The sequence below is a fragment of the Nocardiopsis oceani genome, assembly GCF_054777395.1.
Genome location: NZ_BAAHAR010000026.1, coordinates 57672 through 115208, shown reverse-complemented (window position 1 = coordinate 115208; position 57537 = coordinate 57672). Strand labels below are relative to the sequence as shown.

The window sequence follows — 57537 nt, the reverse complement described above, 5'->3', positions numbered from 1 at the left end:
CGACGTGGTCGTCGCAGAAGACGTAGAGTGCGGTCAGAAGGGTGTCCAGGTCTCGTTTCACACCAAGACTCTGCGGCACCCTTCGCTGTGTCCGCTACCTGCTTACACATCGGACTCACTCATCTAGGGGCTCGCGGGCCCTTGCTTGCGGACGACGGACCGGGCTCTCAGGCCCCTATTTGCGGACCATCACCAGGACACCGCAGGACCAGCCGAGCAGCGGGAGGCGTTCCCAGCCGACACGGGACTCCAGGTTCTCGATGAGGGCGTCCACCGCCAGGCAGTGGTCCTCGGGGAGGGAGGTACCCGCGGGTTGGCGGGCGAGGTCGTCCACCACGTAGAAACCGCCCGGGGCGACCAGAGTGAGCGCCTCGTCCAGGTGGGTGAACTTGCCCGGCCAGGTGTCCGCGAAGACCAGGTCGTAGCCGGGGCGGTCGTCGGTGGCGCGGGCGCGGAGCCACTCACCGCCGTCGGCCTCGACGATCGTCACCCGGGGGTCGGCCGTGTGGTGGCGCCGGGCCACGCCGAGGTACTCGGGGTCGTTGTCGACGGTGTCCAACCGGGCCTGTCGGTCCATACCGGCGAGGAGCCACGCCGTGCCCGCCCCCGTTCCGGTGCCGAGTTCGAGGAGGCGTCCCCCGGGTTTGGCGGCGGCGAGGGCCCGGAGCAGGTGCCCGACCGCCTCCTCGCAGGACATGCTGAAGCCGATGCCCTCGGTGTCGCTCTCGATCGCGTCGAGGCTGGCGGGGCGCTGGTCGGGCCGGGTCGCTGTCACGGGAACCGCTCTCCGCTCGGGTCGAGTGATCTCGCTGAGGAGACCAGGCTATGCCGCAGGGGCACGGTGACCCAGGAGCTTCGCAGCGGAGAAGGTGTTTCCCGGGAGGGAGGGGTGGTTCCGGGAAGACGGGGTGGCTGCCGGAACGGTGCCGTCCTCACCGTCCCGGCAGCCCTACCGCTCTGCTCCGCACAGGAGAGGGCACCGGAGGAGGAGGTGCAGGCCATGCGGAGCGAGGGTACGGGCAAGACGCCCGAAGGGAATTCTGTCGCCCGCTGGGCCGCCGGACCACTGATCAGTCGGCAATTCGAGCCGCGAATGATCACCGTCGGTCCGGCGGCTACGCGGCCTCGTAGACCCGGTTCAGACTCTCCATGTCCACGATCACCACACTCCGGTAGCTGGACAGCAGTATCCCGTCGGAGCGGAAGCGTCGGATCGCGTTGCCGACGGCGTCCGTGCGCGCCCCGATGAGTTTGCCCAGGTCGGTGTGGGACAGCCGGATGCCCAGGTCGATACCCTTCTCGGTGGGCACCCCGTGGCGCTTGGCCATGTCGACGAGGGTCCGGGCCACGCGGGCCTCCACCTCGTACCCCGCGAGCTCGGCCCGCTGCCGGTCCGCGTGCTCCTGCCGCTCACCCATCACGGCGACCATTGCCCGCCAGGCGTCGGGGTGCTCCTCCAGGAAGCACTCGAAGACGTGGTGCGGGTAGACCCGGACCGTGAGCGGGGCACACGAGGTGACCGTGGCGCTGGGCCTGGTCCCCCGGAACATGCTGAGCTCGCCGACCAGGTCGCCCCACCGCCGGATACCGAACATGGTTTCGGTGCCGTTGCGCAGCACCGAGGTGATCTTGACGCACGCCGGGTCGGCCGACTTCCCGCGTCCGGGCGGGCCCAGGAGCATGGCCTGTTCCGACTCGTCGCCCTGGGAGATGAGTACACGGTTGGCGGGGAGGTGACGCGGCGGGGAGAGCAAGAGGAGCCGGTTCGCGGTGGCGCTCTCCAACCTGGACACGAAGCTGCCCGGCTGCCAGTCCGTCATGCGTCCTCCGATCATCCCCCCATCATGCCCAGGTGGCACCGGGCCCCACCGGTGGAGCACGGAAAACAGGAAACTTTGTGCCCGAAACGGGGCCGCCCGGGGTCAGGGCCGTCGGCGTCCGGGGTCAGGGCCGCTGGCCGGTACCGTCCAGCGAGAGCAGGGCCATCAGCAGCATCTCCTGGGCCCCGGCAAGGAAGATCTCCACGGGTTCGCCCTCCCCGTAGACCGCGTAGGAACCCGCCACGTCACCCCGGTGCAAGGCGGTCCGGGACAGCGGAGCCGTCAGCATCACCCCGCGACCCGGGGATAGCGACACCGTCATCCGGTCCCCTTGAAGCCGGAGCGCACAGCGCTCCCGCCGCACCGCGCCGTCACGCACCGGACGCCCCACGCACTCGATGCTCACCGGGTCGCCTTGGGCATGCGCCTCCCGCAGGCGACGCAGCCGGGCACGGCCGAACCAGCGGGTGTACAGGTAGGCGGCCGACTCGGGGAAGAGGTGCAGGAGCAGCTGGAACAAGGGGGAGATCTCTTCTTGGCTGGGCGGAGGGGTGTGGTGGTGGGAGGCGCGGGGTGTGGTGGCGAAGGGGCCCGGCACCGTTCAGGTACCGAGCCCCAGAGGATCAGCTCCTGGATATCAGGACCTGACGGGGATCCGAACGCGCGGGGTTCGGGTCAGGGCGACCACGAGGACCGCCACCACGAGGACGAACCCGCCCAGGGCCAGGGCGGTGCCGTGGCCGACCGGCTCACCGACGTGGAGGAAAACGAACCTGTCTACGTGCGCAGGCGGGTGACCCGGCTCGACGGGACCATCAACCAGTCGGCAGACGGCTACTTCAGCCTTACAACGGCTGAGCGTTCACCCGGCATCGTCGATGGCGAGGGCCCCGGCGGACACATAGCCGACATCGACTCGATCAGCACCGTCCGCGAAATCCAGGAGGAAATCGGGGCCCGGATGCCCACAGGCCCGGATGCCCACAGGCCCAGAGGCCAGCAGGCTTCAGATTCCACCGGGCACCCCGGTTTTCGAGGTGATCCGGACCTATCACACGGACGACGGACCGCTCGATGTCGCCCAGTTCCTGATCAGGGCCGACATGGCGCTCTTCGACTATCGCTTCGCGGTGCCCGAGTAACTGTTCGCGGAGGGCCGGGCGAAGCCGGGTGCGGTTCGGTCCTGCGTGGCCGTGGGGTTGGTTCCCTGCGGGTGCGAGGTTGCCCCGTTTCCCGCACCGTCGCGGAACCTCTCACCCCAGCAGGTATCCCCCACTCCCGCAGGGTTGCCCCACCCCGGCGGGAAACGGGAAACCCCAGGCCACAGGCGCCAACCCGTTCGAAGTCCCGGTCAGGTGGCACCGGAGCCGCCAGGTCCTCGGTCCCGGGTCGACCAGTACCGCGGAATCCACTCCACGCTGGCGGAGCACGCGCTCTCCGAAGAGGACTCCCGAACCTTCATCGGGGAGCTGGCCGCCTCGTTGTAGAGCTGGGCGGACAGCACCCGGCGCTAGGGTGTTCCGATGACTGCGATCAAGGAGTTCCAAGTCACCTTCGACTGCGCGGATCCGGTGCGTGTCGGCCGGTTCTGGTGTGAGGTGCTGGGGTACGTCGAGCCACCGGTACCCGGGGGGTTCACCAGCTGGGAGGAGTTCAATAGCTCGCTTCCGCCCGAACAGCAGGGGTCGGCGTTCGCCTGTGTCGATCCCTCGGGTGAGCGGCCGCGGCTGTTCTTCCAGCGGGTTCCCGAAGGCAAGACCGCCAAGAACCGGGTGCACCTCGACGTGCGGACCGGCACCGGGCTCGTCGGGGAAGAGCGCCTCTCCACGCTCCAAGCCGAGCGGGCACGGCTGGAAGCGCTCGGCGCGGTGTGCGTACAGGTGATGCACGCCGACGGGTTCAACGAGTCGTGCATCGTGATGCAGGACATCGAGGGCAACGAGTTCTGCCTGGACTGAGAGGCCGGGCGGGGCCGCGGGGGGGTACGGCCCCGCCCGGCGGGTGGGGGTTTCCTATTGGTCGAGGTGCTGGTCGACCCAGGCGTCGAGGGGCTGCCCCTGGATGGCGGCGGCCATCAGCTCCGGAAACGCGTCCGGGGTGCACGCGAAGGCCGGGACGCCGAGTTCGGCCAGGGACGCGGCGTTCCTGCGGTCATAGGCCGGCGCTCCCTCATCGGACAGTGCCAGCAACACCACCACCTGAACCCCCGCCGACCGCATCGCCGCAACTCTCTTCACCATCTCCTCTCGGACACCGCCCTCGTAGAGGTCGCTGACCAGCACGAAAATGGAGTCCTGCGGGCGGTCGATCAGCTCCTGGCCGTAGGCGATGGCCCGGTTGATGTTCGTGCCTCCCCCGAGCTGGGTGCCGAAGAGCACCTCGACGGGGTCGGTGAGCTGTTCGGTCAGGTCCACAACGGCGGTGTCGAAGACGACGAGAGACGTCTTCAGGGTGCTCATCGAAGCCAGCACGGCACCGAAGACGCTCGCGTAGACGACCGAGGACGCCATCGAGCCGCTCTGGTCGATGGCCAGGACCACGTCCTTCTGCACCCCCTGGGAGCGCCGACCGTGGCCCACGAGGGTCTGCGGGATCACCGTGTTGTGTTCGGGCAGGTAGTGCGCCAGGTTGCGGCGGATGGTGGCGTTCCAGTCGATATCCGCGACCCGGCGAGGGCGGTGTGTGCGGGAGGACCGGTCGATGGCGCCCCGGACGGCGGAACGGGTCTTCTGTGCCACCCGCTGCTCCAGGTCGTCGACCACCTTGCGGACGATGGTGCGTGCACTCTCGCGCGCCTCGGCGGGCATCACCCGGTTCAGGGAGAGCAGGGTGCCGACCAGGTGCACGTCGGGCTCGACGGCCTCCATCATCTCCGGTTCCAGGAGGAGCTGGTGGAGTCCGAGCCGGTCCATGGCATCGGACTGCATCACCTGGACCACCGAGGACGGGAAGTACTCCCGGATGTCACCCAACCACCGGGACACCCTTGGCGCCGAACCGCTGAGGTCGGCTCCGCGGTCGTCCGAGCCGGGACGCCCGCCGGAGGACGCCCGGTCGGCCCGGTTGTACAGGGCCGACAGAGCCGCATCCATCTCCTGGTCGCCACCGGACAGGGTGGCGCACTGGGACTCCGCGCCGAGGACCAGCCGCCAGCGGCGGGACCGTTCGCTCACGGCCGGGCCTTGCTCTGCTGTGCCTACCTCCGCGCTCATGCGCTGCTCCTCTCCAGTAGCGCCGTCACGGCCGCGACAGCTGGGGCCGCACGGCGGTTGTCGATCGGGCGTCGGGGCCGAGGCTCCGGGTGGCCACCGCGGTCTGCCCTGGTCACAGCGGTACCGATCTCCTGGCGTTCGGGCCCGCCGAAGGCCCCGAAGGTGCGCCGGAGCAGCGGCAGGACCGCGGTGAACCGTTCCTCGGACAGACCGAGCAGCCAGGTGTCGATGAGCCCGAGCAGCTGGGGGTCGTGGACCAGGATCAGTCCGCTGCCCTGCAAGAACCCCTCCAGCCAGGCGGCGGCACGGGTGGGTTCGGTACCGGGCGACATCGCCAGGCCGAGCCTGCGGCGCAGCTCCTCCGGGGGGATGCGGCCGGAGTCCGCCAGCATCCGGTTCACCCGGCCGGCGATCCGACCGGGGACGTTCTCCTTCACGGCCAGGGACTCCAGCGCCTCCGTCCAGCCCTCCAGACCCGTACCAAGGAGATTGGCCGCGTTGTGGGTGCGGTCGATCGCCTTGACGAACGCCGCCGCCGCGTCGTCGTCCAGGCCGCGGACCGCCGGGTCCAGACCCGCGCAGATCCGGGCCAGGAGCTGCTGGGCGACCGTGCCCAGGTGGCCGGTGTCGGTACCCCGCACGTCGCCGTAGCGGGCGGCGCGGGCCAAGGGCGGCAGCGCCGACATCAGGTGGGTGATGTCGCTGTCGGTGGCGGCGCGGTCGGTGAGCAGGGCGAGCACGTCCGGCAGCGCCTCGGCGAGTTCGGCGAACAGGCACTGCTCGGTGAGCGCGGTCAGGCTGGGGAGCCGGGCGTCGGCGGCGAGCTCCACCACCCGGGCGGTGGCGGCCGCGGCCACGGTGGTCCCCCACGGCGCGGCCTCGATGAGCGCCACGTCCATGTCGGGTTCCCAGCGCAGCCGCCACGATTCGCGGAAGGTGCCGCGCGAGCCGCTCCCGGGCGTGCGCGGGACACCCCACTCGACGCCGAGCATCCGCAGCCGGTGCAGCAGGACGCTGCGTTCGCGGTGGATGTCCTTGCGCAGGTCGAGGTCGAGGTCCCGGTCGAAGGCCTCCGGTTTGAGGCGGAGCCGTTTCTGGGCGGCCAGGACGTCGCGTTGCAGGGGCACCATGGGGGTGTCCGGGGGAACCGAGCCGAGGCGTTCACCGACCGCCATCCGCCCGTGGACCAGCTGAGCCCGGGTCTGCTCGCCCTCGCAGAGCACGGCGGTGACCGCTTCGGAGACCTCGTCGATCCCGGCGAGCGGCCGCCCGCGCAGCACGGCGAGGCTCTCCGCCAGTCGCACTCCCTCGATGACGTGCGAGGAGGAGACCGGCTGGCCCTCCTCGCGCAGGACCCGGGCCGCCTCGGTGAGCCACCGGTGGACCGGCAGGTCGGGTGCGGTGAAGAGGTGGTGGTACCAGCCGGGCGAGGTGACCCCGGCACCGTAACCGCTGGCGCTGGCGAGCCGTCCGTGCGTCCACGGCACCCAGGTGGCGGTGGTCTTCACCTTGGGCAGCCCTTTGAGCAGTGCGGCGTCGCCGGAGACGGGGTAGTCGGAGAGGTCGCGCAGGGCGGGCGCGTGCCAGGCGCCGCACACCACGGCCACCCGCTCGTACCCCTCCTTGAGGACGGCGCGCAGGGTCTTGCGCATGTACGCCTCGCGGCGCGCGTCCCGGCCGGTCTCGGGCCCGGCTTCAGCGCGGACGGCGGCCATGGCCTCGGTGATCGCGGGGAAGGGCGAGGGCTCGCCGTCGCGGCGCTGCTCCACGACGTCGTCCCACCAGCGCTCGGCGTCGTCGTAGCCGGCCGCCTCGGCGAGCACCCCGAGCGGGTCGGTCCGGACCCGGGGTCGGGGCGTCTCCTCCTGGGCCTCCTCCGATGCCTCTCCCCCGTCGTCCGAACCCTGCTCCGCGGCCTCCGCCCGCGCGATCCGTTCGGCGAGGGTGTGGGCGGCGGGCAGATCGCAGAAGCGCACCGGCACGCCGCCCTCATGCGCGTGGACCAGGGCGGTCCACTCAGGGGAGAAGGACGCGAACGGCCACATCCCCCAACCTTCCTTGGACCGCACAGTCCCCGTCTTGGGGGTGTCGGCCAGGTGCACGAGCAGCGCCACCGGCGGTTCCAGCCCGCCGACCAGCGAAGTGATCGCGTCGGCCTCGGGCGGCCCCTCGATCAGCACGATGTCGGGTTTGATCTCGTCCAGGGCGGCCCGCACGGCCCGGGCCGAACCCGGGCCGTGGTGGCGCACGCCCAGGACACTCACCTTGGCGGTGTCCAGTCGGGGCCGTCCCATCAGGCGCCCACCTCGCGGCAGGCCCGGTAGAAGTCGTCCCAGCCGTCCCGCTCGCGGGCGACGGTCTCCAGGTACTCGCGCCACACCACACCGTCGGACACCCGGTCCTGGACGACGGCGCCCTGGATGCCGGCGGCGACGTCGGCCGGGCGCAGCCGACCGTCGCCGAAGTGCGCGGCGAGCGCGATCCCGTTGGTGATCACCGAGATGGCCTCGGCGGTGCTCAGGGTTCCGCTCGGTGACTTGACCCTGGTGCCGGCGTCCTCGGTGAACCCCGAGCGCAGCTCGCGGAAGACCGTGACCACCCGCTGGATCTCGGAGAGGCTGGTGGGCACCTCGGGCAGCTCCAGGGAGCGGCCGAGCTGCTCCACCCGCTGGGTGACGATGCGGACCTCGTCCTCGGCGCTGTCCGGGACCGGGAGCACCACAGTGTTGAACCGGCGACGCAGGGCGCTGGACAGGTCGTTGACGCCGCGGTCGCGGTCGTTCGCGGTGGCGATGATGTTGAACCCGCGCTGGGCCTGCACCTCGATGCCGAGTTCGGCGACGGGCAGGGCCTTCTCCGAGAGCACGGTGATCAGGCCGTCCTGCACGTCGGAGGGCATGCGGGTGAGTTCCTCGATCCGGCCGATGGAGCCGCGGGCCATGGCTGTCATGACCGGGCTGGGCACCATCGCGGCCTCGGACGGTCCTTCGGCGAGCAGCCGGGCGTAGTTCCACCCGTACCGGACCGCCTCCTCTGAGGTGCCCGCGGTGCCCTGCACCAGGAGCGTGGAGTCGCCGGAGACCGCGGCCGCGAGGTGCTCGGACAGCCAGGTCTTGGCGGTGCCGGGCACCCCGATGAGCAGCAGGGCGCGGTCGGTGGCCAGGGTGGCCACGGCCACCTCCACCACCCGGCGGGAGCCGATGTACTTGGGGGTGATCTCGGTGCCGTCGTCGAGGGTGGCGCCCAGCAGGTACTGGGTGACCGCCCACGGGGACAGATGCCAGCCCGGGGGGCGCTGGCGGTCGTCGGCCTTGGCCAGCGCCTGGAGCTCGGCGGCGTAGGTCTGCTCGGCGTGGGGCCGCAGGGCGCTGGACAGGTCGGTGTCCGTGCCGGTTCCAGTGGCGGAGGCGGTGGTGGCGCTGGTGGCGGCGGTTCCGGTGGCGGTCAAGCTAGAGCTCCCTGTGCATGTCGAGGCGGAATCGTAGGGTGTCGCGGAGGCGGAGGTAGGCGGGGCCCTCCTCCGGCTGAGGTGGCTCCGGGGGAAGGAGGTCGAGGTGTTCGGGGGGCATGTGTTCGGCGGCGGCCTCGCAGAGGAACCGGTAACCGCGTGAGTCGCGCTGGTCGACCCGTACCGCGAGCCGCCGCGCCACCTCCTCGGAGAGCTCCCGGGTCCACGGGGCACCGATCGCGAGGAGGGTCTGACCGAGGTTGTGCTGGTCCCCGGCCGTGCCGATCGCGGCCAGGACGCGTTCGCACCGTTCGGTGGCCGGCAGCGGGGCGAGCAGGGCCCGGATGCGCTGCCGCCGGGGATCCTGGACCCCGGACCCGACCATGCGGGGCAGCCCGGTCCCCGGGTGGTCGAGGACCGCCCGAACCCAGGCGGGGTCCCGTTGCAGGCAGGCGGCATCGGTGAGGGTCTCGCGCAGCTCCGCTTCTCCAGCAGCCAGGGCCAGGACGCCCTCGGGCCCGGTGTCGAGCAGGCCGGTCCACACGTCCAGCGGGGTGTGCGTGACCAGGACCCGGCTGCGCTCCCGGTGTTCGGCGTGGGACGCGCGCCGCTCGTCATGGGACCGGCCCCCGCCGTTCGGGGCCGCCAGGGCGAGGTCGCGCAGGAGGTCCGTGCGCCGGACGTCCACGTCGGTAACCTCGACCGGGCAGCGCGGGCTGGGATCGTGCCGCACGTGTTCGCGCAGGTATCCGCGGAGCCGGTGGGCGTGCGCGCTGTCGGGCAGGCGGGTGAGCAGGGCCAGGGCGAGGCCCCGCACGTTGGCGTTGCGGTCGTCCAGGGCCCGGTCGAGGACCTCCTCGTCGTCGTGGCCGAGGTTGATCCGCAGGGACTCCAGGAGCCCGCGCCGCTCGTCCCCCTTGCTCTCCCGTGGCCAGGCGGCCGCAAGGAGGTCCCGGGCGGCGGCGGGGTCGGTGGCGCGGAGGGCGAAGAGGGCCCGGCGCCGATCGGCGGGGGTGCCCTCGTCCCAGGCCCGCTGGGTGAAGCGGTCGGTGGGCAGGGGTTCACGGGCGGCGAAGGCCCAGGCCCGGTTGAACGCGGCCAGCCAGGCGCCCCGACCTCCCGCGGCGAGGGCGGCGGCGGGGCGCAGTTCACTGTCCCGGGAGGCCCGTTCGAGCAGTTCGGGGATCTGGGCGTGGCTGACGCGGCGGCCGCCGCGGACGGCGTGGTCCAGCCATTCGGGCAGCAGTTCCGGGCGGTCCGCGAGGATGACGTCGAGCCGGTGGGTGGCGGCCGCACCGACCGAGGGCCGCGGGTCGGGGGCATCGGGGGTGACGGGTTCGGCGGTGTGGGCCGTGTACCCGGCACGGGCGCGCACGGTCTCCACCGCGGCCAGGGCGAGCAGGGCGGGGGCGCCCTCTCGGTACCGCTCCGGCAGTCCGGCCGACTCCGGTGGGGCGGCCGTCCCAGAAGGACCGGCCGCCTCAGACGGGCCGGTCGGCGTGGGGGCGGCAGATGTGGGGACGGCGCGGCGTGCGGTGCCGACCAGCGCGGTGGAGACCAGGCTCTCCCAGGAGGGGGCCGCCGGGACCTCGTGCCCGGCGCCGTTCTCGGTAACGGGGGTCTCGGTAGCGGGGGTTTCGGGGTGGTTCACAGGGCGTGCGCCTTTCCGTCGGCGTCCCATACGGTCATCGGGCTCAGTCCGGTACCCGGCGACCATTCCGCGGCGACCGTGGCGGGTCGGCCGCCGGTGACCGCCAGGAGTCGCCACAGCTCCCCGGTGTCCATGGGCAGCGAGGCACCCGTCGGGTCGGCCAGGTGCCAACCGTCGGCCCGGGCGGGGACCGCTTCCGCCAGCACCATCGGCCAGGCATCCAGCCAGGGGTCCTCGGCTACGGCTGCGGCGTAGGTGTCCAGGGCGTGGTCGACAGCACACCCGGGCGGCGCCGACACCGGGGCCTCGGCCATCGCGCCGGCCCGCACCGCCCTCCGCCCGTCCGGGTGGAAGGCGAGTTCGCCGTCCGCCTCGATTCCGGCCCGGAAGGGGGAATCGGGGGTCTGGGTGGGGCGGGCGTAGGCCAGGGAGAGGGCCCAGCGGCCCGTGACGGCCCCGCGCAGCCAGGTCCGGCGGACACGCATGCCGTCGGGGGTGAGGCCGTCCCGGTGACCGAGGACCCGCCAGGTGTCCCGGACCCGTTCGCCCGAGGACAGCACCTCCTCCGTCCGCGTGCTGATGCCCACCCTGGACCGCAGCACGGCGCGGGTCCGGGGTTCCACCGCTTCCCCGGCGAGGTAGCCGTCGACCAACAGGTGGAGCAGGCCCAGGCGTTCCAGGAGGCGGGTCGGCCAGCTGTCCGCGCCACCGCCCTGGGGCAGCTGGGTGACCAGGGCCGCGGCCCCGCCCGCCTTGGCGTCCACCAGACGCTTGGCCATGCGGTCCCAGTGGTCGTAGCCGAGTTCGGGGACCTCGGCGAGACCGCTGTCGACCTGGTCGTGCAACCACAGCCGGAGCTCCTCCAACCCGGAGGTGACCGCCTGTTCCCTGGCCCGGAGGGTGGCGGCGGCCTTCTCCGGGTCCGGCGGGGCCGACGGGCCCTCCGCCGCGCGCTCCTGGCGGGCGACGCGGGCGGAGAGCCACTTCGCGACCCACTCGGGCCGGTCCTCGCGTTCGGGCACCTCGCCCCGGCTCCACAGCGCGAGCAGGGCGAGCACGTGTTTGCAGGGGATCTTGCGGCTGGGACAGCCGCATTTGTAGGCGGGCCCCCGGTCCCCGTCCAGGTGCACGGCGGCCAGGTAGGGCTTGGCCCCGCTCCCCTTGCACTCGCCCCAGACGGCGGAGGGCCGACCGCTCTCGGCGTCGACCACCCCGGACTGGGGCCACGACGCTGGCTTGGCCACCTTGAGAGCGGCCCTGTGTGATGAGGGGTCCGGCGCCAGAGCCCAGACTTCTTCGGTACTCCATCGATCGCTCACACAGGCAACCCTAGAGAGCACCACTGACAATCCGGGACGATCCGCACCCCGACGCCACAGGCCCTGACAAAAAAGAAATAAGAACTATTCGGCCGGAAACACAACCGGCCGAATTTTCCCTGTGTTGAAAAAGCGGATCCGGTGAACCTAGAATGCCACGACCGAGGTGGTTACTTCCCCGTCCACCGTGTCGCCCTATTTCCGGGTGCCCCGCTTTCCCCTTCCACTCGCCACGGCACTGCCCCCGTTCCCCTCGAAGGGAGGGAAGCGGCCCCGCGATCCTCCCCCGTGGGCCCGCGCACCCGATATGACCGCCACCCGACCCGGCACGGAACACGGTTCCCCCGCCGCCCAGGGCTGTCCCGCCGACGTGACCCGCCTCTACGAGCCCACGCCGCCCCGCGGACGCGAACACCTGTGGCACCAACTGCGCGCACAGCACGGACCCGTGGCCCCGGTCGAACTGGAGCCCGGGGTACGCGCCTGGGTGCTGCTCGGATACCAGGAGAACCTCACCGCCCTCCAGCAACCGCGGTTGTTCACCCGGGACACCCGCAACTGGAGCGCGGCCGTCGACGGCCTCGTCGACCTCGACAAGACCGTCCCCTTGATGACGTGGCTGCCCAACGCCCTCTTCGTGGACGGCGCCGAACACACCCGGCTGCGCGCCCCCGTTTTGGACGGCATGGCCAGGGTCGACCTGACCGCCATGGGCCGTGATACGCGCCGGATCGCCAACGACCTGGTCGACTCGTTCACGGCCAGCGGCAGTGCCGACCTGATCGGCGAGTACGCGGCCAAGCTGCCCATCCTAGTGATCAACCGGCTCTTCGGGCTCCCCGACAGCTACGGCTACATGCTCGGCGACCTCACCACCGCCATCTTCAGCGAGGACACCGAGCTCACCGAAGACACCATCGTGCGCATGCAGCAGTACTTCGCCGGCCTGGTGGCCCGCAAAGCCGACGAACCCGGCCCCGACCTGGCCAGCTGGATGATCGGACACCCCGCGGGACTGACCCCGCACGAGCTCGCCCACCAGGCCTCCCTCCTCGTCAGTGCCGGCCACATGACCACCACCCACCTCATCGGCAACACCATGCGCACGTTGCTTACTGACGACCGCATCCGCTCCGCCCACACCGACGCGCGCCTGTCCACCCACGACCTCCTCGACCACGTCATGTGGACGGAGCCGCCCCTCCAACTCATGGCCGGGCGGATCGCGCTCCAGGACGCGCGGATCGGCGACACACTGATCCGCGCGGGCGACGCCCTGTACATCGGGACCGTCGCGGCGCACCAGGACCCCGCCGTCCGGAAGGGCCAGTCGGACCCCCACACCGGCCTGGCCAGCGGCAGCCGGGCCCACCTGTCGCTGGGTGCCGGACCGCACAGCTGCCCCGCCCGCTCGCTGGGCCGAATGGTGGCCTCGACCGGGGTGAGCGTGCTCCAGGAACGGCTCGCCGAACTGCGCCTGTCGGTACCCCCGGAGGATCTGCGCAGGGCGACCTCCCCGTTCCTGCACGGGTTGCGGGAACTCCCCGTCTCCTTCCGCCCCGGCAGGCCGAGCGACCCGGACCCGGCCCGAACCGAGCAGATGGAGCAGATCCAGCCCGCGGCCGAGGAGGAGCAGCCGCCGGAGGACCTGCTCGGAAAGCTGCTCAAGTGGTGGCGCAACCTGGCGCGGTGAACCCAGCCTTGACCACCCCGGGTGCCCGATCGGACAGCACGGGCACCCGGGCCTTCCCTGCACGGGATAACGCCGCAACGAACCAAACGGAACCAGTGAAAAGGATTAGTACGCACGCCTGAACTGGACCGATACCAACACTGGTGGTTCAACGGATGCACGTTCACACAACGGACTTCATAGTGAACGCACGCCCCATAGGCAAGGGCGAGAAGGTGACCGCTCTGGTCAACGCCCATGGCGGGGCACGATTCACGGAATCTGGAAAAACCGTGGATTCCCGCTGCACGAGATAAGGAATTAAACGTGCGTACCGATAATCCCCTCCCCCCGTCCCCCACCCCCGCACCGACCCCCGCTCCCCGAACCCGGGGCTGGGTCTCCGCGGTCGCCGCGAAGTCCGCGATGGTTCTGGGACTTTCCCTGCTCGGCGCCGGCGCCGCAGTGGCCCCAGCACACGCCGAGAACCCCCACGAGCGCGGGCCGGACCCCACTGAGGAGAGCGTCACCGCGCCGACCGGGCACTTCGACACGGACAGCGAACGCGTGTCCTCCCTGGTGAGCGGCTTCGGCGGCGGCACCATCTACTACCCGACCGACGACAGCGAAGGCACCTTCGGCGGGGTGGTCATCTCACCCGGCTACACGGCGGGCCAGTCGACCATGTCCTGGTACGGCGAACGCCTCGCCTCGCAGGGCTTCGTGGTGTTCACCATCGACACCAACACGCGGGTCGACCAGCCCAACAGCCGGGGCCGCCAGATGGAGTCCGCCCTGGACTACCTGGCCGACAGCAGCGACGTCAGCGACATCGTGGACAGCGATCGTATGGCCGTCATGGGGCACTCGATGGGCGGTGGCGGCTCCCTCGCAGCCATCGACAACAGGCCCGAGTTGCGCGCGGCGATCCCGCTGACGCCCTGGCACGTCAGCAACAACTGGTCCAGCGTCGAGACGCCGACCCTGATCGTCGGCGCGGAGAACGACGTCACCGCGTCCGTGCGCTCGCACGCCATCCCCATGTACGAGAGCCTGCCCGAATCGCTGGACACCGCGTACCTGGAGCTGCGCAACGCGAGCCACTTCGCGCCGAACTTCTCCAACGACGCCATTGCGAAGTACAGCATCTCCTGGCTGAAGCGGTTCGTCGACAACGACGAGCGCTACGAGCAGTTCCTCTGCCCGGCGCCCGACACCGGCATCGGAACGGACTTCTCCGACTACCGGGACTCCTGCCCGCACGGCGACTGATCCCCGACCCGTACAGGCGGCGGCCCGGAGGGAGTTCCCTCCGGCCCGCCGCCCTTGTGTGTCCGTCCGGTCGCGTGTCCTCGCGGCGCAGTGGGCCGACGGTGGAGCGCACCCCCAGCGGTGCGGGGACGTACGGTCTTGACGCGCGAAGCGTGGCGCTCACGGTGACACAGCGGCGGGGAACGCTCCCCTCACCCACCCACCGGCACGACGGGGACCCCCACCCACCAGCACGGCGGGAACGCACCCTCCATCCGCCTACCGGCACGGCGGGGAACGCTCCCCTCACCCGCCTACCAGCGCGACGTGGACCCCCACCACTCACCTACCGCCTGTCGCGCCTGTCGCGCCTGTCGCGCTTGGCGCACTTGACGCACTTGACGCACCGGCACCACCCTCCGTCACCTCGACCGGCTCCGCACTCCGCCTGCCGCCCTACCCTCCACCGGATCAGACCAGGCCCGCATGCGCTCGCGGAAGCATCGTGCACGTGTCCACGTCACGTCGAGTGCACTGAGAAGGGCGCCCAGTCCAGTCTTCACGACTGTCCTGGACGCCCTTTCCCGCGCTCAGGCGGGTTCAGATGTGCTCCGTACGACCCGTCAACGACCTAGTCGTGGAAGGGCAGCTCCTCGGGGCTGAGCCGCTCGAAGTCGACCTCCTCGATGGGGCCTCCCTCTCGGTCGGTCACCCGCGGACCCTGGACCATGTCGATGTCGCCGCCCGACTCATACTGGACGACGTACACGCCTTCGTGGCCGCCGTGGTCACCATCGCTGGAGGCGAAGGGCGTGAAACCGGGCCCCTGCCACTCCTGCTCCTCAAGGGCGTCGATCAGCGACTGGCGGGTGAGGTCCTCACCCGCGGACTTGAGCACCTGGGCGAACATGACGGCCTGGGTCATGCCGAACATGGTCGTGTTGGTGGGCATGTCGTCGTCGCCGTGCTCCTCGTAGATCGACAGGAAGTGCTGCGCCCACTCGTCGTCCTCGTCCTCCACGCGGGGCATGTAACTCGTGACGATCGCGCCGTCGAGGAAGGCGTCGGCCGGGACATCCTCGGCGTCGGTGTCCTCCGAGAACTCGGCGAGGAGCCCCTGGAGTGTCGCGGTGTCACCGCCGATGCTGGAGATCACCCACTGGGGTTCGTAGCCGATCCGGGCGGCCTCCAGCATCCCCAGGGCGGCGAACGCCGGGATGCAGGAGCACACGACCACATCGGCGTCGGCGTCGTCCATCTCGGCCATCTGCGAGCTCAGGTCGGTGACCTCGGACTCGTAGTGTTCGCGGGCGACGACCTCGTCACTGAGGTACTGGTCGAGCCCGGCTTGGGAGTCCTCGCCGATGTCGTCGTTCTGGTACAGGTAACCGACGCTGTCCCCGGCGAAGTGCTCGGCGATGTACTCGCCCTGGATCTTCGCTTCCTTGGTGTAGTCGGTCTGCCAACCGTAGGTGAGCGGGTGCTCCTCCGGGTTGTTCCAGGCCAGAGCCCCTGAGGACGGGAAGATGTCGGGGACGCCCTCGTCGTTGAGGTAGTCGAGGACACCGCTGTGCGTGGGTGTGCCCAACCCTCCCATCATCGCGAAGATCTCGTCCTCGATGACCAGTTCGCGTGTGACGTCGATGGTCTGGGATGGGTCGTACATGTCGTCCTCGACCCGGAAGTCGATCTCCCGGCCGTTCACACCGCCTTGGGCGTTGACGTACTCGAACACCGCACTCGCCCCCTGGGAGACCGCGAGGTATCCGGGCGCTGCGGGCCCGGTCAGGGGCTGGTGGGTTCCGATGACGACACTGTCGTCGGTGACGCCCGGTGAAACGTCCAGGTCGGTGTCGGCGCCGTCTCCGGCCTCGCCTGCACCGGTGCAGGCGGTGGCCAGCAAGGCCAGGGCGAGTCCTGTGGCCAGGAGGCCCCGTGTTCCACTGCGTGTGCGCATGGTTTTCTCCTTAACTGGGGGGGTGTGGGTCAAGAGGAGGTGCCGCGTCCTCTGAGCCGGTCTCTGATGCTTTGGAGCGCGCCGTGGATTCCCAAGGGCCAGAAGCGCAGGACGAGGATGAGCACGACGCCGAAGAACACGATGGGCAGGTTGTTCTCGGCGTCCCGGGTCAGGTTCATGGCGCGGGCCAGATCGGTGGCCCAGATCTCCAGGTAGACAATGGCGATCGCGGCCCACAGGGCACCCCACAGACTGCCGATCCCGCCGAGGACGAGGGCGGCGAGCAGGGTCAGGGAAAGCACCAGGGTGAAGCTGCTGGGCGTGACGTTGCCCAGCACGTAGGCCTGGAGACCGCCGGCCAGGCCGCCCGCGGTGGACGCGATGACGAAGGCCACGACCTTGGTCTTGCCGACCGGGATGCCCGCCATCGCGGCGGCGGTCTCGTCGTCGCGGATGGCCCGCATACGGCGTCCGAGGCGTCCGGCGGAGATCGTGGCGAGCACGGCCAGACCGATGACGACCGTGGTCCACACGACCAGGGCCCGCCACTCGCTGGTGGTGACGATGCCGTCGAGGAAGGGCGGGGCGCCGGCGGTGCGGATGTTCAGGCCGTTGCTGCCGCCGAGAAAGTCGTGGTAGCGGTGCGTGAGCCCGGGCAGTCCGACGGCGAGGATGAGCGTGGCACCGGCGAGGTAGGGCCCGTGCAGGCGGGCGGTGGCCGCGCCGACCGCGATACCCGCCACGATGGATACCAGGACGATGATGCCCAGGTTGGCGGCGAGCGGCAGTGCGGGCTGGTGCAGGACGAGCAGCGCCATCGCGTACGCGCCGATCATCATGAACGCGCCGTGCCCGAGGGAGACCTGGCCTGAGCCGCCGACGAGCAGCTGCAGTCCGGCGATGGCGAGCATCGTGTAGCCGATGGCGGCGACCCGGAGCGCGGTGAGGTCGCCGGTCACGGACAGCAGCCCGGTGACGGCGGCCAGTCCCAGCGCGGCCAGGATCAGGTGCCGCGCGGGCAGGGGCAGCGAGGCCCAACGGGAGGTCTTCGGAATCCGGGGCGGTGCCGCCCCGGCCCCGGAGGTGCTGGAGCGCTCTTCGCGCTGTCTGGTGGGCGAGGTCATGACTGGCTACACCTTTCGCGCGGTCGGTCGGGACAGGATGCCGTCGGGGCGCACGCTCAGGACGATGACGACGATGGCGAGGGCGGAGAGGGTCGCCAGTTCGGGCCCGGCGTAACCGGACACGTACGACCCGCCCAGGCCGATGAGCAGTCCCCCGACGATGGCGCCGAAGGGGTTGTCCAGGCCGCCGACCACCGCCGCGGTGATACCGAAGACGAACACGACGTCGAAGACGTTCGGGTAGATGAACGGCGGCCCGGCGAGCATGCCCGCGAGTGCGCCGATGAGGGAGGCGATGCCCCATCCGGCGGTGAGCATCAGGCCGACCTTCACACCGCTGAGCCGCGCGGCCTCCGGATGGAAGGCGGCGGCACGCATTCGCAGTCCGAGCGGCGTGAACCGGTACAGGGCGAAGACCAGGAGGGCGGCCACGGCCACGGCGGCCAAGGCGAACACGTCCGCGGGTGAGAACCGGCCCACGTAACTGAACGCGTAGCCGAGGCCGTGCTGTTCGTTGCCCCAGATCATGCCGACCCCGCCCTGGACCACCAAGAGGAGGCCGAGGGTCACGATGATGGCGTTGAGCTGGGACTTGCGGGCGATCGGCCGGACGACCACGCGTTCCACGAACGAGCCGACGAGCAGACCCGTGGCGAGGGCCGCGGCGAAGCCGATCCAGTAGGAACCGGTGAGCTGGGTGACCGTGTAGGCGGTGTACACCGACAGCAGAGCGAGGGCGGGCTGGGCGAAGTTCACCAGCCGGGTCGCTTGGTAGATGATGACCAGGGAGAGCGCCAGCGCGGCGTAGGCCGCCCCGGACGCCAACCCGTTGAGGGTCAGGGTGATGAAGTAGTTCATGGCGGTCTCCCTCAGAAGCCGAGGTAGGCGTGGCGCGTGCGGTCGTCGGCCAGGAGTCCTTCGGAGGGGCCCTCCGCGGCGATGCTTCCCTGGTTGAGGACGTAGCCGTGGTCCGTGACGGACAGGGCACCGGCGGCGTTCTGCTCGACGAGCACGACGGTGAGGCCGGTACGGTCCCGCAGGTCGCGCAGCAGCGTGAAGATCTGCTTGGTGATCATGGGCGCGAGTCCGAGCGAGGGTTCGTCCAGGAGCAGCACCTTGGGCCGGGCCATGAGCGCGCGGCCGATCGCGAGCATCTGGCGCTCACCCCCGGAGAGGGTGCTGGCGGTCTTGCCGCGCCGTTCCACCAGGGGCGGAAAGAGGTCCATGACCTCGTCGAACGTGGTGCGGTCGCGCCGGTCGGAGCGCCACAGGGCGCCCAGGCGCAGGTTCTCCTCCACGGTGAGCTCGACGATCACGCCACCGCCCTCGGGGACGTGGGCGAGTCCGCGGGTGATGACCCTCTCCACGGGCAGGCGGGTGATGTCCTCCCCGGCGAGCAGGACCCGGCCCGAACTCGCGCGGTGCAGCCCGGTGAGCGTCCGGAGCAGCGTGCTCTTGCCCGCGCCGTTGGCGCCGAGCACGGCGCACAGCCCCTGCTCTGGGATGTTGAGGGAGACTTCGTCGAGGGCTTTGATGGGTCCGTAGGAGGCGCTGAGGTTCTCGACGCTGAGCAGCGTCTCGCCTTTCGCCGACCCGTTGCTCCGGGCCCGGTTGTCCAGGGTTTCACTGCTCATCGGGCGGCTCCGTTCCCGTTGCCGTTGCCGTTTGCGAGGTCGACGACGACCGGGCTCCCGTCGGAGGGACCGTCGGTGGCGGGAGTGCCGAGGTAGGCCTGGGTGACGGCGGGGTCGGCCTGGACCTCCTCCGGTGTCCCGCTGGAGATGACCTTGCCGAAGTTGAGTACGACGATGTGGTCGCAGACCTCCATGACCAGGTCCATGTGGTGTTCCACGAGCACGACCGCCATGTCCTGGCTGAAGCCGCGGATCTGTTGGGCGAGTGTGTCCATCTGCTGGCCGGACAGCCCGCTGGCCGGTTCGTCCAGGAGCAGGAGCTCGGGCTGGCCGACGCAGGCACGGGCGAGGGCGACCTGCTTCTGCACGCCGTAGGGCAGGGTGCCGGGCAGGCGGAGCGCGTACTCGGCGATGCCGAACCGCTCCAGGGTCGCCATGGCGCGCAGTTTGAGTTCCTGCTCGTCACGGTGATGCTTGCCCAAGCCGCTGATCAGCGAGAACGACCCACCTTTGGCGGTGCGGTCGGCGCCGACCATGACGTTCCAGATGACCGGCATCAGCGGGAAGAGGTTGAGGCCTTGGAAGGTGCGGGCGATCCCGGCCTTGGCCAGGTGGTGGGCGCGGCGTCCGGGCGGGGCCTCGCCCTTCCAGTAGATGGATCCGGTGGTGGGGTGCAGGATGCCGGACAGGACGTTGAAGAGCGTCGTCTTACCCGCTCCGTTGGGGCCGATGAGGCCGACAACGGATCCCGGTTCGACCTGGAGCCCGACGTTGTCGAGCGCGGTGAGGCCTCCGAAGCGCACGGTCACCCCGTCCGCTCTCAGGAGATGCTCCGGTGCGGTCGTTGTCATGACTGCCTTTCTCGCGGTTGCGACCAGAAGACCCGTACCGACTGGTTGGTATGACATGGTTGCCCGTCCGCGCCATCGCGTCCGGTCCCCTCAGGGGGAGTTTCAGTTGAGGAGGCGGGCCAGGTCCACCCGGGACCTGATGTTGAGCTTGCGGAAGATGCCGCGCAGGTGGTGCTCCACGGTGCGCGGGCTGATGAACATGTGCGCGGCCACCTCCCGGTTGGTCGCACCCTCCGCCACCAGCCGGGCGATCTGCTGCTGCTGAGCGGTCAGCTCGCCCTCGGACGGAGGGTCGGGGCTGCGCTCGGCGGTACCGATGGCGCGCAGCTCGGCACGGGTCTGTCTGACCCACAGCCGGGCACCGAAGCGCTCGAAGGTCTCGAGCGCGTTGTACAGGTGCTCGCGAGCCCGTCCGGGTAGGCGGGCCCGCCGCAGGAAAGCGCCGAAGAGCAGCTGGGTGCGTGCGTGTTCGACGTCGTCGTCTCCGCAGGCCCGGTGCAGGGCCAGCGCGGTCTCGAAGTGGTCCGCCGCGTCGTCTCCGCCGGCGAGGAGGCCGTCCCCGCGCGCGGCCAGGGCCAGCGTGCTCGGACTGTCCACGGCCTCGGCCCAGCGGCGGTACCCGGCCAGGGAGGCGCGGGCCCACTCGGTCTCACCCATGCGGACGGCGGCCTCCACGAAGTGCGGTGCCGTGAGCAGGCGCATAGTGGGGTGGCCGTGCCCGGGCCCCGCGTGCACCAGGGAGCGCAGCCGGAAGAAGGCCTCGGCCGCGTTGCCGCGCGAGAGTTCCAGGACGGCCAGCGCCCAGGCGGCCAGGGCCGAGGGCAGCCCGAGGCTGTTCTCGCCCGCTTGGGCGGTGACCGCGCGCGCCCGGATCCGGCAGGTGTCGACGTCGCCCTGGATCGCGGCGATCATCGCCAGCGACGCCAGGTTCTGGGTGGCCCAGATGGACTGGCCGGACTCTCGGGAGGCGCGCAGGCCGGACAGGGCGGTGCCCGCCGCGGACGGGAAGCGGCCGCTCCAGAACTCGGAGAAGACGAGGAACGCCTGGGCCGACGGGACGAAGGCGAGCTCGCCGCGGTAGCGGGCCGCCTCGACTGCGCGCGTGGTGATGGTGCGGACGTAGGGGGCGTCACCCAGCCGTAGACCGCAGATGCCCGCCCACACCATCTCTGATGGCGCGGTCATCTCGTACGACAGCCGGACCGCTTCGCGCAGCAGCGGGGTGGAGTTCACGTAGTCGCCCCGGAAGGAGATGGTGCACCCGTCCAGGAAAGCCGCGATCAGCCGCATCGAGGCCGGGTCGTCCGGCCGGACCAGGGGGACGGCGAGTTCGGACGCCCGGCCGTGGCGGACCGGATCACCGGCGAACGAGGCGCTGTCGGCGGAGCGGACGAGCGCGCGCAGGGCGAGGTTCCGGTCGTGCGGGATCAGGTCCTTGCCGATTTCCAGGAGCCGCTCCGCCGTGTCGATCGCGTTGGAGTCCCGCATCTCGAACTCGGCCTCGATAAGGGCGACGGTGGCCTGGCGGCGGTCCGAGACGGCAAGCGGGCGGGCCCGTTCCAGCAGCCGGGCGGCGCGCCCGGACTCGCCCGCGACATAGGCCTCGAAGGAAGCGGTGGCGAGGCGGCAGGTGCGCTCGTCCTGGTCGGGGGTGAGCGCCGCGGCGCGCTCGTTGGTGTGGGAGGCCGGGAGCGGCCCTTCCAGGCGTTTGGCCCGCCGGGCGGCCTTCGCGACGTCGTCGGCGAGCGCCTCGTCGGGGGCTTCGGCCCCGCAGGCGGTGTGTCGGCCGAACTCGACCGGTGAGTACTCGCGGTCGGTGACGCCGGCCAGGGCGCGGTGGGCCTCGCGCAGGCGGCCCGCGGGGGTGCCCTGGATGATGGCCTCGCGCAGGAGCGGGTCGGTGAAGACCACGGCGTCGCCGTCCACCCGCACCAGGCCGCGCTCCTCTGCGGGTTCCAAGGTGGACACGGACAGGGACGCGCCCGTATCTCCCGCCGCGTCGAGCAGGAGGTGCGTTCCGTGGTCCGCGGCCAGGGCGCTCAGCAGGAGGAGGTGACGGGCGTCCTCGGGCAGTGCGCGGTGGGGGGCGAGCAGGGCCGAGCGCAGGCGGACGGTGAGGGGCAGCTGCTCGGGGAGGGGCCGCTCGCCTTGGACCTGCGCGGCGGTCAGGGCATCCAGGAAGCCGAGGACCGCGGCGGGGTTGCCGTGGGCGGCACGGACCAGTGCGGAGCGAACCGCGGAGGCGAGATGGGCGGGGGCCCGGTCGGTGAGGACGTCGTGTACCGCGCGGTCCTCCAACGGGTGGAGGGTGTGCACGGCCACCCCGGGGACGAGGGAGGTTTCGGAGCCGTCCTCCGGTTCGGCCCGCCGGTGGTCCCGGGGTTTGCCGCGGCCCTCCCGTGCGGCGAACACCGCGGCGACGGGGGTACCGGTGACGCGGCGGGCCACGAAGGCCAGTGCGTCGAGGGAGGCGCCGTCGAGCAGGTCGGCGTCGTCCACGCAGAGCAGGAGGGGCCGGTCCGCACCGAGGAAGGAGAGGAGTTCGAGGAGTGCGGTGTAGAGGGCGAAGCGGTCGGCATCGGCGACACCGCCCTGGGTGAGCGCGGTGCGCAGAAGGGACCTGCGGGCCTCGGGGAGCCGGGAGAGCACGGACTCCACGGGGAGGAGGAGGCGGTGGAGTCCGGAGAAGGGGAAGTCGGCTTCGTCGGCGACACCGCCGACGTGGAGGACGGTGAAACCACTTGCGGTGTTACGGGCGTGTTCGAGGAGGGTGCTCTTTCCGCGGCCCGGGCCACCTGAGAGGAGTACGGACGCGCCGCGCGCGGACCTCGCGTCGCCTAGGGCGTCGGCGAGGATCCGCTGTTCAGCGTCCCGGCCCCGGAGGCGTGTGCTCTGGGGCTCTGTGTACCTGCCTGTCATGATGCTCACAGTTTCACAGCGCCGCCCCGTTACGGCAGGTCTGTGGGGGCACACTGGTGGTTTCACCGATGCCCGCACGGACTCGCACGGGGTACGCGTGCGAGGGGTTCGGCGGGGTTTGGGGATGCCTCCACGAGCGCCGCGGAGGGCCGCGGAACCCGGTGTTCACCTGGGATTCCTGCGCCACGGAATGTGACTCCACTCACTCGCCAAGAGGCCACTGAAAGCTCTTCACACCCGGGTTCCGCACCCTCTCGCAGTTATCAAGACGTAACGTGCGGGGAACACCTCACCCGCGTAACCGACAAAGACGACATTTTACTCAAGAGGTAGCTTCTCTTCCTCTTCAGGGCGCTGCCGCCGAGGGCCAAGTTAGCTTCCGGCCCGTTCCTCCTGCCGGTCGGCACCGCGGTCGGCTCCGAGGGAGGATCCGCGGTCGGCGGTCCGTGCGCGCAGTTCCCGTTCCGTGGGCGGGTCGGCGCCCTCGCGGGTGACCGTGTACGCGGCCGCCGCGGCCGCGTAGGCCAGCAGGTTCTCGAGGTCGGCCTCGGTGAGCCCCGTCAGGCGCTCCCGAGGGGAGTCCCCCAGGCGGCCGTCCAGGTCCAGCCTCCGCAGGAGGGCACCCATGAAGGAGTCCCCCGCACCCACGGTGTCGACGACCTCCGCATCCGGGGCAGGGACCGAGGCCGCTACCCCGTGGGACAGGGCGAACGAGCCGTCCCCGCCGCGGGTGACCACGACCAGTGCCGGACCGAGGGCGGCGAGGGAGTGCGCGGCACCCTCCGGTGAGAGTCCGGGGTAGAGGTAGGCCAAGTCCTCGTCGCTGGCCTTGACCACGTGCGCCTGGGCGGCGTGGCGCAGCGCCACCCCCCGAGCGGTGGGCGGGTCGCCGATCACGTCCTCCCGGATATTGGGGTCCAGTGTGACGGTCACCTCCCCCCGACTGTGCTCGCGCCGCAGCATCGCCTCGATCTTGGCGGCCCCGGGCTCCCGGAACAGCGCGATCGACGCCGCGTGCAGGGCCTTGACCTCGGGTTCCAGGACGTCCGGCAACTCACCCGGCAACCAGCGCCAGTCGGCGGCGTCGTCCATGCGGAAGTCGTAGCGGGCCGAACCGTCCGCGGCCAGCGTCGCCAGGGCCAGCGCCGACGGTTCTCCCGCGGCGACCAGCCCCGAAGGATCCAGCCCTTCGGCGAGGAGTCGGTCCCGGATGAGCTCTCCGAAACCGTCGGAGCCGATCCGGGCGAGCAGGCGGGTCGGCAGGCCGAGCCGGGTGGCGGCCACCGCAGTGTTGGCCGGACCGCCTCCGGGCGCGGCCCGCAGGACGTCGGGGCCGTGCCGGGTGGGCAGCAGGTCCATCACGTTCTCCCCGACCACGACGAGCCGGGGTGCTTGGTCGCTCACTTCGTTCCTCCGGTCTGGGGCGCGGGCTGTAGGGCGGCCGCGATCGAGGTCGAGAACCCGGCCTGGGGCAGGAGCGTGGCCTGGTAGGCGTGGTAGACGTCCGGCTTGCCCGACCACACCGCCCCCGAAGGGCTGTTGTCCGGGGCGAGTTCGTGGCGCCAGCTACCGAGTTCCCGGTCCACGTGGAACCGGTCCGCGTAGGACCACCATCGGTCGTAGTGCTCCGTGTAGGCGCCGTTCCCGGTGCGCCGGGCCAGCGCCCACGCGGCCATAGTGGCCTCGGCGGAGACCCAGTGCATGCGCTGGCGGACGACCGGCCGGTCCTCCCAGTCCAGGGTGTAGACGAACCCTTCGGCCCCGTCGGTGTGCCAGCCGCGGCGGACGGCGTTGTCGAAGAGGAGTTCGGCGTCGGTGAGCAGCCAGGCGGGTGCCTGTTCCCCGGCACGCTCCAGGGCGAGTTCGAGGTGGACCAGGAGCCGAGCCCACTCCAGGAGGTGGCCGGTGGTGCTGCCGAACGGCCGGAAGGGGTGGTCCGGCCGTTCCCTGTTGTAGTCCGGGACGGGCTCCCATTCCGGGGTGAAGTGCTCCGGCAGGCGCCAGTCGTGGGCTGCGGCCACCCCGTGGATCAGGCGTTCGGTGATGTCCAGGGCCCGGCGGGTCCAGAGGGTGTCGCCGGTGGCGTCGGCCGCGGCGAGGAAGGCCTCCACGCAGTGCATGGCGCTGTTGGCCCCCCGGTAGGGCTCGGTGACGGTCCAGTCGGCGTCCCAGCTCTCCCGGACGCAGGCCGCCGAACGCTCCCAGAACCGCTCGTCGATCACGCCCAAGGCCTCGTCGAGGAGTTCCCGGGCACCGGGCCGATCGGCGAGGGAGGCGCTGGACGCGGCGAGTACCACGAACGAATGCGGGTAGGCGGACTTGTCCGGCAGCCTTTGGGAGCGCTCCCGTAGAGCGGTCGCCTTTCCGCCTTCTGGCACCTCGTCGAACCAGCCGCCCCGGTCGGCGTCGCGCAGCGGCCCGGAAAGGGCGGCCAGACCGTGGTCGGCGAGGGCCCCGGCATCCCCGTCACCGCGCAGATGCGCCAGGGAGAACACGTGCGTCATGCGCGCGGTGATCCAGGTTTCGGTCGTGCGGCCGGTCTCCACACCGCCCTTGGCGTCCAGCCAGCCGAAGCCGTCGGGGACGACGGAACCGGCGGCGAAGTCGACCAGGCGCCGCTCCTCCGCTTTCAGCCACGCGGGGTCGCCCGGGACCGGATGTGTCGATGGGGTCAAACCAGTGCCTCCTCGGGGAGTTGTTCCGCGCGTAACGTTATCCCGCACCCTCCACCCCGGGAAAGACCGTGCGGCGCCCCTGGACGCCGCCCTCGGGGCCGAGACCGACACGAGAGGCCGATCGACATGAGCCACCCCGGCACCAACAGGGGAAGCCCCGAGGAGCTGGCCCGCGACCCCCTGCCGCTGCGGGGCCGGACCGCGCTCGTCACCGGGGCCAGCCGCCGAGGCGGGATCGGCTACGCGACCGCACGACGCCTCGCCGCCTACGGGGCCTCCGTGGTGGTCCACCACTACCGGCCGCACGACGCGGAGCAGCCCTGGGGCAGCGACGGCTTAGACGGGGTACTCGAGGGAGTGCGGGAGGCGCTCGGTGACCCGGAGGCGCGCGTGGCCCACCTCAGCGCCGACCTGGCCGACCCCGAAGAACCGGAACGGATCGTGTCCGCCGCCGTCGACGAGTTCGGCCACCTGGACATCCTGGTCGCCAACCACGCCCGCAACGGCGGCGACGCCGCCCTGGCGGAGGTCACCTCCGAGATGCTGGACGGGCACTGGGCCGTTGACGCCCGCGCGCCGATCCTGCTGGCCAAGGCGTTCGCCGAACGGCACGACGGCCGCCCCGGCGGCCGTGTGCTCTTCCTGACCTCGGGACAGATGAACGGGCCCATGCCCGGCGAGGTCGCCTACGCCTCCGCCAAGGCGGTACTAGCCCAGATCACCCCGACCATCGCGGCCGAGCTGGGACCGAAAGGCATCACCGTCAACGCGGTCAACCCCGGCCCGGTACAGACCGGGTACATCGACGAGGAGCTCATGAACCGCGTGGTCCCCATGTTCATGCTCGGCCGCGTGGGTGAGACCGACGACCCCGCCCGGCTACTGTCCTGGCTGACCACAGACGAGGCCCGCTGGGTCACCGGACAGGTGATCAGCACCGACGGCGGCTTCGGGTGAGCCGGGCCACCGGTCGCCTCGGACGGGCTCTCACCCCTCCTGAGGGACGGAGCCGAGCGCGTCGGTGACGCGCGGCGCCCGGTCGGCGGCGCGGCAGGTCCACCGGATGTGCTCGGCGACCGTGCCCGGATCGTCGGCCATCGGGATGTGCCCGGAACCGAGGAGCGACACCATGCGCGCGTTGGGCACCCGCTGGTGCGCGTGGACGGCGCTGGACGGAAGGAGGGTCCGGTCGCGGTCGCCCCACGCGATCGTGACCGGGCAGGAGATCGGGCGCGGGGCGAAGTCGTAGTCCGCGACCTTCGACACCAGGCGCACGAAGGGTGCTCCGGGGTCGAGTTCCCGAACGCTGAACCGCGCGGCCTTGGCCTCGGGAGAGGAAGGGTTCCCGCGCAGAGCGATCCGGGCCGCGGCCCGCGCCGGCGGTGTGTCGGCGAGTCGCTCCTTGAGCGGCATCGGGACGCGTGTGGCCAGGTTGGCCGCCATACCCACCGCGCGGATCCCCCATCGCCCGACCTTGTCGGAGAACCCGGCCGGGGAGAACACCGTCACCGAGCCGGCCAGGCCCTGCGCCCCGAGTTCCAGGGCGATAGAGCCGCCCAGGGAGTTACCTACGAGATGCGGGCGCTCGAACCCGTGGAACGCGCAGAACTCCCTGACCACCCGCACGAGGCTGTGCACGTCGTAGGGCTCTTCACGGTCCGGGGCGGGCGACGCCCCGAACCCGGGCAGGTCCACGGTGACGACCTCGTATTCGTCGGCCAGCCTGGGCACCACGGCCCGCCAGCACTGCCGACGGTCACCGAGCCCGTGCAGGAGGACGGCCGTTCGGCCGCTGCCCCGCCGGTCGAAAGCGATGCTTCTTGGGTCCATTCCTCCGGTCTACCCGCCGTTCACCGCCCCGTCATCACGGGCCGTTGGAAAGGCTCGACCCAACCGTGGGTCCGCGCCTCGGGCCCCGTGGTCAGCCCCGGTCGGCCACGAGCACGGCCGCCCTGGACCGGGCGGAGGAACGCGGGGCCGAGGTGAGCAGCAGCCCCGACACCACCGCCCCCAGACCCAGGACCGGCGCCGGGCTGAAGCCGAGCCCGGCCACGGTCAGGACCAGCAGCCCGCCACCGATCAGCGCGGCCGCGGCCAGCACGCGCAGCATTCCCGGGTCGCCCTTCAGGACCTTCGGCGGATCCTCGAAACGCACCGCCCAGTGGGCCAGGGGCACGAGCAACGGGAGCAGGACCGCCACTCCGAGCACGCCCCACAGGAGCCACAGGCCGGTCATCGGCTCGGGGGTGTAGATGCCCAACCCGTACACCAGGGCACCGGCGACCACGCTGATCGGCAGCATGTGCCAGAGGTACACCGTCATCAGCTGCGGGGAGACCCGGTCCAGCATCCTCGCCGGGCCTGGGCGGTCCGACCACGCGGCGATCCGGTCACGCAGCAGCATCGCGATGCCGACCTGCACGGCGCCCAGCGCCGCCAGCACCAGGGTCGGCGGGGACACGTTCGAGGTCTCGGCGGCGAAGACGCCGGTCATGTTCACCGAGTAGGGGCCCGCCGTGACCAGGGCCACGGCGGTGACCCCGCCGACGCCGACCATCCACAGCGCGTGGGTACCGCGGATCGCACCCGTCGCGTAGCGGAAGCCCAGCTGGTGCACGGCCAGCCAGACGAAGGCCACGTTCAGGTAGCCGAACGCCTCCACACCGAACCCGAACCTGGCCAGGTCGACGACCACGGCACCGGCGAGCAGGCCGGCCGGGACCCACCAGCCGAACCGGTCCTGCGCGGCCACCAGCATCGGCGTCGCCACGACCAGCAGTACGTAGACGGCAAGGAACCACAGCACCATGCCCGCGGCGCCCGCGCCGACCAGCACGGGCTGCTCGGGTGCGCCGCCCAGCGCCATCAAGTGGCAGGCCACGATCCACACCACCGCCAGGGGCACCACCGGCCAGGCCAGCCGCCGGAGCCGCTTGGCCCACCAGACCGTGGCGGTCCCGCCCCGGGCCGACGCCGCGCGCCAGCTGATCAGGTTGGCCGCGCCGCCCACGAAGAAGATCAGCGGCATCACCTGCGAGACCCAGGTCAGCGCGAAACCGCCCGGTGTGCTCAGGACGCTGCTCGCCGCGAGGTCTCCCTCGGACTGCACGCTCAGCACCGGCAGCCACCAGTGCTGGACGACCACCAGGACCATGACGAACAGGCGCAGCACGTCGAGGAAGCGGTCACGCCCCGCGCCCGGTTGGGGCAGGGACACGGCGCGTACCGGTGCGGTGGCGCGGGTGACGCCGCCCGAGCGCTTGGCCGCGCCGTCCGGCCCGATAGTCAGTGTCATCGCTGGTCGCTCCTTGGTCTTTCCCGAATCTCAGGGTCCACTTGGCACATGGCGGTACCGCGGTTCGACCGGGAATCAGGGGGTGTCGTCACGTCCCGGCGCGGGCCCCTTGATGCGGGCTCCTGCCGGTGCGAATCCTGAGACGGTGACGCGTCGTTGGTAACGACCTTAGGCGCGCCGGTGGGGCGGCGGCTATGGCGTTGGGGCCCCTCTCAGCCCGACGGCCTGCCCAACCGTGGAAGGTGGTGCCAGCACTACCGCTCCCTGCTGGAAACGGGCGGACGGAAGGGTACCGAAGCCCTGGTGGGTGTCAGGGAGCGGTGGGGAGTGCGCGCTTGTGGGCTGTTGCGCGGTAGCGGTCGACGAGGATCCGGGCCACGTGGTCGGAGACCTCGAGGCCTTCGAGGAAGTCGTCGATCTGATCATAGGTGAGACCCAGGGCCTCCTCGTCGGGCTTCTGCGGTGTGAGCGACTCGAGGTCGGCCGTCGGCACCTTGTTCACCAGGGCCTCCGGTGCACCCGTCTCAGCGGCGATCGCGCGCACCCGGCGCTTGGTCAGACCGGTCAGCGGCACCAGGTCGGCCCCGCCGTCACCGTACTTGGTGAAGAAGCCGGTGACCGCCTCAGCGGCGTGGTCGGTACCGACAACGAGGCCGCGGAGCCCGCCCGCGACCGCGTACTGGGCGATCATCCGCTGCCGGGCCTTGACGTTGCCGACCACGAAGTCCTCCGCGGCGGCGTCGGTGTAGGTCATGCCCGAGGCCGTGAGCGAGGCAGCCATGGCGTCGGTGGCCGCACGGACGTCCACGGTCAGGCAGCGGTCGGGGGCGGTGAACTCCACGGACCGGGCCGCGTCCTCCTCGTCCTTCTGCGCCCCGTAGGGCAGGCGCATGGCAACGAATTCGGCGTCGTGCCCGGACGCGCGGGCCCGGTCGACGGCGAGGCGGCACAGCCGACCGGCGGTGAGCGAGTCCACACCGCCGCTGACTCCCAGGACCAGGGCGCGGGCACCGGTGGTGGTGAGTCTCTCGGCAAGGAACGCTGCGCGGCGCTCGATCTCGGATCCGATGTCGAAGTGCTCAGGGACTTCGAGGTCGCGGATGATCTCGCGGCGCTCCTGGCTGAGCTCGGTCTCGGTCACGTGCGCTCCCTGCGTATGGTTCCGGCTCCCCCGTTTTCGACCTACGCGGGAGGGCGCCAGACTACCCGGATCGAAGCGGGCCCGGAGGAGCCCGGCGGAGTGCGCGTACGTGCGGGCAGCGGGGTCAGGCGTCCGGGCGCAGGCGGCGGGCGAACCGTTCGTAGTCCACCACGAGCCCCTCGCCGTCCACGGACATCCGGTACTCACCGTGGAGGGGGTCCCGGTAGGTGTAGCGCTCCAGTCCGCCCTCGGCGGGGTGCCGGGTGTACCGCTGGCGGACGCGGCGGATCCGCAGGGAGGGGATGTCGATCCACGCCACCGCGATGTCCCGGTACTCACCGGGCCGCAAACCGAGCCGGCGGATCGGGAGGGTATTCGTGAGGGGGGTGGCGGCGACGTCGACGTCGAGGCAGCCGACCAGCTCGGCCAGGGGGCGGCCGTCCGCGTCGGACCAGTGGCCGCCCTTTGCTTGAAGGGTGACCGCCTCCAGTCCTGAAGCGGAGAGCACCTCGGCGCGGACCTCCCGGGTCGTCCACGCCAGGTCCGTGCGGACGGTGAAGCGCGTGAAGAAGCGTTCCTCCCCCACCACCACGGTCTCCCCCGCCTCCAGCCGGTGGCCGCCGGGCTCGGGAAGCAGCGTGCCGAGCCCCAACCCTTCGGGGACGTCGGTACGGGTCCAGGCTGCCGGGTGTTCCGTCAGTGACGACATGTCACCGTTCTACCGTTCGGGGCAGTACCGGCGCCAGAGCGAGGACTGGCCCGTGCCGCACGCGACACGGGCCCGGAAACCGTTCGTTACAGGGACTGTGGTCCGCGACCGAGGTGGGCCAGGTGCACTTCGGAGCGGGGTCAGGTCGCGGGGTTGGCCTCCTCGTCCCGACCGCCGGCCTTGACCTCGGCCTCCATGCGGTCGAAGTCCTGCTCCATCTGCTCACTGACCCTGCCCAGGCCGTTAAAGACAAAGATGGCGACGACGCTGAGCGCGATGGCCGGAACCATGGCGTACAGGCCGATCCCGAAGTAGGCCTCGTCGAGGACGTCCCAGATGATGGCGGTGCCGGCGCCCGCGACCATACCGGCGAGAGCGCCCGTCCAGGTCATGCGCTTCCAGAACACGGCGAAGACCAGTACCGGGCCGAAGCCGGCACCGAACCCGGCCCAGGCGTAGCCCACCAGTTCCATGACGGACTGGTCGCCGTACAGCGACACGAGGGCGGCCACCACGGCTACGACCACGACGGTGGCGCGGCTGATCCACATGAGGTTCTTGGGGTCGGCGTCCTTGTTGACGAAAGCCTTGTAGCCGTCCTCGGTGAGCGCGGAGGCGGCGACCAGCAGCTGGGAGTCGGCGGTGCTCATGATGGCGGCCAGGATGGCGGCCATCAGGAGGCCCGCGACCCACGGGTTCATCAGGGCGTCGATGAGTTGGGGGAAGACCTGCTCAGGGTCCTCCAGCGGGGACTCGAAGTACGCGATACCGACGAGGCCGACCGCCACCGCGAGCGACATCGCGGTGATCGCCCAGGTGACACTGATGGTCGCCGCCATCGGAATGTCCCTCAGCGAGCGGATACCCATGTAGCGGGCGAGGATGTGCGGCTGGCCGAAGTAACCGAAGCCCCAGGCCAGCCCGGAGATGACGACGACCCAGCCGATGGTTTCGGTGGACACCCAGGCTCCGTCGGCGAGTTCGGTACCGCCGAACCCGGACAGGAGCGCGTCGCCTTGCGCGGTGATGCCGTCGGTGACCTCTCCGAGGCCGCCCAGGAGGCTGACGGCGAAGACGGGCACGACGAGCAGGGCCGTCCACATCATCATGGCCTGCACGACATCGGTCACGGAGACCGCGAGGTAGCCGCCGATGACCGTGTAGGCGACGACGATTCCGAGGCCGATGAGCACGGCAAGCTCGCGGTTCAGGCCGAAGACCTGGTCGAACAGCAACACCATCCCCGTCATCCCGGAGGCGACGTAGAAGAAGTAGAAGACGATGATCAGTACTGCGGAGACTGCGCGGAGCAGGCGGGTGCGGTCGCTGAAGCGGTTCTCCAGGAAGGCGGAGAGGGTGAGCGAGTCGGACTCGCCGCCTTTGAGGGAGTCGGTGACGCGCTCGGTGTAGACGCGCAGGCGGGGCGCAAGCAGGATCCAACTGCCGAGGAAGCCGGAGGCCAGACCGACCGGGATCCAGGCCGCGCTTAGGCCGGACACGTAGATGGCACCGGGGAGCCCCAGGAGGAGCCACCCGCTGAAGTCGCTCGCGTTGGCGCTCAGAGCGGTGACGAAGCTGCCGAGTCTGCGGCCGCCCAGTACGAAGTCGGCCTGCGACTGCGTACGGGTGTAAAAGTAGAGGGCCATGACGACCATGAGCCCGAGGTAGATCGAGAAGGTTACGATCGAACCGGTGGTGTCGACGTCCAACCGTCCGCTCCTTTCCCTGAAGGTCGCCGACGGCGGACCGTCATGCGTTGTGTGCGCGGAACAGGCTGATCATCATCCTTGGTAGCCCGCACCACAATGCCCTGTGCGCGGAACAACACCGGTTCGAGACCTCCCCGAGTCTTTGAACAGCCACGATTGCCCGGTTGGCCATCACCGTGGTGTCCCGTTTGCCGGATCGGACATACGCGGGGTCCGGTGATCGGGTCGTCGCCCCACCCGCCGCGCAGGGGGTACCGGCGCTCGGGCTACGGGCGCGGAGCTTTCAGCCGATCAGGCCCCTCAGCCGACTCTCCGCGGCGGCCAGGTGTGTGCCCAGGGCCTGTCGTGCCGCCTCGGGATCGCGTTCCCTGACCGCCCGGACGATCTCCCGGTGCTGCGCGTCACTGGCCGCGAATCCGCCTTCGGGCAGGGGTACGGCGTCCATGAGGCGGTTGATCCGCATCCGCGCGTCCGTGAGGGCGGCGGTCATCTGTGCCGACCCCGTCAACTGGGCCAAGGTGATGTGCAGGACGGTGTCGCAGCGCCGGTAGTCGGCGGGACAGGCGTCGGCGGCCGTGTCCACGCGCTGGCCCAGCAGGGCCTCCTGCTCACCGGTGAGTCCGGTCTCGGCCAGTCGGACGACCGCTCCCGTCTCCAGGCCGCGCCGGTAGGCGAGCAGGTCCTCGAGGGCTGTCCCGTTGGCGGTGAGGTCGCGCCGTGCCTCCTCGGGCGTGGGGCGCGGCGGGACGTCGGAGACGAAGGTGCCGCCGCGGCGGCCGCGGCGGGACACAACGTAGCCCCGGCGCTGCAGGACACGGATCGCCTCGCGCAGGGTGATACGGCTGACGCCCAAGCGGCGGGCCAGGTCGCGTTCGGCCGGGAAGCGGGCTCCCGCAGGGACGACACCGAGCCTGATGGCGCACATCAGGCGCTCGACCGTCACCTCCAGGGCGTTGCCCGCCCGGACCGGACGGAAGACCGCCTCGGCCGCGGGGTCGCTGGCTGAAACCACGGGGCCAGCTTAGGGCGTGTTCGGCCGACTCGCCGGGAAAAGTCCGATCCTCCGTTACGGGCTGTTTCGGAACGGCGGGCCAGCGGGCGGTGGGGAACGGGCGGTGGGCCCGCGGGTGGTGGGGATGGGGTGCCGACGGCTACCGTTGCCGCATGGACGCTCAGCCCGCCGCCATCGGAGCCCGCAGCATCGGACCGTCGGGGATCTGTCCCCGCGGGGAACACGACTGGCGGCCCTCGTCACCCGGGTCGGCCCGACACCTGTGCACGAAGTGCAACTCGATGATGACGCGCAACTACGAGCCGGACCGTCCGGAACCGGCCGAGGACTGAATCCCGGGCTCCCCACCACCCACAGGAACCACTCCCTCCCCACCTGGCACGCACTTCGGCAACGGTCGCGTATCCGTGTATCCACAGGCAGTGGACGACTATCGACACGGCGCGGCGGCAGAACCTAGCCTTAAAACACCCGTAGCCGGCCCCGTGCGCCGCCCGCGGGAAACTCGATCCTCCCCTCCCCTGGGGTAGGACACCCGAGGCATGGGAACAACACCATGAACGCACCGGTGCCGCGGCGCTCGCGCCCGCTCTTCCCACCGCGCGGCCGTCGGATCCCGCGCGAGGTTCCCGCACGCCCCCGCACCGCCGGTCTCCGCCCACAGCAGCCCTGTGGCAGGCACCCGCCCTGAACAGCGGCGGCTCCTCCTCGCGGCCCTGCCCGGCCGTCCACACCACCGTGCGCAGCTCGCGACCGTCCGAGAGTCTCAGGTAAACGGTCTTCCGTAAGGGCCCGCGGACCCGGGTCCAACCTCACCGCCACACGAGAAAGCTGGTGGACCGATGACGACCGGAGCCAGCCGTCCCCTCCGGAGGGACCCAGCACGCCTTCCGGTGATCGGCGGGGTTCCCCGCGCCAACCCGAACTTCACCGGGCGCGAGGTCATCCTGGAACAGATTCACGACGCCCTCGGCTCCCGTCCCGGATCCCGCTTCCTGATCGGCGGCGGAAGCGGTGTCGGCAAGAGCCACATCGCCGCGGAGTACGCGCACCGCTACGCCGGGCACTACGACCTCATCTGGTGGATCCCCGCGGCCACCGACATCGACACGCACCGCGCCTACCTGCGCCTGGCGGAGCACATCGGGCTTCCGGTCTCCTACGAACACGTGCCCCGCACCGTCCACACCGTGTGCCGGGCGCTCGCCGAAGACCCCGCGCTGGGCAACTGGCTGCTGGTCTTCGACGACGTCGCAGACGTAGAGACCCTGGCCGCCGACTACTTCCCGGACAGCGGGGGACGCATCCTCGTCACCTCCCGGGACCACCGGTGGCAGCCCCGGAACCCGACCGGCCGCAGGTTCGACGGGCAGGTCGTCCCCCGGCTGACCAACGCCGAGAGCCTGTCCCTGCTGCGCAGGGTGTGCCCCGAGCGGCTGAGCACGCCGGGCCACGGGGAACACCTCGGCGAGCTGCTCGAGCACCTTCCCCTCGTGCTCGGCCAGGTCGGTGCGTTCCTCCGGGAGTCCACCATGCCCACCCACGACTACCTGGAGCTCTTCCAGGAGCGCTACGACGAGATCGTCTGGTACATGGGGGCGGACGACGACCACACCGCCCCGCTCCGGGTGGCCTGGGGTATCCAGTCCGAGCACCTGGCGAAGGGCGCCGACGAGCGCGAGACCGGTCCCATGGTGCTGGAGCTCATCCGGCTCTGCGCCTTCTTCGCACCGAGACCGCTCCCCCGCATCCTGTTCTCCCGAACGCACGGGCCGGATCCGGCCCCGGAACGGCCGCACCCCTTGGGCGACGATGACCGGCTCGGGCGGGTCCTGGAGTACATGAACCGGCACAACCTGGCCTACTTCGACCACGAGCGGGACACCTTCCAGCTGCACGAACTGTTCCAGGCCGTGGTCCGCGACTCGCTCTCGCTGGAGGAGCGGGCGCGCTACCGCAGCATGGCCCACCTGATCCTGGCCCAGAACGACCCGTCGGGGCCCACCGACCCGGCACACCGCACCACGTACCTGCTGTTGTACGCGCACGTGAAGGCGTCGCAGGCCTGGTCCAGCCGGGACCCGCAGGTCCGCGCCACGATTCTCAACGTCATCGACTTCCTCACCGAGGTCGGCAACTACACCAGCGCCACCAGCCTCACCGGCCAAGCGGCCAACGCCTGGACCGACGACCCCAATCTGCTCCTGCACGCCCGGCTGCGGCGCAACAAGATCCGGCGTGTCCACGGGGAGTACGTGAGCGCGCTCGCCGAGGCCCAGGAGATCCACGCCGAGCAAGTGGCCCGGGAGGGGCCCGACAGCGACGACTCCATGGAGTCACTCCGGGCGGTCGCCATCGCGCTGAGCGGCCTGGCCCGGTTCGAGGAGGCCGGCCGGAACTTCCGGCGGATCCTGGAGCACCGCTCCCGGCAGCACACCGAGTCCGGCCCGCAGACCTTGGAGGCCGCGCACGACTACCGGCAGAACCTCCAGGAGCAGGGCCGGTTCGAGGAGGCGCTCGCCCTCGACCTGCACACCCTGGAAGGACGCCGGTCCCTGCTGGGCGCCAACAACGTCCAGACCCTGCGTACCGGCGTGTCCGTCGGCCTGAACCTGATCATGCTGGGCCGGTTGGTGGAAGCGAGGGACCGGATCGAGGAGTGCATGGAGCGCTTCACGGTAGCGGCCGAACCGGACAGCCCGCACGCACTCCAGGCGATGATGATCCTTTCCGTGGTCCACCGCAGGCTCAGCGACACGGGACGGGCCTTGGCGACGTCCGAACGCGCCCGGGAGCTGTACTTGCGCAGGCACCCGCCGACCGTCCGTCAGGTGCTGTACTGCCGGGTCGTCCACATGGTGACCTTGGCGGCGGCGGACCGTGTCGGGGAGGCGGTCCTGGAGGTGGACCGGCTGGCGCGCCCGGTAGATGAGCGCTACCCGGCCGAGCACCCGTTCCCGGCGACAGCCAGACTCAGCATGGGCACCGTCATGCGCGCCGCCGGACGGTACACCGAAGCGCTCAAGCTCGACCAGGAAGGGCTGGAGCGCATGCTGCGGATCTACGGCCCCGGTTCCTTCAGCACCCTGCCCGCCGCGCTGAACGTAGCCACCGACCTGTACAACCTGGACCGCTTCCAGGAGGCGAGCAACCTGGAGTCACTGACGGAGGCGGACTGCCGTCACCGGCTGCCCGCTGACCATCCGCTCTTGCTGACGGCACGCCGGAACCATCTGGTCAGCCGGCGTGCCGTGGGCGAGGACGTGCACGCGGAATGGGCGGAACTGCGCGAGGTGTTTGCCCGGTGCTACGGCACCCGCCACCCCGCGACGGCGTCCATGTCCTCGTTCGCACGACAGGACTGCGACGTGTTCCCGCTAGCGGCCCTGTGAAGAAACGTCAGCGGCTTCCCTTGGAAAGCGCGAGAAAGGTGGTCCACTCACGGTTGTCGAACTTGAGCTGCGCGTCCTCGGGGTGCACTGAGTCCCGGAAAAACGATTCCCCCGACGTCAGGTTGAGCACCTCACAGCACGTCCCGATGTCGTAGGAGTAATGCGACTTCCGCCACCGGCCGAAGAAGGCCTGTGATTCCCCCGTGCGCGCTTCAAGCATGTTGGTGTCCTGATCTTAGTCTGCGTTGACCTGTGGATGTTCCGCCGCGCGGGAGGTGGGCACCACTGATGGCAGCACGGTGCTGAACTGCTGTTGGGAGCCCCTCGCGCGGGGCGCACGTAGGTGCGCGCACACGCGACGCGGTGGGAAACGACATGGGAACGCTAGCGCAGCACACACCCTTCCGCGAGACCCGAATCGGTCAAGGTTCGCGAAATCTTGAATCGTTTCCATTCGGTGACCAAGAAAGACACTGACTGGAAACCGGCGTCGTTTGCGAACAAGTGCCTGTATTCGTGCCCGTTTGGCCGCATTTTCAAAGGTAGGTCCTTTGACTCAGCGTAGTCGAATACCGCGGGAATGGTGGCACCGGGTCCGGGTACGCGAACGGCCCGGGGTGCGCGCCCACCCCGGGCCGTTGGAGGGGAGAACCGCGGTTCTCCGGTGAGGGATCTAGTCCCAGTCCAGGCCGCCACCCGTCTGGTACTCGATCACTCGGGTCTCGAAGAAGTTCTTCTCCTTCTGGAGGTCCATCATCTCCGACATCCACGGGAAGGGGTTCTCCGTCTCACCGAAGATCGGCGCCAGGCCGATCTGCTCGGCACGGCGGTCGGTGATGAAGTGCATGTACTTCTCGCACAGCTCGGCGTTGAGGCCCAGTACACCCCGCGGCATGGTCTCGCGGCCGTAGGCGACCTCGAGCTCACAGGCCTCGGTGAGCATCTGCCGGACCTCGGCCTGGAACTCCTCGGACCACAGGTGCGGGTTCTCGATCTTGATCTGGTTGATCACGTCGATGCCGAAATTCAGGTGGATCGACTCGTCGCGCAGGATGTACTGGTACTGCTCGGCGATCCCGACCATCTTGTTGCGGCGGCCCAGCGAGAGGATCTGCGCGAAACCGGTGTAGAACCACATGCCCTCGAAGATCACGTAGAACGCGACCAGGTCACGCAGGAAAGCCTGGTCGGCCTCGGGCGTGCCGGTGCTGAACTCCGGGTCCTCGAGGTTCTGGGTGTACTTGAGCGCCCAGGCGTCCTTCGCGGTGATCGAGGGGACCTCGCGGTACATGTTGAAGAGCTCGCCCTCGTCCAGGCCGAGACTCTCGCAGATGTACTGGAAGGTGTGCGTGTGCACGGCCTCCTCGAAGGCCTGGCGCAGAAGGTACTGGCGGCACTCCGGGTTGGTGAGCTGCCGGTACACGGCCAGGACGATGTTGTTGGCCACCAACGACTCGGCGGTGGCGAAGAAGCCGAGGTTGCGCTTCAGCATGAGGCGCTCGTCCTCGGTCAGCCCGTCCTTGGACTTCCACAGCGCGATATCGGCCTGCATGGCGACTTCGGTGGGCATCCAGTGGTTGTTGCACCCGGCCAGGTACTTGTCCCACGCCCAGGTGTACTTGAGGGGCAGCAGCTGGTTGACGTCGGCGCGGGCGTTGATCATCGACTTGTCGTCGACGTTGACGCGCTCCGCGTCGCGCTGGATCTCACCAAGGCCTGTGGTGGATGCGGTGTTGTTCTCGGAAACCGCGGTCATGCTCGGTGCTTTCCGTTCTCCGGTCGGACCGGTGTCGTCTGCTGGAAGAGAAGGATCGCCGGGCGGGGACGGCGGCCGCCCCCACCCGGCACGTCCGCCGTTACTGGCAGGCCTCGCACTCGGGGTCCTCGATGCCGCACGCCTGGCCGTCGACGATCTCGAACTCGTCCTCGGGCTCGGCGGGCGCGGCCGCCGGGGCCGGGGCCGGACTCGGGCTGGGGGACGGGCTCGGGCTCGGCGCCGGGCTGGCGGCCGGAGCAGGCGCCGCGGTCGGGGTTGCCGAGACCGCGTTGAGACGGCCGTCCGTGCCCTTCAGCGTGCTCTTCTCGACGTGCGTGGCGCTCTGCGAACGCAGGTAGTAGGTGGTCTTCAGACCGGAGCGCCAGGCGTGGCGGTACAGGGCGTCCAGCTTGCGGCCGCTGGGCGCGCCCATGTACAGGTTCAGGGACTGCGCCTGGTCGATCCACTTCTGGCGGCGCGAGCCCGCGTCCACCAGCCAGGTCGGGTCGACCTCGAACGCGGTCGCGTACAGGGCCTTGAGGTCGTCCGGGACCCGGTCGATGTTGCCCAGGCTGCCGTCGTGCATCTTCAGCTCGGAGACCATGTCGTCGTCCCAGAGACCGCGCTCCTTGAGGTCGCGGACCAGGTAGTCGTTGACCACGGTGAAGTCGCCGGACATGTTCGACTTGACGAACAGGTTCCGGTAGACCGGCTCGATCGACTGGCCGACGCCGGTGATGTTGGCGATGGTCGCCGTCGGCGCGATCGCCATGACGTTGGAGTTGCGCATCCCGCCGGACTTGACGCGCTCGCGCAGGGAGTCCCAGTCCAGGGTCTCGCCGCGGTCCATGACGAGGTCACCACCGCCGCGGGCGTCGGCGAGCAGGTTCAGGGAGTCGATCGGCAGGACGCCCTTGCTCCACAGGGAACCGTCGAAGCTCTCGTACGCGCCGCGCTCGCCGGCCAGCTCCATGGACGCTTCGATGGCGTAGTAGCTGATCAGCTCCATGCTCTCGTCCGCGAAGTTCACCGCGCCCTCGGAACCGAACGGGGTGCGGATCTTGAACAGCGCGTCCTGGAAGCCCATGAGACCCAGGCCGACCGGGCGGTGGCGCATGTTGGCGCGGTACGACTCGGGGATCGTGTAGAAGTTCACGTCGATGACGTTGTCCAGCATGCGCACGGCGGTGCGGACGGTCCGGCGCAGGCGCTCGGCGTCGATGCCGTCCTGGCCCACGTGCTGGGGCAGGTTGACCGAGCCGAGGTTGCAGACCGCGACCTCGTCCTTGTCGGTGTTCAGCGTGATCTCGGTGCACAGGTTGGAGGAGTGCACCACACCGGAGTGCTGCTGCGGCGAGCGCAGGTTCGACGGGTCCTTGAAGGTGATCCACGGGTGGCCGGTCTCGAACAGCATGGTGAGCATGCGGCGCCACAGGTCCACCGCGGGCATCTTCTTGGAGACCTTGATCCGGCCGGCCTCGGCTTCGGCCTCGTACTTCTCGTAGGCCTCGGCGAAGTCCTTGCCGTACTTGTCGTGCAGGTCGGGAACCTCGTCCGGCGAGAACAGGGTCCAGGTGCCCTGCTCCTCCACACGCTTCATGAACAGGTCCGGAACCCAGTTCGCGGTGTTCATGTCGTGGGTGCGGCGGCGCTCGTCACCCGTGTTCTTCCGGAGGTCGAGGAACTCCTCGATGTCGATGTGCCAGGTCTCCAGGTAGGCGCAGACCGCGCCCTTGCGCTTGCCCCCGTTGTGCACTAGACCAGCGGCGGTCATGTACGTCTCGTCGGTCTCGACCTTGAGGTCGAACACCGTGGGCTCGACATCGATCTCGGCAACGTCCCGGACCCGGGTGAAGAGCATCCCCTGGTGTTCGATCCAGTTGCGCTTGGTCAGCGGGCGGCAGCCGACGAGCTCCGCGATGCCCTCCACCGCCGGGACCCGGATGTCGAACGACTTCACCACGCCGGAGAAGGCGATCTCCGTGCCGTCCGAACGCCGACCAGTATGCGACTGCTCGCGCTCCCGGTACTGTCCGGCAGCCGGAACTCCAAGGCGCAGCAACTGGTAGCGAACACCCATTGCCAGCGGGCGAGACGTGGAAGTGAAGTAGATCTCCACTCCGCGGGAGACGCCTCCGTCAGTCTCCAGCAGGCCCCGCAGCAACGCGCGGCTCTGCGCGTGCGGGAGATGGCTGAACCTGCGGGAGATGCGCTTGGCGTGGTCTGCGTCGTAGATGTCCTCCGCGGTGAAGGGGAGGGTCGCTTCTCCCGCACCGGTGATTCGCCCCGACTCGGAATCGCGAACGCCCCCCCTGCCGAAGGCCCAGTGGATCTGGAGGTAGGTCTCGTCCCGACCGCTCTCCCAGTAGTGGATCCCCCGCTCTTCCAGATAGGAACGCACGAAGTCGAGGTGATTGTCGAGCTCCGGGTTGCCGGAGACCCCCCACTGCGAACCGTTCTTGGACAGGTGGCCATCACCCAGCAGGATCCCGTAGAGCCGGGCATCGTCCTCACCGAAGCCTTCTACGGGAACGACTTCCTTGGGGACGACCTGACCGACGTAGTCGCCAGCGGACAACTGCCCCGCGTCAACCCACTCGGCCCGCACCTTGTCGTCGGCAAGCCACTTCAGGGTCCTGCTGTTCGACTGCCCCAGAGGCACACCCTGGATCGCGTAGAAGGGGTGGCCTGAAGTGACCTTGATGTCCTCAACCGAGTGCTTGATGGTCAGTTGAACCATCGGGTCCACCTGGTCGTACATCATGACGTCGGTGACCTCGCGGTAGTTTCCGCTGTGTCCAAGGACCAGGTCGCCGACTCGGATGTCTGAGATGGACTTGCAGCCGTCAGCCGTGTAAACGGGGGTGTCGGGTGCGAAGCACTGGTTGACCGCCACGGCGGTGTCGTTGGCGATCTTCAGGAACGGGACGACCCCCTGGCTCTTGCCGTTGGTGCCCTTGATGTGCGAGCCCAGGCCGCGGACCGGGGTCCAGTCGTTGCCGAGGCCGCCCGAGTACTTGGAGAGCATCGCGTTGTTGCTGATGCCGTGGAAGATGTCCTGGAGGTCGTCGCCGACCGTCGTGAGGAAGCAGGACGACAGCTGCGCGCGCACCGTTCCCGAGTTGAACAGGGTGGGTGTGGAGGCCATGAAGTCGAACGAGCTCAGCAGCTCGTAGAACTCGATCGCGCGGGCCTCGCGGTCGTCCTCGTTGAGCGCCAGGCCCATCGCGACGCGCATGAAGAACGCCTGCGGCAGCTCGTAGCGGACCTCGTCGCTGTGCAGGAAGTAGCGGTCGTACAAGGTCTGGATGCCGAGGAAGGTGAACTGCTCGTCGCGCTCGGCGTGCAGGGCCTTGCCCAGGCGCTCCAGGTCGAACTTGGCCAGCGCCGGGTCCAGCTGCCCGAGGTCGATACCGCGGCCCACGTAGGCGGCCAGGTAGGTCGCGTAGCGGTCGGACATCTCGGTCTGGCCGGCGTTCTCGGGGGCGCCGCTGACGAAGGTCAGGGCCTCGGTGCGGAGCTTGTCCAGCAGCAGGCGGGCGGCCACGTAGGAGTAGTTCGGGTCGACCTCCACGAAGCTCCGGGCGGCCATGACCAGGGCCAGCTCGACCTCGTGGTCGGGGATCCCGGGGTAGAAGCCGCGGCGCGCCTCGGTGAGGACCTTGTTCGCCGAAACACCGGTGAGCCGCGCACAGGCCTCGGTAACGACGTGCTCGATCCGGTCGATGGCGGCGCGGGCGCCACCGCCGTTGTTCGGCTCGCGCCGATCGGATGCGGGCACGGCCTCGACGTCAAGGGTCATACAGCGGCTCCAACCTCAGTAAAGAAGAGTCCCGGCGGGGAACGGGGTCACGAGTGACAAGCGTGCGGGCTCACCGGAGAACCGGCGTACTGGATACGCGCGGTCCGCAGGCGGGTCGCGGCAGCTCGCCCTCGAAGCTCCGTCGTCACGCACGTGGGGGTGCGCGCCGGTGGCAGGTCTTCGGACTCGCGGGCGACCTACTCGCCGTCGCTTCCCAGGACCTCGTAGGGGGTTCCCAGTGCGTGTGACGGCCTTCGTTCCCGCTTACCGCTGCGGGGCAGCCCCGGATTCCCACCGGGTTCCCTCTTGCCTCACCAGGGTCAGGAACCCCGGTGAACCACCAGCGGGACAGATACTACATCTAGGGTCTGTCACCTTGGAACACCGCAAGATGATGGCGTGTCGTAGATTTCTCGGATTCTTCGATGAGTGCCGAACATACGCGCGGAGCGTGGTATGGGCACCGCGCAGGCACCCGAATCCGGTGCACGATGGGCCGCGTTCAAACGCTTCCGGAGGGGGTCGGACACAGCCTAGAACGTCGGCGGGGCGGACACGTCCGTGGTGACCCGAGAGAGGCACCACAAGAAGGCCTGGAACCGTTCGGAGGGGGCCCGAGCGGGACGGGCACAGCACGCCTGGGACCCGGCGCACGCGGCCGCCTGAGAGGGACCGAGACACACACCACGCGGCCGAGCGCGGAAGGTTCCGTCGCGCCCCCGGGATCCGAATCTCCGCGAACGCGTCGGAAAGCTCACTCCTCGTCGAGCAGGAGGTCCAGGTCGTCCTCGACCAGTCCCATGTCGGTCCTGATCCGGAACCGGATCCTCAGGAGCTCCACGAAGAGATCGCGCGCGTAGGCGGGCTGGGACCCGCCCGTGAAACGGCGGGCACCGGCGGTCGCCCAGCGTTCGGCACCCTCGAGGTCGTCGTGTGCGTAGAGCACCTCCGCGACGTGGATGTGGGTGGGGAGCTCGACGTGCTCCCCGGCCTCCAACCGCTTGAGGTGCTCGTGGGCCTGTTCGCGCTCGTCCAGCTGGAGCAGGGCTCCCGCGCTCAGGGCGTGCGCGTCGACCACTGTGGGGCCGCCGTCGTCGATGGCCCGCTGGTAGGCGGCACAGGCTCGCTCGAACTCCTGTGCGATCTCCCACTGTTCGCCCGAACGCACGAACAGCTCCGCACGGGTGACCTCGCTGCCGGCGTCCACCCGGTTCGCCAGATCCAGTAGCTGGGCGGCGATCCGACCGTGTTCACCGGATCGGACAGCGTGGAACTCCAGTCGGTCGAGTTCCGCCGTCGTCACGCGGGTCAACCGCATCGCCCCCATCCCCTATTCGCAATCCCACGCACCGATCAGGGCCTGGCACGCTCCAACGCCTGCCAGAACCCCTGGCGCAACCCGTCACGGACCTCGTCGCGCAACAGGTGGTCGATCGGGAGTGAGGACCCCTGGAGCAGGCGTGCCTCCAGATCCGAAGGCATCCGCGGCCTGCGGGCGAGGACCGCCTCCACCCACAGGACGGGCGCCTCACGTGCGATCGATTCCGCGAAGTCGTTCCCTTCCTTGCGCGCGACGTGCACCGCATCATCAACGGTATGCGCGGCGGGGCCGGTCTGCTGGGCATATCCAGGACTAGGGCTGGATTCCTGGTAGGTACCGGCACCGAACCGGCGGTGGTACTCGGGACCAGTAGGTCGCCCTCCCCCGTGCGGGGGCGAGGCGGCACCGCTGTACGCGGTGTCAGTTTCCGTACTGGTCCCATAGGTAGGGTTTGCGTCTGCCCCACCTCCGAAACCGGGTTCCTCGCCTGGTCCGGGCCCGAACCTCGGGTCCTGCTGGGGAGGCGGAGCATCCCTCCTCGGCGGCACCTGCTGGTGGTCGGCGAAGGAGTTCTGCGGCCCGGTCCCGCTGCCGAACGCCGCCTGCGGCCCCGTTCCAGTGAAGGACTGCTGGGGCCCGGTTCCGTTGAAGGACTGCTGGGGTCCGGTCATCGGGGGCCCCTGGCCGGGCGCCGGTCTGCCAGGGAGTCCGTAGACCCCCGGCTCCGCGCCGCGCATGGGCTGGTGCCCTCCGGTACCCGGTGGTCCGTAACCGCCTTGGCCGCCCTGGACCGGGTGCCCGGCCTGGGGCGGATGGCCGGTCTGGCCCGGATGACCGCCTTGGGGCGGATGGCTTCCCTGAGGCGGCGGACCGCCTTGAGGGGGGTGGCCGTTCTGGGCCGGATGCCCTCCGGTGGCACCGGGATAGGCCCCGGTACCGTTCACCCCGGGCGGGACCTGTCCGCCCGAGGGGAAGCCGTTGGCGTCGATCGCGCCCGGCGGCGTGTTCTCCGCCCCCGGCCCGGCCAGGTGGTCGACACCCCGCTGTTCCGCTATTGAGCGGCGCATCGCACGCAGCTGCTCCATGGCACTGCCCTGGGGTACCGACTGGCCTCCGGTGCCCGTGAACATCGCTTCGAGCCCGCCGGTGGAGGTGTTGACCGGCTCGACGCGACCGGTGTTCGCGGCTGCGGGCTGGCTCGGCGGCTCCTGCGCGGGCCGGGCGCGGCCGTTCGCGAAGGGCGTGGTGGTCTTGGCGGCGTTCTCCTGGGTGGAACCACCGTTGGAGAGGAGGTTGACGTGGGGGCGGAGGTGCCCGGCGCCGATCTCGATGAGGTCGTCGCACTCCCTGCGCAGTGCGCGGGAGATGGTCCAGTTGCCTTCCACGGAGATGTGCACGACGGTCACGCGCACACCCATGTCCTGGACGTCCGCGACCACGGACGCCATGTCCTCATCGCCGCTGACCAGGACCGCGTCGCACAGGACACCGGTGCGGGCGAGGGTGGCGAGGTCGCGCTGGACGTAGCTCTCCACTCCCTCCCTGCGGCCGGGCCGTATGCGGGCGGCCCGGAACTTGATCCCGGGGATGTCCGCGATGCCGTCCTGCTCCTGCGCCCGCCGGTCGTCGGCGACCGCCTCGTACCAGTAGCAGCGCAGGAGCGGCAGCCCCGTCCGGTCTCGCGCGACCTCGTTGAGGAACTGGACGAGACCGGAGTAATCCCAGGCGACGGAGTCCCGGTTACGGGTTCCGTGCACGGCCATCGCGCCGTCGGCGAGAAGGTATCCCGCGTCGACGAACAACGCGCAGCGGTCCACGTGTCACCGCCCCCTTCCCTTCGATCTCTGGGGCCATTTCCATGGCCGGGGCACAGCCTAGCCAAGTCTGTCTCGTTTTGTGCGCGACAGTTAAATACCCCTAGTTACGGTCCGAATACGCAAAGCACGTTTCCTGGGTGGCTCGCGGTGTTCCGGTCATCTCGGGGTCACGGAAACCCCGCGCGATCGTCAACATCAGGTGCGCATCGGGGCCGTCAGCGCGACGGCCCCGACCAACAGGGCGTCCTGCCCGGACGGGATTCGGATTTCCGATTCACGTCCAAGTACTGCGTCGAATCGGACCACGTCGGTCCCGAAGGTCATCGGATCACCGACCACTCCGCGCGCGGAACTCACGAAGGCGTTGTCGATGCTGCCGTACCCCTCCGTCGGCGCGACCGGTGTCCCGTCCACCGTCACCCGGTCGCCGCCGAGATCGGCATCGCCCTCCCAAACCACGGCGTCGAACCGGGTCGGCACCGATTCCGGCAACAGGCCGGACACAGGGAACCGTGCACCCTCCGGGTCCTGGAAGACGGCGGTGCTCTGGTCCAGGACCATCGCCTGCTGGTACCCGTCCACCGCCGGATCCTCCAGCACCACCACCATGCTCCAGCCGGCGTGGACCCCCCGGCCCTCCATAGCCGGGATGTCACCGACCCACCACTCGCCGCCGCCCCCTTCGCGCACCAGCTCGGTGACGTCGGCGAACGCCTGGTAGGCCTGATAGCCGGGCAGGTCGACCACCCCGGTGTCGGCGGCGGCGACCGTCGTGTAGGCGGCCATGCCCGGACCCTTGATCCGAGCGGTCGGCGCCTCCGGACTGCCCGCCGCGGAGAAGTACAGGCCGGCCCAGCGCACCGAACCACCGGCGGGGAGTTCCCAGGTGGCGGAGCTGGAGGAGGTCGTCGTGGGGTCCCAATCGCGGTCGAGGGGCGCCATCACCCAGTTGTCGTTGTCGATCTGGTCACCGACCCGCTCGCGTGCGTCCGCGCAGGGCCCCGGCTTCTCCTCGGACTCCTCGTCACCTTCCCCCTCCTCCTCGGGATCCTCGGTGTACCCCTCGTCGGTCGGGTCGGGGAAGGGTGCTCCGGGCGCGTCGGAGCCGGGCGCCGGCTCCGAGTCGGCCCCCTCCCCGCCGGACCCGTCGCCGTCGGGTTCTTCGGGAACATCGTTGTCGGATTCGTCCTCGGACCCGCCGAGAACACCATCGTCCCCGAGGACATCACCGATCCCGTCCGTCACATCCGTGCCGGAATCGGCCTGCTCTGACGGGGATCTGCGCAGGTCGGCGTCGCCCTCCCCTTCCGGAGGCGCGCTGGGAGCGCCCTCCGGCGCGGGCGCGCTCTCCGGGCTTCCCGGGGCATCCGGGGCATCCGGGGCCTCCGGGTTCTCGCCCAAGGGGGCCTCGTCCCCGGGGGTCTCCGAGTCGCGCGGCCACCCCCACCACGGCCAGGGCCAGCCGCCCTCCGGCTTCTCCGGCTCAGTGCAGGTCATCAGGGAGTTGCCCACGGACTCCGTGCGCACCGGCCCCGCCGTCGCGTAGCGGGCGGCGGTCCCTTCCGGGTTCACCCCGCGCTCACCGGTGGCGCTGAAGCTCACCTCTCCGGAGGAGACCACCACGCTGGCAGGCACGTCCACGTCGGCGCCGGGCGCCACCCGGACGTCGAAGAACTGGGTGCTGCTCTCCCCCTCGTCCATCGCGGAACGGTGGCATGCGCCGCCGCCGCTCCCGGCCGAGCAGCCCCAGTCGCCTTGGCCGTCCACCATCGGCACAGCGTTGCCCGCGCCTCCGGAGGAGACCATCTCCACGCCGGGCGGCAGGCTGATCTCCGCGACCACGTCCTCGACCGTGGCCGCACCCGTGTTGAGCACGTCCAGCACCATGATCCCGTCGCCACCCGGGACCAGCGATCCGACCGGGTCGATACCGGCCGCGAACTCGGGTTCGGGCTCCTCTGGCTCCTCAGGTTCGTCGGGCTCCTCGGGGGCGTCGGGGGCCTCGGGCTCTTCCGGCTCTTCGGGAGCTTCGGGCGCTTCCGGTTCTTCCGGTGCGGGCGGTTCCGGGTCTGGAACCTCGGCGGCGGGGATGTCCGCGGGCGGTGCCGGCACCGGTTCCGGGGCGTCCGGTGACTCGGGTTCCGGCGGGTCGTCCTCGGGCGGGTCGTCCTCCGGCGGGGCGGGCGGCGGGTCGCCCGGGGGGTCATCGGCGGGCGCATCGACCGGCGGCGCGGCAGCGGGCGGCGGGTCCGGGATCGGCTCCTGACCGCCGACCAGGGCGAGCGCGACCGCGACGGCAACACCGGCGGCCGCCGCCGACCCGGCCGTGGCCTGCTGCTGGCGCCGGGACATCCGGTTCCACCAAGCACCGCTGGCGGCACCGCCCTGGGCCGCAGCGGCGTATCCCGTGGCGCCGAAGCCGACGACCAGCGGAAGGACGATCCCGCGCAGCCCGACATTGACGTCCATCAGTTCCGCGTACACCTCGCGGCAGTCCGCGCAGTCGTCCATGTGCCGGTCGACCTTGGTGGTGTCGCGCTTGGAGAGGCCGCCGCGCACGTAGGCGCCGAGCAGGCCGAGCGTGGGGCGGCAGTTGGGTGCCGCTCCCCCACCGGCCAGATGCATCTGGAGGTAGGCCTGGCGCAGTCCCTCCCTTGCCCGGTAGGCAAGCGCGGCCACACCGTTGGCGTTCATCCCGAGGATGGTCGCCGCCTCGGCGGGTTTGGCCCCCTCGATCTCCGTGTGCCACAGCACCGACTGCCAGCGTTCCGGCAGGGAGAGGAAGGCGCGGGCGATCAGCGAGCGCTCGAGTCCCTCCAAGGCGGGGTCGACGAAGGGCTCGCCGGAGTCGAAGCTCTCCATGTCGTCCGTGACGACATTGCGCTTCTCCCCTCTGCCCCGGTCGTAGGCCGCGTTCCTGACCGCGGTGAGGAGGTACGGACGGAACGCGTCATTGGGACCGCCTCCGCGCTGGATGACGCTGAGCACCTTGGTGAACGCCTCAGCAACCGCGTCCTCGACCTCGGCCTCGCCCCGCAAGAGCTGTCGGGCCAGCCCCCGGGCAGCCATGGCGTGGCGTTCGTAGAGGGTCCCGTAGGCGGCGTTGTCGCCCGCCTTCACCCGTTCGATGATCTCCGCGTCACCGGTGAGCGTCTCCGTGTGATCGCCTTCGGCGTCCGCCACCCGGCTCCCTTTCCTTCATCATCCGTCGCCCCGCCACAAGCCGGAACCAGGGGGCGAGGGGCATGAGCTGGATGTCCGAAAACACGTACTCGAAAAAATATCCCGTATTCGCGTCATAGCCGCCACCGATCTCCGTGATTAGGGGTGAGGGCGAAGGGAGGCGGGCCCACCGCGGGGGCGCGGGCCCACCTCCGTTCACCTGGCACAACGACGACCGGGAGCAAGGCCATGGGCGAAAGCGATGTGGGGACCGGAACACGGGACCGTTCGGTTCACCGTGCCCGGGAACTCCGTGCGCCGTGGGGGCGCCGGAGCAGGGAGGAGGGTTGGGATCCCGCCGAGGACTGGTGGACACCCTCGGTGGACGCCGTCTGTGAGACACAGGCGGCCGGGGGCGACCTGGAGGCCGCCTGTGCCCGGCTCGGTGAGGCGCGCGCCCGATCAGGGGTAGAGATCGGCCGGGCGCTCAACGACCTCGACGCCTTCGCGCGGGTCGTGGGCTGGGAGCAGCTTCCGCTGGCGCTCGCCCGGTCCCTGGCCGAGGGGTGGGCCCAGGGCGGCCGGAGCCGCACCACCTGCCAGGACCCGCTCACCGGGCTGGCCAGCGAGTCCTACCTGCGTACGCGGGTCGGCGAGCTGTACCGGGGCGCGAACGAGACGGTGCCCGCCGCGTTCGGGTACCGGCTGGTCGTAGTGACGTTGGACCCCTCGCTCGACCCCTGGCGGAGGACCGCCCGGCTGATCGTGCTCGGACACGAGCTGCGCAGGTTCTTCACCCAAGGCGAATCACTGTGCCTGGCGAGCCGGGGCCGGATCGCTGTGCTCGCCGAAGACGGTCCCGGTCTGGGCGTCGGCCTCGAGGAGCTGCGCTCCACGACCGGTTGGGAATACGGGGCCGCCGTGTGGTCGATCCGGATGCCCGGAACCCACCGGGAGGCGGCGGCTCTCTTGGACGGCCTGGGGAGGGTCCGGCGGCACGAGTGACCCGATGAAGACCCACTGACGCCGTTCCGGACCGCGCGGACCTCCTTGAGGGGGGAGGCCCCGGTCCGGGCGGCAGTCCGACGAGGCCCTCGGGCCCTCTGGCCCCCAGGAGAGGGCGGCCCCGGGACCGTCGGACGAACAGGCGCCGCACAGCGGCGGCGCCCGGAGGCGCGCTCGCACAGGGGAGGCGGGCGCGCCTTCCGTCATGACAGGGGACGACGGGCTGACCCGATGTCTCGGACAGCCCGCTAGCGCAGCGGGGGCGGGGGATTCTGCCCGGGCGGGGTCGCGTAGGAGGGCGCAGGAATCTGGTACGGGCCGACCTGTGCCTGCTGAGGCGGGCCCTGCTGGCCGGGCTGGTGGGGCCCGGGCGGCGGGACGTCCTCCGGTGGCGCTCCCGCATAGCGCTGCCCCTGGGGCGGCGGTGCGGCGAAACCGTTGGGGTCGGGGTGCGGGGCCGGGGGCCGGTGGTGTCCCGCGGGAGGAGCGGGGACCGGAGTGGGACTCGAGGGAGGGGCCGGGGGCCGGTGGTGGTGCGCCGGGGGCGGTGCGTGGCGCGCGCCGGGGGCGGGCGGTCCCTGGTCGGCGCTCCCGGGCCGGGCACCGCCCAAGAGGAAGGCCTCGGCGTAGGCGTCGGCCGCGAAGGTACGCGACCGCGGCGCCTCCTGCGGTGGGGGCGGCGTACTGGCCCAGGGCGCCTGGTTGGGCCCGGTGGGCTGGTGGGGCCCGGGCCGCTCGACCGCGTACGGCGTAGCGGGGAGCGTACCGCCGAGGTCCCGAGGCTCAGCGTGACCCCGTACCTCGTGTTCGTCGTGGTTCATGAATGCTTCCCCTTCCGCTCGACGCGCGGCGCGTCCGGGCACAAAGCCTAGGAAAGCACACATAAACATTCACTTGATAACCACCATCACCAGAGCGCCACATAAGCCCTAAAAAGCGCATCGCGATCTGGTGGATTTCCGAGTTGCGCACCCGCAGTTCCACGGTGTTTCCGTCGGCGCGAACGTCGGCGCAACCACTGGGCGGGCAGCTCGCCTAGTCGGGAAGCTCACCCAGGCCGAAATACGGCAGGCAGGGCTCCAGGCCCTCGACCTCCACCGGAACCGAGCGGTGCTTCTCCCATTCCTCCCTGGTCAACCGGTACAGGGTCTCGCTGACCTGTCTGTCCCGGACCGCGACCAGCCTGGTCCCGTCCGGCCGGTACCCCAGCTTCCGCGACACCCTGTGCGAGGCTTCGGTGGACTCGAAGGCCGCCGATACCGCAGCGTCCGCGCCCAACCCTTCGAAGGCCAGGTGCAGGACGGCGGCCCGCATCTCCGTGCCGAGCCCCCGGCCCTGGTACCGCTGGGCAAGCCACGAACCGGTCCCCACCTGGCGGGCCACCCCGAAGTTCTTCGCCCTCATGTCCTGGATGCCGATGACGGTGCCCTCGTGCACGACGACCCCGTTGAACGTCCAGTCCTCCGGCGTCCAGGAGGCCATGGAAAGCCAGTTGTGCTGTAGGACTCCCCTGGCCAGAGGGCCGGGCGCCTGATCGGTCCACGGGTGGATGAAGGGCATCTCCGGGGGGTCGTGGACACCGCTGAGCGCGGCCTCGGCCAGCTGGGCGAGGTCGTCGTCCGACGGCATCCGCAACTGCAGGCGGGGCGTGTTCAGGCGCAGTCCCAACGGGGGAAAGTGGTCGGCGATCATGTCCCGATTCTGGTCGCGCGGTACCCCGATGTCACCCGGATTTCCCGCGGTCCCGGCCCTGCTCCGTCCCGCTCTGGACGACAGCCACGGCCGCGGTGGTCAGCGGGTGATCTCGTCGATGACCGCGGCGAGTTCCCGGGCGGCCCGGCCCTCTTCCCGAGCCGCACGTGCCTGCCCGGCCCCGGACTCCGCATCCCCCGTGGTGTCCCGGACCTCCCAGCCGCGCATTCCGGCCAGGTGTGCGGGGTGCGCGTAGGCGCGGTCGGAGAGCAGGTAGCCGCACGGCGCGTCCGGCCAGTCCGGCACCGTGGGCAGGCGCTCGGTGCTGTAGGAGGCGGGCTCCCCCGGCCTGGGCGGAAGCCCGGTGAGCTCCTGGTTGCGGGAGATGTCGTCGCGCGTCGGACTGCCCGGCTGCGGCAGCGGCGCGTCCACCAGCACGTAGCCGAGCACGGGACGGTGGGCGGCGCGCTGGGCCGCGCCCACCGCCCCCAGGAGCGGCCCGGCGTCGCCTTCGGCGACGAGCACCGTCCGGGAGTCCGCGCCGACCAGCCGGTTGACCTCGAGACTCGCCCTGGCCACGTATCGGGCAGCGTGGGGAGCGGTGTCGTCATCCGGGATCTCGGGGAACACCGGAGTGTGCCCCCGGGCGGTGAGCTCCTCCGCTGCCCTTGGCAGGGAGAAGGGGGTTCGGAGGGTGGGGGGTAGCAGGACGACGATCACGCGGGGCCGCTCCCGCGGGTCTCGTCACGGACCCAGTCCAGGTATCCGGGGTTGCCGCCCGTAACCGGGACGGCCACGACCTCGGGGACGTCGTAAGGGTGGACCTCGACCACGTGTGAGACGAGATCGTCCAGACGGTCGGCCGCGGTCTTGATCACGACCATCCACTCCTCGTCGGACTGTGTCTCGCCCTCCCAGCGGTAGAAGCTGGTAATGGGTCCGCTCACCTGGGCGCAGGCCGCCAGCCGGCTCCCGATCACCGAGGCGGCCACCTCCTCGGCTCCCTCACGGCTGTCGACGGTGGTCTCCACCCGGACGGTCTCGGCTGGCTCGTGCATGGTCACCCCATCTGACTCGGGTTCTGGCTGACTCGGGTTCTGGTTGGCTCGGGTGCCTGGTTCGGATCGCCTGAACAGGACCGCGCCGGTCCGCGCGGCCCCGCCCGGTGTTCTAGGCTCACTGGTCATGAGCGAACGTGATGAACTCCTGCGTCAGGTCAACGATAAGGCGGTCGTGCGCGGGAAGGTGACCCTCTCCTCCGGCAAGGAGGCCGACTACTACGTCGACCTGCGCCGGATCACCCTGGACGGCGAGGCGGCCCCGCTGGTCGGCTCCGTCCTGCTGGACACCGTCGCGGACCTGGAGTTCGACTCGGTGGGCGGCCTGACCCTGGGCGCGGACCCGGTGGCCTCAGCGATGCTGCACGCCGCGCACGCCCGGGGCCGGGCACTGGACGCCTTCGTGGTCCGCAAGGCGGGCAAGGCGCACGGCCTACAGCGCCGGATCGAGGGCCCGGACGTGAAGGGGCGCCGCGTGCTGGCGCTGGAGGACACCTCCACCACGGGCGGTTCGGTCATGACCGCCGTGGAGGCGCTGCGCGAGGAGGGCGCCGAGGTCGTGGGCGTCGCCCTGATCGTCGACCGCGGAGCGCGCGGGCGGCTGGAGGAGGAGGGCCTGGAGTACCGGCCCGTCTTCGAGGTGTCCGACCTGGACGTGTGATCCGAAGGCTGGTCCGAGGGCCCGAAGGCCGACCCGGTGGGCTCGTGAACGCTCCCACCGGACGGCCGGGGCCCAGGGGCCCCAGGGCTTTCTCAGGTGTCCTCGGGCTGGAGGGTGAAGCTGTAGTCGGACTCGTGCTCTGAGATATCGCGCTGCTCGCCGCTGACGTAGACCTCTACGGCGGCCGGGTCGGCGATGGTGACCTCGAGGCCGTTGTCGTTGTCGGGGTAGTCCACCGAGCTGCCCTGGCTGAGTTCCTGGTCCAGGAGCACGTCCCCGCCGGGGACCCGGACGAACACGTCGCTGGACTCACCCACCACCCGGATGTGCAGGACGCCCATGTCTTCGGCGTCCGCCCCGTCGGCAGCGGCCTCTGAAGCGTTGGCGCTGACACTGGCGTCGGTCCCCGGAAGCGATCGGTACAAAAAGTACCCACCGAGGGCCACCAATGTGACCAGGAGCATGACGACCCCGACGATGGCCATCACCTGGCCGACGCCGCGCGGATCATTCCTATGCCTTCCCACGGCGACGAATGTAGCGTGTATCACGGCAAAAAGCGACAGCAGTCGACTGCAAGGTGCCGCTTTCCCGCAATTCGTACATATGCACGCAGACCCCCTTGTCACTGCCGACACCCCGCCCCATCTGCTCCTTTGAAGCCCCGTAGGCTGCGGGTACGTCGCGGATCCGGAGCATTTTGGTCTAGACCTTTCCAAGGGCTCCGGCTATTCGGGATACTTGGACGACACCTGGTGGACGCGTCCGGCGTACGACCTTGCTCAGGGACCCCCTGACGACCGGTCCTCCACCGGGGAACGCACGTGGGGTGGCGTCGGCGACGGCAAGCGCCGACGGCCGCTCGCTCCAGGCCGAACCAGGGAGAGTCAAGCCATGCCCATCGCCAGCCCCGAGGTCTACACCGAGATGCTGAGCCGCGCGAAGTCCGAGGGCTTCGCCTACCCTGCGATCAACGTGACCTCCAGCCAGACGCTGCACGCCGCCCTGCGCGGTTTCGCCGAGGCCGAAAGCGACGGCATCATCCAGATCTCGACCGGCGGCGCTGAGTTCCTCTCCGGCGCCTCGGTCAAGGACATGGTCACCGGCTCGGTCGCTTTCGCCGAATTCGCCCGCGTCGTCGCCGCGAAGTACCCGGTGAACATCGCGCTCCACACCGACCACTGCCCGAAGAACAAGCTCGACGGCTTCGTCCGCCCGCTGCTGGACATCTCCAAGGAGCGCGTGGCCAAGGGCCAGGAGCCGCTGTTCCAGTCCCACATGTGGGACGGCTCCGCCGTCGAGCTGGAGGAGAACCTCCAGATCGCGGACGAGCTGCTCGCCGCCTCCAAGGCCGCCCGGACCATCCTCGAGATCGAGGTCGGTGTCGTCGGAGGCGAAGAGGACGGCATCGTCGGCGAGATCAACGAGAAGCTGTACACCACCCCGGAGGACGCCCTGCGTACCGCCGAGGTGCTGGGCCTGGGTGAGAAGGGCTACTACATGACCGCCCTGACCTTCGGCAACGTGCACGGCTCCTACAAGCCCGGCTTCGTGAAGCTGCGCCCCGAGGTCCTGAAGAACGCCCAGGAGGCGGTGGCCGCCAAGCACGGCAAGGCGAAGGCCTTCGACTTCGTGTTCCACGGCGGCTCGGGCTCCACCCTGGAGGAGATCCACGAGGCGATCAGCTACGGCGTCGTGAAGATGAACATCGACACCGACACGCAGTACGCCTACACCCGCCCGGTCGTCGACCACATCCTGAAGAACTACGACGGTGTGCTGAAGATCGACGGCGAGATCGGCAACAAGAAGGCCTACGACCCCCGCGCCTACGGCAAGGTCGCCGAGGCCGGCATGGCCGCCCGCGTGGTGGAGGGTGCCCAGCACCTGAAGTCCGCCGGCAACAAGATGAAGTAGGACCCCGGCCGCCGCCCGCGGCGGCCTGACCGACGGTGCCCGGCCGGCCCACCCGGCCGTCGGGCACCGTCGCTCTCCGGTGGCAGGATGGGGGCATGAACCTGCACCAGAACCTGCTGAACGAGCCGCCCGAGACGCGCCTTACCGACGACCCCGAAGCGCGCGACGCCCTGGCCGCGGCGGACGACCCCACCCCGGTCGCCGGCCGTTTCCCGACCTACTCCGCCGCCTGGGCCCGCCTGGCCGAACTGGCCTTGGCCGACGGCCAGCCGGTGGCCGCCTACGCCTACGCCCGCACCGGGTACCACCGCGGGCTCGACCAGCTGCGCCGCTCGGGTTGGAAGGGCCACGGCCCGGTCCCGTGGGAGCACGAGCCCAACCAGGGTTTCCTGCGCGCGCTGCACGCCCTGGCCAAGGCTTCGGAGCAGATCGGCGACATCGAGGAGGCCGAGCGCTGCTCCACCTTCCTGCGCGAGTCCAGCGCCGAGGCGGACCGGGTACTCAACGGCTGAGGCCGCCGGGCCTCAACCGAACAGGGTGTGCGGGTCTCCCGGGTTCCACGAGCGGACCGGGGAGGCCCGCTCTTCCCTGAAGCCGGGGAGGCCCGCTCTTCCTGGGAGTCCGAGAAAATCCCCGCACACAAAGCACCCCGGAACCGTGTGGCGCACGTGCCACACCGCCCCACTTAACCCGGATGCGCAGGTCGTGTACGCTCAATACGCAACGGCCCCTGTCGCTGCCTTGCGCCAGGGGTTTATCCATGTTCGGGGTCGGAAAAGCCCCGGTCAGGTGTCGAGCGAAAAGGTAGAGACCAATGCCGGCGATCACGCTCGTGGGTGCCCAGTGGGGCGACGAGGGCAAGGGCAAGGCGACCGACCTTGTCGGTGACCAGGTGGACTACGTGGTCCGTTACCAGGGCGGAAACAACGCCGGACACACGGTGGTCATCGGCGACCAGAAATACGCCCTCCACCTTCTGCCCTCCGGCATCCTCTCCCCGAACGTCGTGCCGGTCATCGCCAACGGCGTCGTCATCGACCCGGGCGTGCTCTTCGAGGAACTGCGCGGACTGCAGGAGCGGGGCGTGGACACCTCCCGCCTGCTCATCTCGGCCAACGCGCACCTGATCATGCCCTACCACCGGGCCCTGGACAAGGTCAGCGAACGCTTCCTCGGCAAGGGCAAGATCGGCACCACCGGACGCGGCATCGGCCCGACCTACGCCGACAAGGTCACCCGCCAGGGCGTGCGCGTGCAGGACATGTTCGACCCCAAGATCCTGCGCAAGAAGATCGAGCTCGCCCTCCACGACAAGAACCAGCTCCTCACCAAGGTGTACAACCGGCGCGGCCTCGACGCCGAGCCGATCATCGAGGAGTACCTGGGCTACGCCGAGCAGCTGCGCCCCTACGTCGCTGACACCTCCCTGGTCCTCAACAAGGCGCTGGACGAGGGCAAGACGATCTACCTGGAGGGCTCGCAGGGCACGCTCCTGGACATCGACCACGGCACCTACCCGTTCGTCACCTCGTCCTCCCCCACCTCGGGCGGAGCGGCCGCGGGTTCGGGCATCGGCCCCAACCGCATCAGCAAGGTCGTGGGCATCCTGAAGTCCTACACCACCCGTGTCGGCTCCGGCCCCTTCCCGACCGAGCTCCTCGGCGAGCAGGGCGAGTGGCTGCGCACCCAGGGCGGCGAGTACGGCGTCACCACCGGCCGCGACCGCCGCTGCGGCTGGTTCGACGCCCCCATTGCCCGCTACGCGACCCGGATCAACGGCGTCACGGACTTCTTCCTGACCAAGCTCGACGTGCTCACCGGCCTGGACCGCATCCCCGTGTGCGTCGCCTACGAGGTCGACGGCGTCCGCCACGACGAGATCCCGATGACCCAGACGGACTTCCACCACGCGACGCCGATCTACGAGTACTTCGACGGGTGGTCCGAGGACATCACCGGTGCCCGCAAATTCGACGAACTCCCCGAGAACGCGCAGGCGTACGTGCGTACTCTTGAGGAGATGGCGGGGGCTCCCATCTCCGCCATCGGTGTCGGACCGGGTCGCGACGAGACGCTTCAGCTGCGCCCCCTGGTCTGACGCTCGGAACCACACGTCCTTCCTCCAGACACAGAAGAGGCCCCCACCAGTGAAAGCCCTCGTTCTCGGCGGCGGAGGCCGCGAGCACGCACTCGTCCGCGCTCTGTCCCTTGACCCGGGCGTCACCAGCATCCACAGCGCTCCGGGGAACCCGGGGATCTCCGACCTGTCCGAGAATCACGTCCTCAACGTGACGGACGGGCTCGCCGTGACCGAACTGGCCGCGCGCATCCGCGCCGAGCTGGTCGTGATCGGCCCGGAGGCCCCACTGGTGGCAGGGGTCGCCGACGCCCTGCGCGACCGCGGCATCCCGGTGTTCGGCCCCGACCAGGAAGCTGCCCGGCTTGAGGGCTCCAAGGCCTTCGCCAAGGAGGTCATGGAAGCCGCCGGGGTACCCACCGCCAAGGCGCGCGTGTGCCGCAACGCAAGCCAGGTCTCCGAGGCCCTCGACGAGTTC

45 protein-coding genes and 1 riboswitch (1 of these 46 cut by a window edge) are annotated in these 57537 nt (G+C 70.3%); of the genes, 12 read left to right on the top strand and 33 right to left on the bottom strand.

The window, feature by feature from the left end:
* Positions 1-175 precede the first annotated feature (175 nt).
* The 3 genes from ACYVDG_RS17085 to ACYVDG_RS17075 form a co-directional block, all read right to left on the bottom strand.
* Positions 176-775, bottom strand: coding sequence for an O-methyltransferase (locus tag ACYVDG_RS17085; protein WP_460753151.1), 600 nt, complete (start codon positions 773-775; stop codon positions 176-178).
* A 340-nt stretch (positions 776-1115) separates the two neighbouring features.
* Entirely contained in the window at positions 1116-1820 is a 705-nt protein-coding gene (locus tag ACYVDG_RS17080) for a Crp/Fnr family transcriptional regulator (RefSeq protein WP_460753148.1), read from the bottom strand.
* 124 nt (positions 1821-1944) lie between these two features.
* A complete protein-coding gene (locus tag ACYVDG_RS17075) occupies positions 1945-2340 on the bottom strand; it encodes a hypothetical protein (RefSeq protein WP_460753145.1) in 396 nt (131 codons plus the stop codon).
* Between the two features lie 1003 nt (positions 2341-3343).
* Between ACYVDG_RS17075 and ACYVDG_RS17070 the strand changes: the two genes are divergently transcribed.
* Positions 3344-3778, top strand: a complete 435-nt coding sequence (locus tag ACYVDG_RS17070; protein WP_460753140.1) for a VOC family protein — start codon at positions 3344-3346, stop codon at positions 3776-3778.
* A 54-nt stretch (positions 3779-3832) separates the two neighbouring features.
* Here the strand turns inward: ACYVDG_RS17070 and ACYVDG_RS17065 are convergent, their stop codons facing one another.
* The 5 genes from ACYVDG_RS17065 to ACYVDG_RS17045 all read right to left on the bottom strand — a co-directional run bounded on the left by ACYVDG_RS17065 (position 3833) and on the right by ACYVDG_RS17045 (position 11375).
* Entirely contained in the window at positions 3833-5032 is a 1200-nt protein-coding gene (locus tag ACYVDG_RS17065) for a VWA domain-containing protein (RefSeq protein ID WP_460753137.1), read from the bottom strand.
* The gene (locus ACYVDG_RS17060; RefSeq protein ID WP_460753134.1) at positions 5029-7326 is read right to left on the bottom strand and encodes a DUF5682 family protein; all 2298 of its coding nucleotides are present in this window, start codon (positions 7324-7326) and stop codon (positions 5029-5031) included. The genes ACYVDG_RS17065 and ACYVDG_RS17060 overlap by 4 nt, the downstream gene beginning before the upstream one ends.
* Positions 7326-8408: an ATP-binding protein gene (locus ACYVDG_RS17055; protein ID WP_460753175.1), complete on the bottom strand. Its 1083-nt coding sequence runs from the start codon at positions 8406-8408 to the stop codon at positions 7326-7328. Before ACYVDG_RS17055 ends, ACYVDG_RS17060 begins: the two co-directional genes overlap by 1 nt.
* A gap of 73 nt (positions 8409-8481) precedes the next feature.
* On the bottom strand, positions 8482-10131 hold the full coding sequence (locus ACYVDG_RS17050; RefSeq protein ID WP_460753131.1) for a DUF5691 domain-containing protein: 1650 nt from the start codon (positions 10129-10131) through the stop codon (positions 8482-8484).
* The gene (locus ACYVDG_RS17045) at positions 10128-11375 is read right to left on the bottom strand and encodes an SWIM zinc finger family protein (RefSeq protein ID WP_460753170.1); all 1248 of its coding nucleotides are present in this window, start codon (positions 11373-11375) and stop codon (positions 10128-10130) included. The genes ACYVDG_RS17050 and ACYVDG_RS17045 overlap by 4 nt, the downstream gene beginning before the upstream one ends.
* A gap of 382 nt (positions 11376-11757) precedes the next feature.
* Between ACYVDG_RS17045 and ACYVDG_RS17040 the strand changes: the two genes are divergently transcribed.
* Together ACYVDG_RS17040 and ACYVDG_RS17035 are read left to right on the top strand one after the other, a co-directional pair.
* Positions 11758-13143 (top strand): cytochrome P450 family protein, encoded by a 1386-nt coding sequence (locus tag ACYVDG_RS17040; protein ID WP_460753128.1) that lies wholly within the window; start codon positions 11758-11760, stop codon positions 13141-13143.
* A 306-nt stretch (positions 13144-13449) separates the two neighbouring features.
* Positions 13450-14394: a poly(ethylene terephthalate) hydrolase family protein gene (locus tag ACYVDG_RS17035; RefSeq protein ID WP_460753124.1), complete on the top strand. Its 945-nt coding sequence runs from the start codon at positions 13450-13452 to the stop codon at positions 14392-14394.
* Between the two features lie 610 nt (positions 14395-15004).
* Here the strand turns inward: ACYVDG_RS17035 and ACYVDG_RS17030 are convergent.
* The 8 genes from ACYVDG_RS17030 to ACYVDG_RS16995 form a co-directional block, all read right to left on the bottom strand.
* On the bottom strand, positions 15005-16330 hold the full coding sequence (locus ACYVDG_RS17030; RefSeq protein WP_460753121.1) for an ABC transporter substrate-binding protein: 1326 nt from the start codon (positions 16328-16330) through the stop codon (positions 15005-15007).
* Between the two features lie 29 nt (positions 16331-16359).
* Complete coding sequence (locus tag ACYVDG_RS17025; protein ID WP_460753118.1) at positions 16360-17454, bottom strand: branched-chain amino acid ABC transporter permease; 1095 nt, start codon at positions 17452-17454, stop codon at positions 16360-16362.
* A gap of 6 nt (positions 17455-17460) precedes the next feature.
* The gene (locus ACYVDG_RS17020; RefSeq protein ID WP_460753114.1) at positions 17461-18312 is read right to left on the bottom strand and encodes a branched-chain amino acid ABC transporter permease; all 852 of its coding nucleotides are present in this window, start codon (positions 18310-18312) and stop codon (positions 17461-17463) included.
* An 11-nt stretch (positions 18313-18323) separates the two neighbouring features.
* Complete coding sequence (locus tag ACYVDG_RS17015) at positions 18324-19088, bottom strand: ABC transporter ATP-binding protein (protein ID WP_460753111.1); 765 nt, start codon at positions 19086-19088, stop codon at positions 18324-18326.
* Positions 19085-19939: an ABC transporter ATP-binding protein gene (locus tag ACYVDG_RS17010; RefSeq protein ID WP_460753107.1), complete on the bottom strand. Its 855-nt coding sequence runs from the start codon at positions 19937-19939 to the stop codon at positions 19085-19087. Before ACYVDG_RS17010 ends, ACYVDG_RS17015 begins: the two co-directional genes overlap by 4 nt.
* 102 nt (positions 19940-20041) lie before the next feature.
* Positions 20042-22858 carry an AAA family ATPase gene (locus ACYVDG_RS17005; RefSeq protein ID WP_460753104.1) on the bottom strand — a complete coding sequence of 939 codons (2817 nt, stop codon included), beginning with the start codon at positions 22856-22858 and terminating at the stop codon, positions 20042-20044.
* Between the two features lie 372 nt (positions 22859-23230).
* Positions 23231-24217 carry a carbohydrate kinase family protein gene (locus ACYVDG_RS17000; protein ID WP_460753167.1) on the bottom strand — a complete coding sequence of 329 codons (987 nt, stop codon included), beginning with the start codon at positions 24215-24217 and terminating at the stop codon, positions 23231-23233.
* Between the two features lie 41 nt (positions 24218-24258).
* Entirely contained in the window at positions 24259-25533 is a 1275-nt protein-coding gene (locus ACYVDG_RS16995; RefSeq protein WP_460753100.1) for an AGE family epimerase/isomerase, read from the bottom strand.
* Positions 25534-25659: 126 nt separating this feature from the next.
* Between ACYVDG_RS16995 and ACYVDG_RS16990 the strand changes: the two genes are divergently transcribed.
* Positions 25660-26490: an SDR family oxidoreductase gene (locus ACYVDG_RS16990; RefSeq protein ID WP_460753096.1), complete on the top strand. Its 831-nt coding sequence runs from the start codon at positions 25660-25662 to the stop codon at positions 26488-26490.
* A 30-nt stretch (positions 26491-26520) separates the two neighbouring features.
* Here ACYVDG_RS16990 and ACYVDG_RS16985 read toward each other — a convergent pair whose 3' ends face one another.
* From ACYVDG_RS16985 to ACYVDG_RS16960, 6 genes are all read right to left on the bottom strand, one after another.
* The gene (locus ACYVDG_RS16985) at positions 26521-27363 is read right to left on the bottom strand and encodes an alpha/beta fold hydrolase (RefSeq protein WP_460753092.1); all 843 of its coding nucleotides are present in this window, start codon (positions 27361-27363) and stop codon (positions 26521-26523) included.
* 91 nt (positions 27364-27454) lie between these two features.
* Positions 27455-28828: an acyltransferase family protein gene (locus ACYVDG_RS16980; RefSeq protein WP_460753088.1), complete on the bottom strand. Its 1374-nt coding sequence runs from the start codon at positions 28826-28828 to the stop codon at positions 27455-27457.
* 310 nt (positions 28829-29138) lie between these two features.
* On the bottom strand, positions 29139-29969 hold the full coding sequence (gene nadE, locus ACYVDG_RS16975; protein ID WP_460753084.1) for an ammonia-dependent NAD(+) synthetase: 831 nt from the start codon (positions 29967-29969) through the stop codon (positions 29139-29141).
* A 124-nt stretch (positions 29970-30093) separates the two neighbouring features.
* A complete protein-coding gene (locus tag ACYVDG_RS16970) occupies positions 30094-30678 on the bottom strand; it encodes a putative glycolipid-binding domain-containing protein (RefSeq protein WP_460753081.1) in 585 nt (194 codons plus the stop codon).
* A gap of 140 nt (positions 30679-30818) precedes the next feature.
* The gene (putP, locus tag ACYVDG_RS16965; RefSeq protein WP_460753077.1) at positions 30819-32387 is read right to left on the bottom strand and encodes a sodium/proline symporter PutP; all 1569 of its coding nucleotides are present in this window, start codon (positions 32385-32387) and stop codon (positions 30819-30821) included.
* A gap of 283 nt (positions 32388-32670) precedes the next feature.
* Positions 32671-33399, bottom strand: coding sequence for a FadR/GntR family transcriptional regulator (locus ACYVDG_RS16960; RefSeq protein WP_460753072.1), 729 nt, complete (start codon positions 33397-33399; stop codon positions 32671-32673).
* A gap of 152 nt (positions 33400-33551) precedes the next feature.
* Between ACYVDG_RS16960 and ACYVDG_RS16955 the strand changes: the two genes are divergently transcribed.
* Together ACYVDG_RS16955 and fxsT are read left to right on the top strand one after the other, a co-directional pair.
* Positions 33552-33731: a hypothetical protein gene (locus tag ACYVDG_RS16955; protein WP_460753067.1), complete on the top strand. Its 180-nt coding sequence runs from the start codon at positions 33552-33554 to the stop codon at positions 33729-33731.
* 510 nt (positions 33732-34241) lie between these two features.
* A complete protein-coding gene (gene fxsT, locus ACYVDG_RS16950) occupies positions 34242-36791 on the top strand; it encodes an FxSxx-COOH system tetratricopeptide repeat protein (RefSeq protein ID WP_460753064.1) in 2550 nt (849 codons plus the stop codon).
* A gap of 7 nt (positions 36792-36798) precedes the next feature.
* Here the strand turns inward: fxsT and ACYVDG_RS16945 are convergent, their stop codons facing one another.
* From ACYVDG_RS16945 to ACYVDG_RS16920, 6 genes are all read right to left on the bottom strand, one after another.
* Positions 36799-37011, bottom strand: a complete 213-nt coding sequence (locus ACYVDG_RS16945; RefSeq protein ID WP_460753061.1) for a DUF397 domain-containing protein — start codon at positions 37009-37011, stop codon at positions 36799-36801.
* A 453-nt stretch (positions 37012-37464) separates the two neighbouring features.
* Complete coding sequence (locus ACYVDG_RS16940; protein WP_460753058.1) at positions 37465-38547, bottom strand: ribonucleotide-diphosphate reductase subunit beta; 1083 nt, start codon at positions 38545-38547, stop codon at positions 37465-37467.
* 100 nt (positions 38548-38647) lie between these two features.
* Complete coding sequence (locus ACYVDG_RS16935; protein WP_460753055.1) at positions 38648-42349, bottom strand: ribonucleoside-diphosphate reductase subunit alpha; 3702 nt, start codon at positions 42347-42349, stop codon at positions 38648-38650.
* 154 nt (positions 42350-42503) lie between these two features.
* Positions 42504-42706, bottom strand: a riboswitch (cobalamin riboswitch).
* 397 nt (positions 42707-43103) lie between these two features.
* A complete protein-coding gene (locus tag ACYVDG_RS16930) occupies positions 43104-43676 on the bottom strand; it encodes a hypothetical protein (RefSeq protein ID WP_460753052.1) in 573 nt (190 codons plus the stop codon).
* A gap of 26 nt (positions 43677-43702) precedes the next feature.
* On the bottom strand, positions 43703-45487 hold the full coding sequence (locus tag ACYVDG_RS16925; RefSeq protein ID WP_460753049.1) for an NYN domain-containing protein: 1785 nt from the start codon (positions 45485-45487) through the stop codon (positions 43703-43705).
* Positions 45488-45682: 195 nt separating this feature from the next.
* A complete protein-coding gene (locus ACYVDG_RS16920; protein WP_460753044.1) occupies positions 45683-48670 on the bottom strand; it encodes a sigma-70 family RNA polymerase sigma factor in 2988 nt (995 codons plus the stop codon).
* A 228-nt stretch (positions 48671-48898) separates the two neighbouring features.
* Here ACYVDG_RS16920 and ACYVDG_RS16915 point away from each other — a divergent pair, with 228 nt between their 5' ends.
* A complete protein-coding gene (locus ACYVDG_RS16915) occupies positions 48899-49654 on the top strand; it encodes a hypothetical protein (protein WP_460753041.1) in 756 nt (251 codons plus the stop codon).
* A gap of 248 nt (positions 49655-49902) precedes the next feature.
* Here ACYVDG_RS16915 and ACYVDG_RS16910 read toward each other — a convergent pair whose 3' ends face one another.
* The 4 genes from ACYVDG_RS16910 to cutA form a co-directional block, all read right to left on the bottom strand.
* Complete coding sequence (locus ACYVDG_RS16910) at positions 49903-50475, bottom strand: hypothetical protein (protein WP_460753038.1); 573 nt, start codon at positions 50473-50475, stop codon at positions 49903-49905.
* A 214-nt stretch (positions 50476-50689) separates the two neighbouring features.
* Positions 50690-51346, bottom strand: coding sequence for a GNAT family N-acetyltransferase (locus ACYVDG_RS16905; protein ID WP_460753033.1), 657 nt, complete (start codon positions 51344-51346; stop codon positions 50690-50692).
* Between the two features lie 99 nt (positions 51347-51445).
* Positions 51446-52066, bottom strand: coding sequence for a hypothetical protein (locus ACYVDG_RS16900; protein WP_460753029.1), 621 nt, complete (start codon positions 52064-52066; stop codon positions 51446-51448).
* Positions 52063-52404, bottom strand: a complete 342-nt coding sequence (gene cutA / locus ACYVDG_RS16895; protein WP_460753024.1) for a divalent-cation tolerance protein CutA — start codon at positions 52402-52404, stop codon at positions 52063-52065. Before cutA ends, ACYVDG_RS16900 begins: the two co-directional genes overlap by 4 nt.
* A 127-nt stretch (positions 52405-52531) precedes the next feature.
* On the opposite strand from cutA, the gene pyrE reads away from it, so the two are divergent.
* Complete coding sequence (gene pyrE / locus ACYVDG_RS16890) at positions 52532-53065, top strand: orotate phosphoribosyltransferase (RefSeq protein ID WP_460753020.1); 534 nt, start codon at positions 52532-52534, stop codon at positions 53063-53065.
* A gap of 92 nt (positions 53066-53157) precedes the next feature.
* On the opposite strand, the gene ACYVDG_RS16885 is transcribed toward pyrE, so the two are convergent.
* The gene (locus tag ACYVDG_RS16885) at positions 53158-53550 is read right to left on the bottom strand and encodes a RodZ domain-containing protein (RefSeq protein ID WP_460753163.1); all 393 of its coding nucleotides are present in this window, start codon (positions 53548-53550) and stop codon (positions 53158-53160) included.
* A gap of 409 nt (positions 53551-53959) precedes the next feature.
* On the opposite strand from ACYVDG_RS16885, the gene fbaA reads away from it, so the two are divergent.
* The 4 genes from fbaA to purD all read left to right on the top strand — a co-directional run.
* Positions 53960-54982: a class II fructose-bisphosphate aldolase gene (gene fbaA, locus ACYVDG_RS16880; protein ID WP_460753015.1), complete on the top strand. Its 1023-nt coding sequence runs from the start codon at positions 53960-53962 to the stop codon at positions 54980-54982.
* 95 nt (positions 54983-55077) lie between these two features.
* On the top strand, positions 55078-55494 hold the full coding sequence (locus tag ACYVDG_RS16875; protein ID WP_460753012.1) for a DUF3151 domain-containing protein: 417 nt from the start codon (positions 55078-55080) through the stop codon (positions 55492-55494).
* A gap of 302 nt (positions 55495-55796) precedes the next feature.
* Entirely contained in the window at positions 55797-57080 is a 1284-nt protein-coding gene (locus ACYVDG_RS16870; protein ID WP_460753009.1) for an adenylosuccinate synthase, read from the top strand.
* Positions 57081-57129: 49 nt separating this feature from the next.
* Positions 57130-57537, top strand: partial view of a phosphoribosylamine--glycine ligase gene (gene purD, locus ACYVDG_RS16865; RefSeq protein WP_460753006.1) — the 5' end (the start) only. The gene runs 843 nt beyond the window's last position; the window shows 408 of its 1251 coding nt (coding positions 1-408); the start codon lies at positions 57130-57132; its stop codon lies beyond the right edge, outside the window.

Excerpts from the sequence above, each read along its gene's own strand:
- ACYVDG_RS17080 (WP_460753148.1), bottom strand. The coding sequence starts at position 1,820 with ATGACGGACTGGCAGCCGGGCAGCTTCGTGTCCAGGTTGGAGAGCGCC.
- ACYVDG_RS17070 (WP_460753140.1), top strand. The coding sequence starts at position 3,344 with ATGACTGCGATCAAGGAGTTCCAAGTCACCTTCGACTGCGCGGATCCG.
- ACYVDG_RS17065 (WP_460753137.1), bottom strand. The coding sequence starts at position 5,032 with ATGAGCGCGGAGGTAGGCACAGCAGAGCAAGGCCCGGCCGTGAGCGAA.
- ACYVDG_RS17060 (WP_460753134.1), bottom strand. The coding sequence starts at position 7,326 with ATGGGACGGCCCCGACTGGACACCGCCAAGGTGAGTGTCCTGGGCGTG.
- ACYVDG_RS17040 (WP_460753128.1), top strand. The coding sequence starts at position 11,758 with ATGACCGCCACCCGACCCGGCACGGAACACGGTTCCCCCGCCGCCCAG.
- ACYVDG_RS17030 (WP_460753121.1), bottom strand. The coding sequence starts at position 16,330 with ATGCGCACACGCAGTGGAACACGGGGCCTCCTGGCCACAGGACTCGCC.
- ACYVDG_RS17025 (WP_460753118.1), bottom strand. The coding sequence starts at position 17,454 with ATGACCTCGCCCACCAGACAGCGCGAAGAGCGCTCCAGCACCTCCGGG.
- ACYVDG_RS17020 (WP_460753114.1), bottom strand. The coding sequence starts at position 18,312 with ATGAACTACTTCATCACCCTGACCCTCAACGGGTTGGCGTCCGGGGCG.
- ACYVDG_RS17015 (WP_460753111.1), bottom strand. The coding sequence starts at position 19,088 with ATGAGCAGTGAAACCCTGGACAACCGGGCCCGGAGCAACGGGTCGGCG.
- ACYVDG_RS17010 (WP_460753107.1), bottom strand. The coding sequence starts at position 19,939 with ATGACAACGACCGCACCGGAGCATCTCCTGAGAGCGGACGGGGTGACC.
- ACYVDG_RS17005 (WP_460753104.1), bottom strand. The coding sequence starts at position 22,858 with ATGACAGGCAGGTACACAGAGCCCCAGAGCACACGCCTCCGGGGCCGG.
- ACYVDG_RS17000 (WP_460753167.1), bottom strand. The coding sequence starts at position 24,217 with ATGGACCTGCTGCCCACCCGGCACGGCCCCGACGTCCTGCGGGCCGCG.
- ACYVDG_RS16990 (WP_460753096.1), top strand. The coding sequence starts at position 25,660 with ATGAGCCACCCCGGCACCAACAGGGGAAGCCCCGAGGAGCTGGCCCGC.
- ACYVDG_RS16985 (WP_460753092.1), bottom strand. The coding sequence starts at position 27,363 with ATGGACCCAAGAAGCATCGCTTTCGACCGGCGGGGCAGCGGCCGAACG.
- ACYVDG_RS16980 (WP_460753088.1), bottom strand. The coding sequence starts at position 28,828 with ATGACACTGACTATCGGGCCGGACGGCGCGGCCAAGCGCTCGGGCGGC.
- ACYVDG_RS16970 (WP_460753081.1), bottom strand. The coding sequence starts at position 30,678 with ATGTCGTCACTGACGGAACACCCGGCAGCCTGGACCCGTACCGACGTC.
- ACYVDG_RS16955 (WP_460753067.1), top strand. The coding sequence starts at position 33,552 with ATGGACGCTCAGCCCGCCGCCATCGGAGCCCGCAGCATCGGACCGTCG.
- fxsT (WP_460753064.1), top strand. The coding sequence starts at position 34,242 with ATGACGACCGGAGCCAGCCGTCCCCTCCGGAGGGACCCAGCACGCCTT.
- ACYVDG_RS16945 (WP_460753061.1), bottom strand. The coding sequence starts at position 37,011 with ATGCTTGAAGCGCGCACGGGGGAATCACAGGCCTTCTTCGGCCGGTGG.
- ACYVDG_RS16940 (WP_460753058.1), bottom strand. The coding sequence starts at position 38,547 with ATGACCGCGGTTTCCGAGAACAACACCGCATCCACCACAGGCCTTGGT.
- ACYVDG_RS16935 (WP_460753055.1), bottom strand. The coding sequence starts at position 42,349 with ATGACCCTTGACGTCGAGGCCGTGCCCGCATCCGATCGGCGCGAGCCG.
- ACYVDG_RS16930 (WP_460753052.1), bottom strand. The coding sequence starts at position 43,676 with ATGGGGGCGATGCGGTTGACCCGCGTGACGACGGCGGAACTCGACCGA.
- ACYVDG_RS16915 (WP_460753041.1), top strand. The coding sequence starts at position 48,899 with ATGGGCGAAAGCGATGTGGGGACCGGAACACGGGACCGTTCGGTTCAC.
- ACYVDG_RS16910 (WP_460753038.1), bottom strand. The coding sequence starts at position 50,475 with ATGAACCACGACGAACACGAGGTACGGGGTCACGCTGAGCCTCGGGAC.
- ACYVDG_RS16905 (WP_460753033.1), bottom strand. The coding sequence starts at position 51,346 with ATGATCGCCGACCACTTTCCCCCGTTGGGACTGCGCCTGAACACGCCC.
- cutA (WP_460753024.1), bottom strand. The coding sequence starts at position 52,404 with ATGCACGAGCCAGCCGAGACCGTCCGGGTGGAGACCACCGTCGACAGC.
- pyrE (WP_460753020.1), top strand. The coding sequence starts at position 52,532 with ATGAGCGAACGTGATGAACTCCTGCGTCAGGTCAACGATAAGGCGGTC.
- ACYVDG_RS16885 (WP_460753163.1), bottom strand. The coding sequence starts at position 53,550 with ATGGCCATCGTCGGGGTCGTCATGCTCCTGGTCACATTGGTGGCCCTC.
- fbaA (WP_460753015.1), top strand. The coding sequence starts at position 53,960 with ATGCCCATCGCCAGCCCCGAGGTCTACACCGAGATGCTGAGCCGCGCG.
- ACYVDG_RS16875 (WP_460753012.1), top strand. The coding sequence starts at position 55,078 with ATGAACCTGCACCAGAACCTGCTGAACGAGCCGCCCGAGACGCGCCTT.
- ACYVDG_RS16870 (WP_460753009.1), top strand. The coding sequence starts at position 55,797 with ATGCCGGCGATCACGCTCGTGGGTGCCCAGTGGGGCGACGAGGGCAAG.